49 protein-coding genes (1 of these 49 running past the window's edge) are annotated in these 57,671 nt (G+C 64.5%); 11 read left to right on the top strand and 38 right to left on the bottom strand.

The features are described 5' to 3' along the window. Positions 1–659, bottom strand: the 5' portion of a protein-coding gene (locus BLS13_RS16830; protein WP_093453859.1) for a pyridoxal-dependent decarboxylase, exosortase A system-associated. Its footprint begins 583 nt before the window's first position; the window shows 659 of its 1,242 coding nt (coding positions 1–659); the start codon lies at positions 657–659; its stop codon lies beyond the left edge, outside the window. Continuing rightward, positions 656–2,176, bottom strand: a complete 1,521-nt coding sequence (locus tag BLS13_RS16825; RefSeq protein ID WP_093453922.1) for an acyl-CoA ligase (AMP-forming), exosortase A system-associated — start codon at positions 2,174–2,176, stop codon at positions 656–658. Before BLS13_RS16825 ends, BLS13_RS16830 begins: the two co-directional genes overlap by 4 nt. 108 nt (positions 2,177–2,284) lie before the next feature. On the opposite strand from BLS13_RS16825, the gene BLS13_RS16820 reads away from it, so the two are divergent. Further along, positions 2,285–2,557: an acyl carrier protein gene (locus BLS13_RS16820; protein ID WP_093453858.1), complete on the top strand. Its 273-nt coding sequence runs from the start codon at positions 2,285–2,287 to the stop codon at positions 2,555–2,557. A 151-nt stretch (positions 2,558–2,708) separates the two neighbouring features. Here the strand turns inward: BLS13_RS16820 and trxB are convergent, their stop codons facing one another. After that, positions 2,709–3,671, bottom strand: coding sequence for a thioredoxin-disulfide reductase (trxB, locus tag BLS13_RS16815; RefSeq protein WP_093453856.1), 963 nt, complete (start codon positions 3,669–3,671; stop codon positions 2,709–2,711). 143 nt (positions 3,672–3,814) lie between these two features. Then, on the bottom strand, positions 3,815–4,936 hold the full coding sequence (locus BLS13_RS16810; RefSeq protein WP_176943645.1) for a glycoside hydrolase family 130 protein: 1,122 nt from the start codon (positions 4,934–4,936) through the stop codon (positions 3,815–3,817). Between the two features lie 237 nt (positions 4,937–5,173). Between BLS13_RS16810 and BLS13_RS16805 the strand changes: the two genes are divergently transcribed. Both BLS13_RS16805 and BLS13_RS16800 read left to right on the top strand, forming a co-directional pair. Next, positions 5,174–6,109, top strand: coding sequence for a glutaminase (locus BLS13_RS16805; protein WP_093453855.1), 936 nt, complete (start codon positions 5,174–5,176; stop codon positions 6,107–6,109). Positions 6,110–6,207: 98 nt separating this feature from the next. Beyond that, entirely contained in the window at positions 6,208–7,509 is a 1,302-nt protein-coding gene (locus BLS13_RS16800) for an Hsp70 family protein (protein ID WP_093453853.1), read from the top strand. 96 nt (positions 7,510–7,605) lie between these two features. Here the strand turns inward: BLS13_RS16800 and BLS13_RS16795 are convergent, their stop codons facing one another. The 5 genes from BLS13_RS16795 to BLS13_RS16775 form a co-directional block, all read right to left on the bottom strand. Then, positions 7,606–8,562 (bottom strand): CorA family divalent cation transporter, encoded by a 957-nt coding sequence (locus BLS13_RS16795; RefSeq protein WP_093453852.1) that lies wholly within the window; start codon positions 8,560–8,562, stop codon positions 7,606–7,608. Between the two features lie 14 nt (positions 8,563–8,576). Next, entirely contained in the window at positions 8,577–8,795 is a 219-nt protein-coding gene (locus tag BLS13_RS16790) for a hypothetical protein (RefSeq protein WP_093453850.1), read from the bottom strand. A gap of 57 nt (positions 8,796–8,852) precedes the next feature. Next, entirely contained in the window at positions 8,853–9,098 is a 246-nt protein-coding gene (locus BLS13_RS16785; RefSeq protein ID WP_093453849.1) for a hypothetical protein, read from the bottom strand. A gap of 76 nt (positions 9,099–9,174) precedes the next feature. After that, positions 9,175–9,792, bottom strand: a complete 618-nt coding sequence (locus tag BLS13_RS16780; RefSeq protein WP_093453847.1) for a ParB-like protein — start codon at positions 9,790–9,792, stop codon at positions 9,175–9,177. Further along, positions 9,789–11,405 carry a SulP family inorganic anion transporter gene (locus tag BLS13_RS16775; protein ID WP_093453846.1) on the bottom strand — a complete coding sequence of 539 codons (1,617 nt, stop codon included), beginning with the start codon at positions 11,403–11,405 and terminating at the stop codon, positions 9,789–9,791. Before BLS13_RS16775 ends, BLS13_RS16780 begins: the two co-directional genes overlap by 4 nt. Before the next feature lie 109 nt (positions 11,406–11,514). Between BLS13_RS16775 and BLS13_RS16770 the strand changes: the two genes are divergently transcribed. Beyond that, on the top strand, positions 11,515–11,913 hold the full coding sequence (locus BLS13_RS16770) for a 2,4'-dihydroxyacetophenone dioxygenase family protein (RefSeq protein ID WP_176943644.1): 399 nt from the start codon (positions 11,515–11,517) through the stop codon (positions 11,911–11,913). Between the two features lie 3 nt (positions 11,914–11,916). On the opposite strand, the gene BLS13_RS16765 is transcribed toward BLS13_RS16770, so the two are convergent. Further along, positions 11,917–12,405 (bottom strand): GAF domain-containing protein, encoded by a 489-nt coding sequence (locus tag BLS13_RS16765; protein WP_093453844.1) that lies wholly within the window; start codon positions 12,403–12,405, stop codon positions 11,917–11,919. A gap of 74 nt (positions 12,406–12,479) precedes the next feature. Here BLS13_RS16765 and arfB point away from each other — a divergent pair, with 74 nt between their 5' ends. After that, positions 12,480–12,902 carry an alternative ribosome rescue aminoacyl-tRNA hydrolase ArfB gene (arfB, locus tag BLS13_RS16760; protein WP_093453843.1) on the top strand — a complete coding sequence of 141 codons (423 nt, stop codon included), beginning with the start codon at positions 12,480–12,482 and terminating at the stop codon, positions 12,900–12,902. Here arfB and BLS13_RS16755 read toward each other — a convergent pair. From BLS13_RS16755 to BLS13_RS16730, 6 genes are all read right to left on the bottom strand, one after another. Beyond that, positions 12,871–13,575: an RluA family pseudouridine synthase gene (locus tag BLS13_RS16755; RefSeq protein WP_093453841.1), complete on the bottom strand. Its 705-nt coding sequence runs from the start codon at positions 13,573–13,575 to the stop codon at positions 12,871–12,873. The two genes, arfB and BLS13_RS16755, sit on opposite strands and share 32 nt — an antisense overlap. 47 nt (positions 13,576–13,622) lie before the next feature. Beyond that, on the bottom strand, positions 13,623–14,612 hold the full coding sequence (locus BLS13_RS16750) for a DUF2891 domain-containing protein (RefSeq protein WP_093453840.1): 990 nt from the start codon (positions 14,610–14,612) through the stop codon (positions 13,623–13,625). Then, entirely contained in the window at positions 14,609–15,520 is a 912-nt protein-coding gene (locus tag BLS13_RS16745; RefSeq protein ID WP_093453838.1) for a DUF979 domain-containing protein, read from the bottom strand. Before BLS13_RS16745 ends, BLS13_RS16750 begins: the two co-directional genes overlap by 4 nt. After that, a complete protein-coding gene (locus BLS13_RS16740) occupies positions 15,517–16,170 on the bottom strand; it encodes a DUF969 domain-containing protein (RefSeq protein WP_093453837.1) in 654 nt (217 codons plus the stop codon). The genes BLS13_RS16745 and BLS13_RS16740 overlap by 4 nt, the downstream gene beginning before the upstream one ends. A gap of 235 nt (positions 16,171–16,405) precedes the next feature. Further along, complete coding sequence (locus BLS13_RS16735) at positions 16,406–20,059, bottom strand: hydantoinase B/oxoprolinase family protein (protein ID WP_093453835.1); 3,654 nt, start codon at positions 20,057–20,059, stop codon at positions 16,406–16,408. Between the two features lie 70 nt (positions 20,060–20,129). Then, positions 20,130–21,263 (bottom strand): purine-nucleoside phosphorylase, encoded by a 1,134-nt coding sequence (locus BLS13_RS16730; RefSeq protein WP_093453834.1) that lies wholly within the window; start codon positions 21,261–21,263, stop codon positions 20,130–20,132. 271 nt (positions 21,264–21,534) lie between these two features. On the opposite strand from BLS13_RS16730, the gene BLS13_RS16725 reads away from it, so the two are divergent. Further along, a complete protein-coding gene (locus tag BLS13_RS16725; RefSeq protein WP_218123308.1) occupies positions 21,535–22,113 on the top strand; it encodes a TetR/AcrR family transcriptional regulator in 579 nt (192 codons plus the stop codon). A 21-nt stretch (positions 22,114–22,134) separates the two neighbouring features. Here BLS13_RS16725 and BLS13_RS16720 read toward each other — a convergent pair whose 3' ends face one another. The 16 genes from BLS13_RS16720 to BLS13_RS16645 form a co-directional block, all read right to left on the bottom strand. After that, positions 22,135–22,650: a phosphoribosyltransferase gene (locus BLS13_RS16720; protein WP_093453831.1), complete on the bottom strand. Its 516-nt coding sequence runs from the start codon at positions 22,648–22,650 to the stop codon at positions 22,135–22,137. A 70-nt stretch (positions 22,651–22,720) separates the two neighbouring features. Beyond that, positions 22,721–23,740, bottom strand: a complete 1,020-nt coding sequence (locus tag BLS13_RS16715) for an adenosine deaminase (protein WP_093453829.1) — start codon at positions 23,738–23,740, stop codon at positions 22,721–22,723. Beyond that, the gene (guaD, locus tag BLS13_RS16710; RefSeq protein ID WP_093453828.1) at positions 23,740–25,005 is read right to left on the bottom strand and encodes a guanine deaminase; all 1,266 of its coding nucleotides are present in this window, start codon (positions 25,003–25,005) and stop codon (positions 23,740–23,742) included. Before guaD ends, BLS13_RS16715 begins: the two co-directional genes overlap by 1 nt. Then, the gene (xdhC, locus tag BLS13_RS16705) at positions 25,002–26,039 is read right to left on the bottom strand and encodes a xanthine dehydrogenase accessory protein XdhC (RefSeq protein ID WP_256325939.1); all 1,038 of its coding nucleotides are present in this window, start codon (positions 26,037–26,039) and stop codon (positions 25,002–25,004) included. The genes guaD and xdhC overlap by 4 nt, the downstream gene beginning before the upstream one ends. Further along, entirely contained in the window at positions 26,032–28,356 is a 2,325-nt protein-coding gene (gene xdhB / locus BLS13_RS16700; protein WP_093453825.1) for a xanthine dehydrogenase molybdopterin binding subunit, read from the bottom strand. The genes xdhC and xdhB overlap by 8 nt, the downstream gene beginning before the upstream one ends. Beyond that, entirely contained in the window at positions 28,349–29,959 is a 1,611-nt protein-coding gene (xdhA, locus tag BLS13_RS16695) for a xanthine dehydrogenase small subunit (RefSeq protein ID WP_256325938.1), read from the bottom strand. The genes xdhB and xdhA overlap by 8 nt, the downstream gene beginning before the upstream one ends. A 1-nt stretch (position 29,960) precedes the next feature. Next, positions 29,961–30,299: a hydroxyisourate hydrolase gene (uraH, locus tag BLS13_RS16690; RefSeq protein WP_093453822.1), complete on the bottom strand. Its 339-nt coding sequence runs from the start codon at positions 30,297–30,299 to the stop codon at positions 29,961–29,963. Next, entirely contained in the window at positions 30,296–31,711 is a 1,416-nt protein-coding gene (locus tag BLS13_RS16685) for an FAD/NAD(P)-binding protein (protein WP_093453820.1), read from the bottom strand. The genes uraH and BLS13_RS16685 overlap by 4 nt, the downstream gene beginning before the upstream one ends. Beyond that, the gene (uraD, locus tag BLS13_RS16680) at positions 31,708–32,211 is read right to left on the bottom strand and encodes a 2-oxo-4-hydroxy-4-carboxy-5-ureidoimidazoline decarboxylase (RefSeq protein ID WP_093453818.1); all 504 of its coding nucleotides are present in this window, start codon (positions 32,209–32,211) and stop codon (positions 31,708–31,710) included. The genes BLS13_RS16685 and uraD overlap by 4 nt, the downstream gene beginning before the upstream one ends. Further along, positions 32,208–33,098, bottom strand: coding sequence for an allantoinase PuuE (gene puuE, locus BLS13_RS16675; RefSeq protein WP_093453817.1), 891 nt, complete (start codon positions 33,096–33,098; stop codon positions 32,208–32,210). The genes uraD and puuE overlap by 4 nt, the downstream gene beginning before the upstream one ends. Before the next feature lie 35 nt (positions 33,099–33,133). Continuing rightward, positions 33,134–34,312, bottom strand: a complete 1,179-nt coding sequence (locus BLS13_RS16670) for a pyridoxal-phosphate-dependent aminotransferase family protein (protein ID WP_218123309.1) — start codon at positions 34,310–34,312, stop codon at positions 33,134–33,136. 37 nt (positions 34,313–34,349) lie between these two features. Next, positions 34,350–35,699 (bottom strand): Zn-dependent hydrolase, encoded by a 1,350-nt coding sequence (locus tag BLS13_RS16665; RefSeq protein ID WP_093453917.1) that lies wholly within the window; start codon positions 35,697–35,699, stop codon positions 34,350–34,352. After that, on the bottom strand, positions 35,693–37,276 hold the full coding sequence (locus BLS13_RS16660; RefSeq protein ID WP_093453814.1) for a gamma-glutamyltransferase family protein: 1,584 nt from the start codon (positions 37,274–37,276) through the stop codon (positions 35,693–35,695). Before BLS13_RS16660 ends, BLS13_RS16665 begins: the two co-directional genes overlap by 7 nt. After that, entirely contained in the window at positions 37,276–38,613 is a 1,338-nt protein-coding gene (locus tag BLS13_RS16655) for an NCS2 family permease (protein ID WP_256325937.1), read from the bottom strand. The genes BLS13_RS16660 and BLS13_RS16655 overlap by 1 nt, the downstream gene beginning before the upstream one ends. Before the next feature lie 256 nt (positions 38,614–38,869). After that, entirely contained in the window at positions 38,870–40,240 is a 1,371-nt protein-coding gene (locus BLS13_RS16650) for an AtzE family amidohydrolase (protein ID WP_093453812.1), read from the bottom strand. Beyond that, on the bottom strand, positions 40,237–40,437 hold the full coding sequence (locus tag BLS13_RS16645) for an AtzG-like protein (protein WP_093453811.1): 201 nt from the start codon (positions 40,435–40,437) through the stop codon (positions 40,237–40,239). The genes BLS13_RS16650 and BLS13_RS16645 overlap by 4 nt, the downstream gene beginning before the upstream one ends. A gap of 122 nt (positions 40,438–40,559) precedes the next feature. Between BLS13_RS16645 and BLS13_RS16640 the strand changes: the two genes are divergently transcribed. Next, positions 40,560–42,104: an adenosine deaminase family protein gene (locus BLS13_RS16640; RefSeq protein WP_256325936.1), complete on the top strand. Its 1,545-nt coding sequence runs from the start codon at positions 40,560–40,562 to the stop codon at positions 42,102–42,104. A 106-nt stretch (positions 42,105–42,210) separates the two neighbouring features. On the opposite strand, the gene BLS13_RS16635 is transcribed toward BLS13_RS16640, so the two are convergent. From BLS13_RS16635 to BLS13_RS16615, 5 genes are all read right to left on the bottom strand, one after another. Beyond that, entirely contained in the window at positions 42,211–45,354 is a 3,144-nt protein-coding gene (locus BLS13_RS16635) for an amidohydrolase family protein (protein ID WP_093453809.1), read from the bottom strand. A gap of 90 nt (positions 45,355–45,444) precedes the next feature. Continuing rightward, a complete protein-coding gene (locus tag BLS13_RS16630) occupies positions 45,445–48,222 on the bottom strand; it encodes a TonB-dependent receptor plug domain-containing protein (RefSeq protein WP_093453808.1) in 2,778 nt (925 codons plus the stop codon). 166 nt (positions 48,223–48,388) lie between these two features. Next, the gene (locus tag BLS13_RS16625; RefSeq protein ID WP_093453806.1) at positions 48,389–48,967 is read right to left on the bottom strand and encodes a Smr/MutS family protein; all 579 of its coding nucleotides are present in this window, start codon (positions 48,965–48,967) and stop codon (positions 48,389–48,391) included. Next, the gene (locus BLS13_RS16620; protein ID WP_093453805.1) at positions 48,942–50,153 is read right to left on the bottom strand and encodes a murein transglycosylase A; all 1,212 of its coding nucleotides are present in this window, start codon (positions 50,151–50,153) and stop codon (positions 48,942–48,944) included. The genes BLS13_RS16625 and BLS13_RS16620 overlap by 26 nt, the downstream gene beginning before the upstream one ends. A gap of 26 nt (positions 50,154–50,179) precedes the next feature. Beyond that, a complete protein-coding gene (locus tag BLS13_RS16615) occupies positions 50,180–50,830 on the bottom strand; it encodes a Tim44/TimA family putative adaptor protein (protein ID WP_143011991.1) in 651 nt (216 codons plus the stop codon). A 187-nt stretch (positions 50,831–51,017) separates the two neighbouring features. On the opposite strand from BLS13_RS16615, the gene secB reads away from it, so the two are divergent. The 4 genes from secB (at position 51,018) to BLS13_RS16595 (ending at position 57,128) form a co-directional block, all read left to right on the top strand. Continuing rightward, positions 51,018–51,518, top strand: coding sequence for a protein-export chaperone SecB (secB, locus tag BLS13_RS16610; RefSeq protein ID WP_037523320.1), 501 nt, complete (start codon positions 51,018–51,020; stop codon positions 51,516–51,518). A 53-nt stretch (positions 51,519–51,571) separates the two neighbouring features. Then, complete coding sequence (gene murJ / locus BLS13_RS16605; protein ID WP_093453802.1) at positions 51,572–53,134, top strand: murein biosynthesis integral membrane protein MurJ; 1,563 nt, start codon at positions 51,572–51,574, stop codon at positions 53,132–53,134. Between the two features lie 59 nt (positions 53,135–53,193). Beyond that, positions 53,194–54,186, top strand: coding sequence for a tryptophan--tRNA ligase (trpS, locus tag BLS13_RS16600; RefSeq protein WP_093453800.1), 993 nt, complete (start codon positions 53,194–53,196; stop codon positions 54,184–54,186). Positions 54,187–54,572: 386 nt separating this feature from the next. Beyond that, positions 54,573–57,128 (top strand): TonB-dependent receptor, encoded by a 2,556-nt coding sequence (locus tag BLS13_RS16595; protein ID WP_176943642.1) that lies wholly within the window; start codon positions 54,573–54,575, stop codon positions 57,126–57,128. 301 nt (positions 57,129–57,429) lie between these two features. Here BLS13_RS16595 and BLS13_RS16590 read toward each other — a convergent pair. Next, the coding region (locus BLS13_RS16590; protein WP_176943641.1) for a transposase at positions 57,430–57,671 on the bottom strand (242 nt) is incomplete at its 5' end.

Here is a 57,671-nt window from a genome sequence, read left to right as displayed (position 1 = left end):
GTCGATCGTTGCGCCTCGACGATCGCATCGGCGCTAAGCGCCTGCGAGCCGGCGAAAATATGCAGGCCGCGATAATCCGCTCCAGCCGTCACGATTTCGCGGATCAGCGATGCCGCACGATCGCTGTCGATCCCGAACGGCTTCGCACCGCCGCCCATCTTCATCCCCGATCCCTTGAGGTCAAAGTCGGGATTGACCCGCACCGCCAGCTTCGGACGCACACCGAGATCGCGCGCTATCGCCAGCGCGCGGGCGCCCTCGGTCGCGGATTCGAGGTTGATCGTCACGCCGGCCGCGATCGCCATCCGCAATTCACGGTCGCGCTTGCCCGGCCCCGCAAAGGAGATGTGCGACGGGGCCATGCCCGCCTCGATCGCAATCGCCGCCTCGCCTTCGGATGCGACGTCGATGCCTTCGACCAGCGGCACCATCGCCTTGACCAACGCCGGGTGCGGATTGGCCTTGATCGCATAATGGAGCGCCACCTCGGGAAAGGCGGCCCTGAAACGCGCGATCCGCGTGCGGACGATATCGAGGTCATAGACGAACAACGGCGTGTCGCCGGCAATTTCCGCCCAGCCTTCCGCGGTGCGGCCGCCGATCATCAATACGCCGTCCCGGGCGCGATAATCGGCCGGGATCGATCCCATCGGCTTCATGCGACGACGTCCTTCTTCAGCGCTGCGCGATCGAGCTTGCCATTGGCGTTGCGCGGCAGCTCATCGCGCCAGACCAGCCGGGCCGGCTGCATGAAATTGGGCAGGTTGCGGCGAAAATAGTCGCGCAGCCGCGTTTCGGCATCCTCACCGACCGGCCGCGCGTAGAGCAGGATCGCCTGGCCGAGCCGATCGTCATCGACGCCGATCGCCACCGCCTCGGCAGCCGCCCCGCTTGCGATCGCCGCCTCCTCGATCTCGGTGGGGCTGATCCGGTTGCCCGAAGACTTGATCATCTCGTCATCGCGGCCGACGAAACGGATCAGGCCTGCCGCATCGCGCTGCACGGTATCGCCCGACCAGACCGCCACGCCGCCATAGACCGAAGCCGACGGCGCTTCGCGAAAACGCTCGGCGGTTCGCGCCGGATCATGCCAATAGCCTTGGGCCACCAGCGGCCCCGCATGGACGAGTTCGCCGGGCTCTTCGTCCGCCGTGATCGTGCCGTCCGGCCGCACCACCATCACTTCGGCGAACGGAATCGCCGATCCGATCGAATCCGGGTGGCGATCGATCAGTTCCGGCAAAAGATAGGTCGATCGGAAAGCTTCGGTCAGACCGTACATCGAATAGAGATCGGCCGTAGGGAAAAGGTTGCGCAAACGGCTGACCAGCGGACGGCTGAGGCGACCGCCGGTATTGGTGAGCCGACGCAGCGGCGCGACCGCGTCTGCCGGCCAGTCGATCTCGGCGAGCTGGATCCACAAAGGCGGCACCCCCGCCAGCGTCGTGATCCCGTGCTTCGCCACCGCGCGCACCACGTCGCGCGGCGTGAGATAATCGAGCGGATAGACGCACGCCCCGGCCCCCCAGCTCGAAAGCAGCTGGTTCTGCCCATAATCGAAACTCAGCGGCAGCACGCACAGGGTGCGATCGTCCGCCGCGAGCTTCAGATAATGCGCCACGCTGATCGCGCCTAGCCACAGATTGGCGTGGCTGAGCATCACCCCCTTGGGGCGTCCGGTCGATCCGGAGGTGTAGAGGATCGCGACCAACGCATCCGGATCCGCGCCGGACGGGCCGAGACCGGCCGTGTCCGCTAACAGCGCGGCGCCGTCTTCCTCCTCGATCAGCAACCCGCATGATGCCGGCCGCTCGCCTTCCTCGAGGCTCGCGGCGCGGCCGGCGCCCGCGATCAGCAACCGCGCGCCGCTGTCCGCCAGGATATGCGCAACCTGCGGATGCTTGAGCACCGGGTTGATCGGCACATGAACGAGCCCCGCGCGCGCCGCCGCCAGCGGCATCAGGCAGGCCAGCCGCGTCTTGGCGCACCAGCTCGCCACCCGATCGCCCGGCTGCAATCCCTGGCGCAGCAGCCCTGCCGCCAGTTGGCCCACCAGCCTGTCGAGCCCGCCATGATCGACAATACCCGCGCGATCGACGAGCGCCGGCGCATCGCGCGCGCCCAGCAACGCCAGATGGTCGAGTGGCCGTGGCAACGGGTCAGGCAGGATCGGCATCATCACCCTTATATCACGGCGTAAATCGCGCCGTTTACGCAAATTCTTGTCCCATCGATCCGATGCGTCTAGGCGAGGCGCGATTCGAGAGAAAGCAGGGAATCATCCGTGAGCGCGAACGATCCGAATGCCACCGAGACGACAGTGCGAGCCGTGCTGATCGATATTTTGGGGCTCGATGCGGCCCGCGTCGGGGGATTCACAGCGGATACCCAGCTTTTCGGATCGCTGCCCGAACTCGATTCGATGGCGGTGGCCGGCCTGCTTACCGAACTTGAGGATCGGCTGCACATCGTGATCGATGACGACGAGGTGGACGGCGAAATGCTCGAAAGCTTCGGCGCGTTGACGGCGTTCGTGCAGAACAAGCTGGCAGCGTAGCGCCTTTCGACGATCGGGTCAGCAATAGCCCCTCACCCAACCCTCTCCCGCAAGCGGGAGAGGGTAAAAGAGCGAAGTCAGCGCCTATGCGCTCTGGCCGGCGTGACCCCGCTCTTCCGGGCGCCACCGGCCCCCGATGGCGAGCCCGGGGTCAGGCCGCGACCGCCTCGAAATCCGCTTCGGCGAGGAAACGCTCGACATCGAGCGCGGCCATGCAGCCGGTGCCCGCCGCCGTTACCGCCTGCCGGTAGATCTTGTCGGCCACATCGCCGCAGGCGAACACGCCGGGCATGCTGGTGCGGGTGCCGCCTTTTTCGACGACCAGATAGCCATCCTCATCAAGCTCGAGATGCCCCTTGAACAATTCGGTCGCCGGATGGTGGCCGATCGCGACGAAGCCGCCATCGACCGCGATCGACGACGGCTCGCCGGTTACCGTATCCTTCAGGTCGATCGCGACCAGACCCGCAGCACCTTCCCCCGCGACGAAACCCTCGACGGCCTTGTTCCACAGCACCTTGACGTTCGGATGCGCGAACAGCCGATCCTGCAGGATCTTTTCGGCGCGCAGCGAATCGCGACGATGGATCAGCGTCACGTCATGACTGTGATTGGTCAGATACAGCGCCTCCTCGACCGCGGTATTGCCGCCGCCGATCACCGCCACCTTCTTGCCGCGATAAAAGAATCCGTCGCAGGTGGCGCAGGCCGAGACACCCTTGCCGCCCAGTTCCTGCTCGCCGGGCGCGCCAAGCCACTTCGCCTGCGCGCCGGTCGCGATCACCAGCGCGTCCGCAAAATAGAGCGTGCCGCCATCGCCGGTCAGCCTGAACGGCCGCTGCGACAGATCGACATCGACGATCGTATCCCACATCATCGTGGCGCCGACATGCTCGGCCTGCGCCTGCATCTGCTCCATCAGCCACGGCCCCTGGATGACGTCCTTGAAGCCGGGATAATTCTCCACATCGGTGGTGATGGTAAGCTGCCCGCCGGGCTGCAGGCCCTGCACGACGATCGGGGCCAGCCCGGCACGCGCCCCGTATATCGCGGCGGACAGGCCCGCGGGCCCCGAGCCGAGGATCAGCATGCGCGTCGAATGGGTGGCAGTCATGAGAGGCTATGCTCCGGATATGGGATTCGATTCTCTGTCGCCGAAATAGGGATGTGGCCCCACGCTTGGCAACGGGGGGCTGTACGGAGAATATCTTGATGCGCTGAAATCGCGCTCGGGTTCCGGGCGCGGTCAGGCCACGATCACGCGAAACGCGTCTTCGGAATGTGGGTGATACGGCAGGCAAGATCGGCTTCGCCCGAGGCGACGATATAATGATCGCCGCCATCGACGATGCCCGTCGTAAACACGACTTCGGTGGGCAGATAGAGCATATCCTCGATCGGTCCGGTCAGGACCGGATTCGCCTCGAGCAGCGGCCGATCCTCTTCGAGCCGCAGGATCGTCGCGGGATCGTCCCGGTCGAGCAACGCCCAGAAGGTGCGGTAAATCCCCACCTGCGCGCGCATCTCGACGCCGTGATAGAGCATCAGCCAGCCCCGATCGGTGAGGATCGGCGGACTGCCACCACCAAGCTTCATCGAGGCGATCGATGCCTTGCGCGGCCGGATGAACGGCTGATCGAACGGCTTCCAGTGGAGCGCGTCCGGCGAACCGGCGAGATTGATCGAAGGTCCGCCGGCAAAGGCGCTGTCCGGCGGATAGGCCAGATAGAGTTCGCCCAACGGCCGGGTCAACGCCACGAAATGATCGCGGATCTTTCCTTCGAACAGGATCATGTCCTTGTTCTGATGATCGAGCACCACGCCCTTGAGCTCATAGTTCAGCCCGTCATGCGACGCATAGAGGGTCGAGCAATGGCGCTCGGCCGACGCCGAGCAGGTCGTCATATACCACATGTCGCCGATCCGGCTGATCCGCGGATCCTCGACGCCATATTCCTGATAGGAGGCGGCCGGGGCGATGATCCTGTCATAATGGATCGCCTCGATGATGCGGCCGTCGGGCGAGAGTTCGACCGGTAACAGCCAGGACAGCGAGGTCAGGCCGAGCATCCGGTAGCTGCCATGCGACACGTCGAACTGGCGCGGATCGCTCATGCCGACACCGGTGAGCGGATAGGCATCGAGCACATAGCCTTCCGGCGTTCCGCGGATCGCATGGACATGGCCGTCCCAGATGGGTTCGCGCAGCGCCTCGGCAACCCTGACCATCATCAACAGATTGCCGCCGGGCAGCCGTGTCAGCCCCGGATTGAAGGCGCCGAGGACATAGGTCGGCGCATCGAGCGAGCGCCGGAGCGGGGAATGCGCCAGATCGACATAGTCCGGGCGGAAGATCAGATAGTCGGCGTCGGTCAGCATCGGCACACTTTCTGTTGACAGGCCAACGCCGCCGCGAAGCGTTCCGTTCCCGCGTGCAGCCCGCAATCTTGTGGCCGCGATCCGGAGCATGCCCCCCGGATCGGGAATATGCCAGATGGTTGCGCAGATCGCCGCAATCCACGAAAGTGACGGCCTGGGGGAGGATATCATGCAAAACGCGCGGGACCATTTTCACCGTCGATCATCGATCCCCCTGATCGCGGCGGAGGATCGCAAATGACCGACATCGATCATATCGTCCGCAAGATCGCCGCCGATATGGCGCAGGAGCAGGATCGCGGCCGGGTGGCCGATTATATTCCCGGCCTGGCCTGCGTCGATCCGAACCAGTTCGGCATCGCGGTGATCACCGCGGACGGGACCATCCATGTCGCGGGCGACGGCGATACATTGTTTTCGATCCAGAGCATTTCGAAGGTGTTCGCGCTGACGATTGCGCTCGGCAAGGTCGGCGATGCGCTCTGGCACAGGGTCGGTCGTGAGCCTTCGGGCAGTGCGTTCAATTCGATCGTCCAGCTTGAACAGGAGCATGGCATTCCCCGCAATCCGTTCATCAATGCCGGCGCGATCGTCGTCAGCGATGTCGTACTGTCGGGGCACAGGCCGCGCGAGGCGATCGGCGAAATATTGCGCTTCCTGCGCCAGCTCGCGCATGACGACACAATTTTCATCGACGACGATGTGGCCAGGGGCGAGCAGGATACCGGCTTTCGCAACGCGGCGCTCGTCAATTACATGCGGGCGTTCGGCAACATCCACAATCCGGTGGAGGAGGTGCTCGGCGTCTATTTCCATCAATGCGCGATCGCCATGAACTGCCGCCAATTGGCGGCGGCGGGACGCTTTCTGATGATGCATGGACGCGATCCGGTCACCGGCCATTCGATCGTGCCGCCGACGCGGGCCAAGCGCATCAACGCGCTGATGATGATGTGCGGCCATTATGACGGATCGGGTGAATTCGCGTTTCGTGTCGGCATGCCCGGCAAATCGGGGGTGGGCGGCGGTATCCTGACGGTCGTGCCCGGCGTCGCATCGATCGCGGTCTGGTCGCCGGGGCTCAACGAGCGCGGCAATTCCAAGATCGGCTCGCTGGCGCTCGAACGGCTGGCGGCTGCGACCGGCTGGTCGGTATTCAATTCGCGCGGCTGAGCGGCCGTCGCGCGTCCGCAAACGCGCCGATTGCCTCCGCCCGCCCGGCACGGCATAGGCGTGGCCCTTGCGCGGGCAGCTAATGGCGGATTTTCATCATGAACACAGCAGGTGCCGATCGGGCGCTCGGGCTCGATTTCGGCACGACCAACAGTGTCGTCGCCACCGCCGGCGCCGGGCAACCCGCCGACCTGATCGCCTTTGCCGGCGAACAGGCGACCGGCGCCATCTTCCGATCGGCCCTGTGCTTCTGGCATGATGAGGATGTCCGTGGCGGATTGGCGGTCGAGGCCGGCCCCTGGGCGATCGCCGAATATCTCGAATATCCGCAGGAAAGCCGCTTCATCCAGTCGTTCAAGTCGGTCGCCGCCAGCGCCAGCTTCGAACATGCATCAGTGTTCGAGAAGCGCTACCGGTTCGAAGATCTTGGCCGGATGTTCCTCGACAAATTGACCGGTCATGCCGGCGGCCGGCTCGATACGCGGCCCGATCGCATCGTTGTCGGCCGTCCGGTCGAATATGCCGGAGCCCGCCCCGATCCGCAGATCGCGCGGACCCGCTACGATCTGATGTTCGCGAAGCTGGGTCCGAAGATCCATTATGTCTATGAACCTTTGGGCGCGGCATTCAGCTTCGCTTCGCGGCTGACGAAGCCGGCGACGATACTGGTGGCAGATTTCGGCGGCGGCACCAGCGATTTTTCGATCGTGCGGATCGCCGCCCCGGGCGCGGCGCGGCGCTGCACGCCGCTGGGATCGGCCGGCATCGGCATCGCCGGCGATCGTTTCGATTATCGGATCATCGATCAGCTGATCCTGCCGATGCTCGGCAAGGGTGGGGATTATCGATCGTTCGACAAGATCCTCGAAATCCCGCGCAGCTATTTCGCCGACTTCGCCGATTGGTCGCGGCTCGCTCTGATGCGCAACCGGCGCACGATGGACGAACTCGGTCGGCTCCAGCGCAGCGCGCTCGATCCTGTGGCGATCGGCCGGATGATCGCGGTGATCGAGAATGAACTGGGCTATCCGCTCTACGACGCGGTCGGATCGCTCAAGCGAGCGCTATCGGCGGCGGAACAGGCCGACTTCCTGTTCTCCGGGGCGGGGCTCGAGATCGCCACCCCGGTCACCCGCGCGCAGTTCGAAAGCTGGATCGCCGAGGACCTCACGCGGATCGAGGCGACCGTCGACAAGGCGCTGGCCGGTGCCGGAGTCGGGATCGCCGACATCGATCGCGTGTTCCTGACGGGGGGCTCATCGCTGATCCCTGCGGTTCGCGCGATATTCACCCGCCGCTTCGGCGAAGACCGTCTTGCCGCCGGCGACGAACTGACCTCGATCGCCACGGGGCTGGCGTTGATCGGGCTGGAGGATGATGTCGAGGCATGGAGCGACTGAAAGCCCCTCCCCGAGATTGCTCGGGGAGGATCTTGGAACGGCGAACCAGGCCGAATATGTGAATGCCCTTCCTGAAGGGGAGAGGCTTCATCGCCATCAGATCCAGTCGCGCCAGCGGAACCACAGCAGCGGCACCACCGCCGACAGCACGCACAGGACGAGCGCGAGCGGGTAGCCATAATGCCATTGCAGTTCGGGCATGAACCTGAAATTCATGCCATAAATCCCCACCACCAGCACCGGAGGCACGCCGACGACGGAAACGACGGTGAGCACCTTCACAACTTCGTTCTGCTCGATGCTGATGAAGCCCGCCGCAGAATCCTGCAACAGCTGGATCCGGCCCGACAGGCTCGCCTCGAACTCGTCGAGCGAGGCGATGTCGTGACGCACGGCCTCCAGCCGGGCGCGGATCGGCTCGTCGAGCTTGGGGTCGCAGCGATCGATCACGAAGCTCGCCATCCGGCCGATGTTGAGAAACATGTAGCGCACCCGTGACGCCCGGTCGCTCGCGCGGCCGATGCTGCGCATCGTATCGCGGAGCAAGGCCGTATTGCGGCTGAGGCTCCGTCGTTTGGGGGGATCGACGAAGATCGCGTGCGACGCGTCCGACACCGCTTCCGCCGCGCGTTCGAGATGATCGGCGGCGCGATCGACCACCTCCTCGAGCAGGCGCACCAGCACCTCGGCCGAGACAAGATCGGATTTTGCCGCCAGTTCGTCCGCGACCTGATCGAAAGCGGGCAACGCAACAAAGCGGATCGTGATGCAAATGTCCGGCGTCAGGATGAAGCCGGTCGGCGCTACCTGCCAGCGATCGGTGGTGACGCCTTCGATGAAGGGCGCGCTCATGTAGAGCGTATCGCCATCGGCGCGCAGCCGGCTGGTGGCCTCGATCTCCTGCAGCGCGGCTTCGGTCGGTACGACGATGCCGTAGCGCTCGTGGACGAGCGCGCTCTCCTCCGGGCTCGGCGCGACCAGATCGATCCAGCGAGTGGTGTCGGTCGGCTCGGCCTCCACGGCACCATCAGCCCGCGGAAAGACCCGCAGCATCCGTCAGCTCCGCGTCACGGTGCCGCGACGTCGCGGTCACCCGAAATTGCGCGCACGGCCCGTCGCACGAGGAACTGGACGCCCCAGCCGATCGCGAAGGTGACGGCCAGCGGCGCGACTACCCGCAAGCTGCTCTGCGCGATCGATCCGACGATCGCGCCTTTGATGCCCGAATCGCCATCCTCGCGGTCGATCCCGGCACCGATCAGCATTCCCAACATATTATCGACCATGACGTCCTCCGCTCTGCGAAGGCCAAACCGACCGCCAGCGGCTTCGTTCCGCCGCCGCTAGCGATCGCAGGCCCGATAATCGCCCTCGCGACAGGCCGCGACCTGCCGTCGCCAGTCATCCATCTCGCGTTCGTAGCGCGCGCGGGCGGCGCGATAGCCATCGGTCGGGTGCCCGAGATTGCGATCGCGGCGATCGCTCGCGGCCTTGGCACGTTCGTTGAGCTGGATCGTCCGCAACCGGTCGGCGCGATGCTCGGCATCTTCCGCATGAGCGGCGGAAGCCGTGATCAGGAGCAGGGACAAGGCCAGACAACGCATCGCGGGAAATTGGGCGCCCGAAGATTGCTGCGAACTGAACGGACAAAAAATCGCCGGGCGATCATTCGACAGCGCCGCACCAACCCGGCAAATAGCGCGCATCAGGATGATGCGCATAGTCGAGCGCTTCTGCCACCGCCGCTTCGAAATCCTTGACCACGATGTGGAGATCCACCCTCCTCCGCAGGAAGTCCGCCCAGAGAAACTCGGAATAGGGCATGTCGGCCTTCGCAAAGCCTCCGGCCCGACGAAGCTCGCCGGCCAGCGAACGGTAGGGATCATCCTCGAGCTTGCCGATCGCCTTCGGTATTCGCCCATGCGCCTGGCGCTTTCCATCGACGTCGAACGGATGCAGCCAGTTGCGATTGTCCATGAACGTCCAGAAGGCCGATCGCTTGAGCACCCCCAGATCGGCGATGACGCTGACCAGAACGTGCGTCACCCCCTCATCATGCAAGGCGCGGACAAGGTGATGGTGATCGACGAGAAAATAGGTCCCCCTGGGGCCGATGACCGCCGGTATCATATGTCGCCCGAGGAAATCCGGCCCGTCCCGTTCCGCATGCTTTCGCCATTCGGTTCGCTTGCGATCCACTTCGCGCAGGCCGACCGTCATCTGCGTCGGCCGCAGCGCCGAGATTTCGATCGGATGCAGCAACGGCTCGAAATCATGTCTCACGAAATCTTCTCCGCATGTGAGGGCCGTTGGCGCAACGCCGTAACGGCGTCATCGACGCTATAGCTGCTGCGTGACGGAAGATCGGTCTCCTTCACCGCCAGCAAAAGGTCGCGAACCTTGTCATGCACGCGCGCAAGCTGCACGGATATATGATTGGCCCGCATCAGGCCATCGAACTCGATCAATGCGTCAAGCGCGGTACTGTCCAGATCGAAGCTTTCCTCGAGACTGATGATGAGGCGGCGCGAGGCCGGGTCGCCGATCGCATTCTTTGCGACAAAGGCCAGCATGCGTTCGGCGTTGGCGAAGAAGAGCGGCTCCGTCGGGCGCCAGATCGCGAGATCGGACGGCGCGACCGCATCGACATGCCGCGCGACATCGACATAGTCGTGGCTGTCTCCGAGCCGCCCGAGCCGCACCACGCGCGGCGTCGCCAGCCGATGGATCAGCGCGGCCAGCGACAGCGCGATGGCCACGAGCATGCCGTTCAGTACGCCCAGCACCAAGACGCCGATCGTGGCGGCCAGCGCGATATAATGATCGCGCCCCAACCGCCAAAGCCGCACGAGCGGTGCCGGATCGAGCGCATGGGCGAGCGCCGCGATTACCACCGCGGCCAGCACAGGCTGTGGCAACCACGCGATCAGCGGCGTCCCGAAGGCGATCAGCATCGCCAGTCCCACAGCCGCCATCACCCCGGTCGCGCGGGTTGCGGCGCCGGCCGCCTCGCTCGCCGCGCCGGCCGAAAAGCCCGCACCGACCGGCATGCCCTGCACGAGCGCGCTGGCGAGATTGGCGATGCCCAAAGCGCCCAGCTCACGCGTCGCATCGACACGGTCGCCATGCCGCAGCGCCAGCGCCCGGATCGTTCCCCAGGACTCGGCGAACAAGATCATGCCAAGCGGCAGGGTGAATTGCAGCAGCAGCGTAAATTGCGCGCGATCCAGGAGTGGCCATCGCGGCCAGGGCAAGGCGGTATCGATTGCCCCGACGGTCGCCACGCCCTGTTGAGGCAAATCGAAGAACCACGAGGCCATGACACCGGCAGCCAGGACCAGGAAGGCCCCCGGCACGACGGGATAACGCCTGATGAGCAGGAGGATGGCGAGCGCAAGGCAGCCGATGCCGACGCTCGCAGGCCTCCAGTGCGGAGCTGAAGCGACAAGGGCCGCGCCGAGCCGGAAGATATTCGGTTCATGCACGGGCGTCCCCACCAGGATCGGAAGCTGGCGGATGATGATGGTGATCGCCAGGCCGAAGGCGAAGCCGCGCAGAACCGGCCGGGAAATGAAGCCTGTAAACGCCCCGAGCCGCAGTACGGCCGCGAGCAGAAACAGCATGCCGATCATACCGACCAGAGCCGTGGCAAAGACCGCCCGGGTTGCGATCGTACCGGGCATCGATGCCAGCGTAGCCGCCAGGATCGTCGCCGATGACGATGTCGGCGACAGGATCGCAAAGCGGCTGTGCCCGACAAGGGCATAACCCAGGCATCCGGCTATGCCCGCAAAGATCGCGCTCTGCGGCGGAAGGCCGGCGATCTGCGCATAAGCGACCGCCTCGGGAAGCATCAGCCCGGCGACGGATAGCCCGGCAATGAGATCACTGCGCATCCGCGCACTTAGGGCCGCAGCGGCACGGCTTGGCAAGTGGCGGTTTGCAATTGCACGGCTTGCCGTCCCCTCGTCCCACTGGCACTTTCCTAGCCGGGAGAGCAAAGCCATGAGCCTGACAGACGAACGCCTCACGCCGCCCGGCGAACTGCCCTGGACGCCCCTTGCCGCCGGCATCGATTTCCGCCTGCTCTTTTCCAGCCGCGAAACCGGACGCTGGACGGTTCTGCTGCGCTGCCAGCCCGGCAGTTTCCTCGCCAGCCATCGCCATTATGCCGCAGGCGAATATTTTGTCGTGAAGGGCCAGATGGACTATCGGATGGGCAGCGCGATCGAGGGCACCTATGGCTATGAGCCGCTGGGCGCTGTCCATGAGCGAACCTGCTTTCCGGTCTATACCGAATTGTTCTTCACCAATTACGGCCCCGTCGCCTTCATCGACGATGCTGGTGCCGTGGTATCGATCGTCGATGCGCTGCTGCTGGAGAGCCTTGCCGGAAAAGCCTGATTGTCAGCCCGCGACCCTCGGCCCGAGCACCGCCATCAGCTCGGCGCAGCCCTCGACATCCTGCGCATCGAAACGGGCGAGGGTCGGGCTGTCGAGATCAAGCACGCCGATCAGCCGCCCTTCATGCTCGATCGGCACGACCAGTTCGGACATCGACCGCGCATCGCAGGCGATATGGCCGGGAAAGGCGTGGACATCGTCGATGCACTGGATCTCGCGCGTCGCCATCGCCGTACCGCAGACGCCCTGCCCGCGCGCGATCCGGATGCAGGCGGCCTTGCCCTGAAACGGCCCGAGCACCAGTTCGCCATCGATCACGCGGTAAAATCCCGCCCAGTTGAGATCGGGCAGGAAATCCCAGATCAGGGCCGCGGCATTGGCCATGTTGGCGATCGGATCGGGCTCCTCTGCCGTGATCGCGCCGAGGGCGGAGAGCAGATCGGTGTAAAGCGCCGCCTTGTCGTTCGGATCAGTCTTCGCAAAATCGTACATCATCGCTCCGTATCGGTCGCCCGGCTTCTCAAACCCATCTACCCGATCATGCGCCGGGGTTGTAGGCATGCTTCATGGTATTGATCCCCGTTACCCGATCCATCTCGATCGATTCCGACGAGATTGAGGAAAGCTTCACGCGCGCCAGCGGCCCCGGCGGGCAACATGTCAACACCACCGATTCGGCCGTGTTGCTGCGGTTCAACGTGTGGGCCTCGCCCAACCTGCCCGACATGGTCAAGCATCGGCTCAGCGATCTGGCGGGATCGCGGCTCACCAACGACGGCGTGCTGGTATTGCGGTCGGAGGGCGCACGATCGCAATTGATGAACCGGACGGAGGTTCGCGAGCGGCTGATCGCGATGATCAAGGAAGCGACGATCGTTCCGAAGAAGCGGAAACCGACCCGGCCATCCAAAACCGCCAAGGCGAAGCGGATGGATGGCAAGGCGAAAAGATCGACCGTCAAGAACCTGCGGGGGAAGGTCCGGGATTGATCGCAGCGACCGGCAACGGCACGGTCGGATCGGCAAAACCCAATGCCGCGAACGTCGGCGGCAATGGCGCGCGCGCCTCGATCGGCGGCTTGTTGTCGCGCGGCACCGTCAGCGAGGCCGCGTGGAGCAGCATCGGCCGGTCGCCCTTGCCATAGACCGGATCACCAATGATCGGCACCCCGATGCCGCTCGCGGCATGGACGCGGATCTGGTGCGTGCGGCCGGTTTCGGGCCGGAACTCTACCAGCGCGCGGCCGTCGACCGTCTGCAGCACCCGCCAGGCGCTGCGCGCCGCCTTGCCCTTCGGATCGGCGACCATGCGCCAGCCGGTCTCGCGGGTCGACGTCTTGGACAAAGCCATGTCGACCAGCCCGCTTTCCGCATCGGGCACGCCATCGAGCACCGCGAGATAGATCTTGCCGACCGATCCCGCCTCGAACGCCTGGGTGAAGCGGCCATGCGCCTTCGGATGGCGCGCGAGCAGCAGGCAGCCCGATGTGTCGCGATCGAGCCGGTGGACCGGATGCGGCCAGCGCTTGAACCCGAAGGCGAGCGACTGGAGCTGGTTGGCGACGCTCATCGATCCGTCGCGCGGAGGATCGACGGGAAGGCCGGCAGGCTTGTCGACGACGATCGCTTCGCCATCGATGAACAGGATATTGTCATTGAGCATGTGCCGCCTATGCCCTGCCCGGCACGAAACGGCAACGACGGTGCGACTTATGCCTCCAGCGCGAGCAAGGCGAAGGTCCCCAGCCAATGCTCGCCCATATAGGTTTCGGCCAGATACGGCAGGCTCGCGGCGAGATGATCCTCGGCTGCAGCCGCCATGATCGATACCAGCGGGTGCGGGCCCAGCGCCCGCGCGATCGATCGCCAGCACCATGCCCGGCTGAGGTTCAGCCCGTCGAGATGGGCAATCTTGCCGTCGTTGCGATCGGAAACGATCGCCGGCGCGAACAACGTCGCCGGCCGTCGATCGGCAAGATGCGGAAAGAAGCCGGCGAACCAGTCGGCGAATTCCCCCGCGGGCAGCACGCGGCTCATCAGAAGCGCTTCGGTGAGCGCAGACGACAGGAACTCATCGCCGCCGGGTTCCCATGCCGGACAGTCGCGATCCGCCGCGAACCATGCGTGTGCTCGCGCGCGCATCATCGCCGCCAGCCCAGGATCGTGATCCCCGGCCCATTCGAGCCCCAACACCAGCGCGAAGGCGATGTTGAAATGCGTGCCGACCCGCAGCGGGTAAGTGAGCTTCGGCAGAAAAGCCGTGAAACGCGCGGCAAAGGCCTCCGCCAGCGGCTGCAAAGCCTTGGCCCATGGTGCGCCATGGTGCTCCAGCTCGGCATGGAGCGCGAGCAGCCACGCCCAGCCATAAGGCCGCTCGAAGCCCGCCGACGCTGGCCGCTGGAGATAGGCCAGTTCGCCGGCTACCTTCTCCGGCACCAGCATCGTATCGGCGAGCGCCCGAATCTCATCCGCCTCGGTCATGTCAGGATAAAGCCGCAGCAGCCGCATCACCTGCCACCAGCCATGGACGCAACTGTGCCAGTCGAAGCTGCCGTAGAAGATCGGGTGGAGCTCGGACGGGGCGGCAATATCGTGCGCGCCCTCGATCACATGATCGAGCTTGTTCGGATATTCGCGGGTCAGATGGCCGAGCGTAAGCCGGGCGAAGCGCGAAGCGGTGGGCTGATCGAGATGGGTCATCGGAAGGCCAGGAAATAGAGGAGCGCGATGTTGACCACAAGCAACGGGATCGCGGTGCCGACCTGCGCGCGGATCACGCCATAGCGATCCTTGAGGTCCAGCAGCGCCGCTGGCACGATGTTGAAGTTGGCGGCCATCGGCGTCAGCAGGGTTCCGCAAAAGCCGGCGAGCATGCCGATCGCCGCGACGATCGCCGGATCCCCATGGTGCGCGCGGACCAGCAACGGCACGCCGATCGCCGCCGCCATCACTGGGAAGGCCGCAAACGCATTGCCCATCACGATCGTGAACAAAGCCATACCGATCGCATAAGCCAGCACCGCCGCGATCAGGCTGCCATCGGGGATCGCATGCCCCATCAGCCCGCCGACGACATTGCCGACCCCGGCCAGCGCGAACACCGCGCCGAGGCTGGCCAGCATCTGCGGCAGTACGGTCGCCCAGCCGACCCCGTCCATCAGCCGCAGCCCTTCTCGAAACGGCTCGGCCGGGGCGGGACGCAGCCAGATGAAGCAGGCCGCGAGCGCGATCAGCACCGCCAGCGTCAGCGCCACGAGAGTGACCTGCCGGGGATCGACGAACTCGGGGAATTGCTTGAACAGCCATGTCCCCAATACGGTGATGGCCGGCACGATCAGCGCGGCGAGGAACAGGCCGTTGCCGCGCGCCCGGCCAGTGCCGACGCTTTCCGCCACGCCCTTGCGAACGCCTTTGAGACCGGCGATGGCGACCAATGCGATGACGAGCAGCCCATTGCCGAAATCGCCGATCCGGTCTCCGGCGAAGAAGCTGAGCGCGACCAGCCCCCAGAACGCCGCATTGCCGAAGCGCCTGCGGGCGGCACTCAGCCCGGCATAAGCGGCGAAGATCAGCCCCATTACGACATAGACGAACGGCAGGCCGATCATCGCCGGCGCTCCCGCTTCAGCCGGCGATCGAGCAGCAGCAGCCGGGCGCTGTGGATCAGGAATGCCGCGATCGCCGTCGGGATCGCCCAGACGGAGAGCGAGAAGGGCTGCAGATCGATGCCATACCCCTCCAATATGCCCTTCATCAGCAAGATCGATCCGATCGCGACGAAGATATCCTCCCCGAAAAAAACCCCGACATTGTCGGTCGCGGCCGCCATCGCCTTGACCCGTTCGTCCTCGGGATCGTCGATATTCGCCGCCGCCTCGGCCATCGGCGCGACGAGCGGGCGCACCGTTTGCGGGTGGCCAGCGATCGAGTTGAGGCCCAAAGCCGCCGTAATCTGCCGGAATAGCAGATAGACGATCAGCAGCCGCCCCGCGGTCGCGCCCCTGATGCCGGCCACCAACGCGCGAGCGCGGGCCTGCAACCCATGATGTTCGAGCAGCCCGATCAGCGGCACGACGATATAGACGACCGTGACATAGCGATTATCGTTAAACGCCTTGCCGAACGCGGCGACGATCGCGTGGAGATCGAGCCCCGCCGCGAGGCCGGTGACCAGCGCCGAGGCAAGCACCACGACCAGCGGGTTGAAGCGGAGCAGGAACCCCAAAGCGATGATCGCGATGCCGGAGAGGACGAGCATCAGGCGCCTCGCCGATTGCAGTCATTGATAGGCGCTAGCGTCAGGCGATCGCCACCCATTCCTCCCCGAGCTTGCTCGGCGAGGGGGACCGCCGAAGGCGGTGGTGGGGTAGTCCCACCTCGCATCCTCGTCATCGTAGCCTTTTGAAGCCTCGCGCAGCCCCCTCCACCACCCTGCGGGTGGTCCCCCTCCCCGAGCAAGCTCGGGGAGGAATTAGGGAGCGCGTCACCCTCGTTCATGACTCCCCCTCCGCGCCATATCCCCCACCACCCGGCGTCTCGATCACGAACACGTCCCCCGGCGCCATCTCCACCGCCGCCGTCGCCGGCAACACTTCGACCCGGCCATCAGCACGCTCGATCCGGTTCACGCCCAACGCGCCATCGCTGCCACCCGCCAGCCCGAACGGCGGCACGCGGCGGCGGTTGGCGAGGATGCCGGCGTGCATCGCTTCGCGGAAGCGGATCCGACGAACCGCGCCGTCGCCGCCGCGATGTCGCCCCGCCCCGCCCGATCCGCGCCGGATCGCGAATTCCTCAACCAAAACCGGAAAGCGCGCCTCCAGCACTTCGGGATCGGTGAGCCGGCTGTTGGTCATATGGGTCTGGACCACGGCGGTGCCGTCGAAATCCGGCCCCGCGCCCGATCCGCCGGCGATCGTCTCATAATATTGGTGCGCGTTGTTGCCGAAAGTGAAGTTGTTCATCGTACCCTGCGCCCCCGCCATCGCCCCGAGCGCGCCGAACAAGGCATCGGTGATCACCTGGCTGGTCTCGACATTGCCGGCGACCACGGCCGCGGGAAAGCGCGGGTTGAGCATCGATCCTTCGGGCACGGAGATCTCGATCGGGCGCAGGCAACCGTCGTTGAGCGGCACCGGCTCGTCGATCAGCGTCCGGATCACATACAGAACGGCCGCGCGGACCACCGAAAGCGGCGCGTTGAAATTGCCCGGATGCTGCGGGCTGGTGCCGGTGAAATCGACCCGCGCGGTGCGCGCCGCCCGATCTATCGACACCGCGACCCGGATCACCGCGCCGTCATCCATCTCATAAGCGAAGGCACCGTCGGACAGACTATCGATCAGCCGCCGCACCGCGGCCTCGGCATTGGCCTGCACATGGCCCATATAGGCCTGCACCACCCCCGCCCCATATTCGGCCGATATCCGGCGCAGTTCGGCAGCCCCGCGCGCGCAGGCGGCGATCTGCGCGGTGAGATCCGCGATGTTCTGATCCGGGTTGCGCGACGGCCAGCGACCGCCCCCCAACAGCGCGCGCAATTCCGCTTCGCAGAAGCGCCCGCGATCGACGAGCAGCAGATTATCGAGGATCACCCCCTCCTCCTCGACGCTCCGGCTGTCGGGCGGCATCGATCCGGGGCTGATCCCGCCAATATCGGCATGATGGCCGCGCGCGGCGACGAAGAAAGCCGGCGCCGGATCCTTCTCTCCGGCGAAAACCGGCATGATCACGGTGATATCGGGCAAATGCGTGCCACCATCATAAGGCGCGTTGAGCGCATAGACATCGCCCGGCAGCATCCCGCGCCCATCCGCACCGCGCCGCACGATCACGGTGCGGATGCTCTCCCCCATCGAACCGAGATGAACCGGAATGTGCGGCGCGTTGGCGACCAGATTGCCCGCCGCATCGAACAGGGCGCAGGAGAAATCGAGCCGCTCGCGGATATTGACCGAGGAGGCGCTGTTCTGAAGCGCGGCCCCCATTTCCTCGGCGATCGCCATGAAAAGGCCCGCGAAGATTTCGAGGCGGATCGGATCGACGGTGGCGGCGTCGACGGTCTTCCGGGCGCGCGGGGCCGCTCGGGTGAGGATGATATTGGAATGGGCGTCGATGGTCAGGCGCCAGCCCGGTTCGACGACGGTTGTCGAGACCGGATCGGTGACGAGCGCGGGACCGTCGAGGGTAAAGCCGATGGGGAGATCCGAGCGATCGAAAATGGGGGTCACGTGGGAGGCGCCGGCCATGAAGCTGTCCACCTTGTTGAGCGGCGCCACCCCTCCACCATGCTGCGCATGGTCCCCCTCCCCGTTTCGGGGAGGAATTGAGCGACAAAATTCCTCCCCGGAACGGGGAGGGGGACCAGCCAAAGGCTGGTGGAGGGGCCCCCCACCCTCCGCGATCGCCTCGACCCGTATCATCTCGACGACCACCGCTGCATCGCTCAAAAATCCGAAGCGCTGGCGATACCCGACCTCGAACGCCCTCAGCATCGGCTCCAGTTCCCCGGCAGCCACCTCGATCATACTATCGGTGCCACCATAGCGCAGCAGGGCCTGAACCTCGGCGCGTACCGGCACATCGCCGATATCCTGCGCCACCAGCACCGCCCGCGCCTCCCCCTCGAGCGTCGCGATCGCGTCGCGCAACAGCCCCATGTTCGAAGCAACCAGTTCGATCGTCAGCGTCCGTTCGCGCACCAAGCTGCGGTCCGCCAGTCCCATACCATAGGCCGACAGCACCCCGGCGAGCGGATGGATCATCACCCGGTCCATCCCCAGCGCATCCGCCACCAGGCACGCATGCTGCCCACCGGCCCCGCCAAAACAGGCCAAAGTGAATTGACTCACATCATGGCCCTTGGCGACCGAGATCGCCTTGATCGCATTGGCCATGTTGGCGACCGCAACGGCGACGAACCCTTCCGCAATCTGCTGCGGCGGCAACGCCACCTGCGCCGAGACTTCGGCAAAGCGATCGATCACCGCCTGCCCGTCTATCGGCAGATTGCCACCCGGTCCGAACAGGTGAGGAAAGACATCGGGCTGGACCTTGCCGAGCATCACGTTGCAATCGGTCACCGTCAGCGGCCCGCCGCGCCGATAGCAAGCGGGACCCGGCGCCGCTCCCGCCGATTCCGGCCCGACCAGGAAGCGCGTGCCATCGAAGCGGCAGATCGATCCGCCGCCAGCGGCCACCGTATGTATCCGCATCATCGGCGCACGGATGCGGGCGCCGGCAATTCGCGTCTCATTGTCGCGCTCATATCGGCCGGCGAACAGCGATACGTCGGTCGAGGTGCCGCCCATATCGAAGCCGATCACCCGATCGAACCCCGCCTCGGCCGCCGTCCGCGCCATGCCGACAATGCCGCCAGCGGGCCCCGACAGGATCGCATCCTTGCCCCGCAGCAGACGCCCGTCGATCAGGCCACCATTCGATTGCATGAACAAGGCCCGCTTGCTCCCGCCCAACGCCCGGCCGAAACCCTCGACATAGGTGCGCAGCACCGGCGACAGATAGGCGTCGACAACGCTCGTATCGCCGCGCCCGACGAGCTTGATCAGCGCGCTGACGTCGTGGCTCGCCGATATCTGGGTGAAGCCGATTTCCTGCGCCAACGCGGCCAGGGCCTGCTCGTGCGCGGGATAGCGATAGCCATGCATCAGCACGATCGCGACGGCGCGCAGGCCCGCATCGAAAGCGGCCTGCAGCGTCGTCCGGGCGGCGTCGGGATCGAGCGGTCGCAGCACGGCGCCATCCGCGCTAACGCGCTCGTCCACCTCCACCACCGTCGCATAGACCGGCGGTGGCATGACGACGTGCCGCGCAAAGATATCGGGCCGCTCCTGATAACCGATCCGCAACGCATCGCCGAAGCCGCGCGTGATCGCGAGGCAGGTCGGCTCGCCCTTGCGTTCGAGCAGAGCATTGGTTGCGATCGTCGTGCCAATGCGGATGTCGGCCGGCGGCAACGGCCCTTCCGCCACGCCGGTCAGTTCGCGGATCGCCGCCACGGCGGCATCGGGATAGCGCCCGGGATCTTCTGACAGCAGTTTCGCGGTACGCCGCTCGCCATCCGGCGTGATCGCCACCACATCGGTGAACGTCCCACCACGATCTATCCAGAACTGCCATGCCGTCATGCACCGAAGCTATCGCCGCCCCCGTCCGCCCGGTCAAACGCGAACCGATCGCCTCGACGGATCGCCCGCGTCACGGCTTCGCGGCGGACAGAGTTTCCTTGGCTGTTCCGGGGATTGCAGCGGCATAACGATCCCAATGCCCGGTAATTTCCTCCACGACCTTGCCGCCGATCAGATGCGCCGCATCGAGCGACGGCTGCAGCGCCGAAAGGCCCTTGGCTTCCGAACCCAAGCTTTCGGCAGCACCGATCCCCGATCCCGGTGCCGGCATCGAATAATTGCTTCCCGTCCGCAGCACGAGCACGCGCTGCGGATCGGCCTTGCCAGCCCGCCCGAGCATGCGAACCGCCCCGATCACGCCGCTATCCTCCATCGCGGTCATGACAAAACGGCCATCGTCGCCGACCCAGTAGCGCGTCCATTTTTCGAAATGCGCATTGAGCAGCGCACCGTGCCAGAAGGTCTGGCCGGTGATCTCATCGCCCGTCATCACCGCGGGCGGCGTCTGCGCCTTGGGGAAGTCGGTATAAGCGACACGGATCTGTTGAAGCACCGATGTATCGGGGATCTTGACGTTCGCGGTCAGCTTATAGGCCCAATCGCGCAGGGCCAGGTTGAGCGGGAACAGATTATATTCGGTGTCGGCGCGCGGCATCTGATAGGGTTCGGAACGATCGCGCGGGAACATGCCCGTGGTCCAGCCCTTCGGCGCCTCGCGCGGATCGACCGCATAGCCGTAATCGCTGTCGACGACGTGGCCGATCCAGGCCGCCGATCCCACCGACGCCTCATCGGGGTTCACGCCCGCGATCGCCGCCACCATCCAATAGGCTTTGCGTAGATCGAAACGCGGATCCATGCCCAGCGCCATCGTCGATGCGGCCGCGCGATTGGTGCCGATGCCAGTGTGCAGCAGCAGCAATTGCCGCTTCGCATCGTAACGCAGCGCGCGAAAGCCGGCGGGAAATGGCAGCTTGACCGGCATCTCGCTGGCCCAGGCCTGAAACTCGCCGGCACGATCACCCGTGTCCTCGCCGATTTCGAAAGCCGTCACGATCACCATCCGGATCGGTAAGGCCCGAACTTCCGTCGTTGTTTGCGCCTGAACGGCGACCGACATTCCAAATGACGTGAGCAGCCCACAGGCCAAAAAGCCAGTCGCTATCGACCGGCGGCATCGCCTGCTTCGCTGTCTATCCTGCATAGAGCCCCCTTTGTGTTCGGAACGCTCTCCATCACTTCCCCGTTCGCGCGAGGTTCAAGCGTGATCGTATCACAAGATTGCCGCACCGCAATATAAGTAATAGGATTTTTACTTATATGACCCGGATCCGCTTTTCGGACGGCGGGAAGCAGGCTAACGATGGCTTCTGCATTGCTGGAGATCGACCATCACAACGGCCATCGCCCCCGCTGCTCCAACGCCTAAGGCCATTCCACGCAAGCGCGACGCCGATCGCACCCGCGCGGCGATATTGAAAGCGGCGACCCGCGAATTCAGTGCCCACGGATTTTCCGGCGCGCGGACCGAGCGGATTGCCGCACAGGCAAAATGCAATATCCGGCTGCTCTATCACCATTTCGGCAACAAGCAGGCGCTATATCTCGCTGTGCTGGAGGCCGCCTATGACGATCTGCGTGCCCGCGAGGCCGCGCTGAGCTTCGACCTGAGCGATCCGATCGGCTGCGTCGAAAAGCTGCTGCGCTTCACCTTCACCTATTTCGAGGGCAACCCGCATTTCGAAGGCCTGCTGCGCGCCGAAAACATGATGCAGGGTCGCTTCGTCAGCCAGTCGCGCCGGGTTCCCGAGGCGGCGGAACGGCTGAAGGACGTCCTTGCCACCATCATCGCCGTCGGCGAGGCGAAAGGCCTGTTCCGCCCCGGTATCAATCCGGTCCAGCTCTACACCACCATCACCGCGCTCAGCCGGTTTCACCTGGCAAACAGCTATTCGCTATCCGCGCTGCTCGGCGTCGATATGAAGAGTGCTGCGTGGCGGGCGGAGCGGCTCGATCACAGCGTGGAATTGCTGCTTGCATGGGTGCGGAGATAATTCCTCACAGGAGGAATTACGTCAGGCCAACCGCTCCGGCACCACTGCGGAATCCTCGATCACAGTCTCGACCGGCGCCACGGCTTCCCATGGAAAAACAAACCAGTCCTTATTTTTGGAACGGTCGATCGTGCGAAAGCGATAATCCACGCGCTGGGCCGAGACGATATTGTCGATCAGCACCGCAAAACGAATATTCCCCGCATCGGCGCCGGCATCGGCGAGTGCGATACGCAGATGCGCGATTGTGGTGCCCGAATCGTTGATGTCATCGACGAACAGCAGCCGTTCGCCCGCCGCGCTGCGCTGCGCCAGCTTGACCAGTAGTTCGGCTGCGAAATCGGGCACGTTCGACGAATAATCGACCGAGAGCATCGGCAGGCCAGTCGCATGCGACAGGAACACCGCAGGAGCCAGCCCGCCCCGGCCGATGCCGATGATGAAAGTCGGTGTCCACTCATCCTCACGCACACGGCGGGCAAGATATTGAACAGCGGTCAGGAACTCGGCCTGCTCGATGGGGGTCAGCGTGGGCATCGCGGTTTGGCCTCCGGCAGGTCAGATTCGCCCGGCTTATGCGCAGGGAAAAGCGTTCGATCAAGCGGCGTCAGGCCATAAAGTCCCGTACATAGGTATCAAGCGTGGCGAGGTGCGCCGTTACCGCGTCGTCGGGCAGAAACGACCCCAGAAAGCTGTTGCGCGCCAGCATAGCGAAGTCGCGTACATCGAGCCCGTCCATGCCGATCAAAGCCCGATAATTATCATTCACATAGCCGCCGAAATAGGCCGGATCATCCGAATTGACCGTGGCGCGCAGTCCGGCCCGGAGCATCCGCTCGATCGGATGCGCGGCGATGCCGTCGACGACGCACAATTTGAGGTTGGACAGCGGGCAGACCGTCAGGGTCATCGCTTCGCGCGCCAGCCGCGCGGTCAGGACGGTATCCTCGAGCGATCGGTTGCCATGGTCGAGCCGATCGATGTGCAGCCGATCGAGCGCCTCATACACATATTCGGGCGGGCCTTCCTCGCCGGCATGCGCGACGCGAAGCAGCCCCATATCCCCCGCGGCGGTGAACACTTTCTCGAACTTCGACGGCGGGTGGCCGAGTTCGGACGAATCGAGCCCGACACCGGCAATGCGATCGAGCCATGGTTCGGCAACTTTAAGCGTTGCAAAGGCATCGTCCTCGTCGAGGTGGCGCAGGAAACAGAGGATCAGCTTGGACGTCAGCCCATGCTTCGTCTGCGCCGAGGACATGCCGGCAAGCAGGCCATCGGCGACCACCTGAAACGGAATGCCGCGTGCCGTATGCGTTTGCGGATCGAAGAAGATTTCGGCGTGGACGACATTGTCAGCCGCCGCGCGATCGAAATAAGCGAGCGCCAGATCGTGAAAATCCGCCTCGGTGCACAGCACGTTCGCGCCCTGATAATAGATATCGAGGAAGTCCTGCAGCTTCGAAAATTCATAAGCCCCGCGCAGATCCTCGACGCTGGCGAAGGGAATCTCGACCTTGTTGCGCCGGGCGAACGCAAACATCTGTTCGGGCTCTAGGCTGCCCTCGATATGCAGGTGGAGTTCGGCCTTGGGCAGGCCGGTTACGAAGGCATTGAGGTCGGTCATTATCTGTCCCGTTCGTGCGCAAGGTTACCCGCGACATAGGTGAAGGCGATCGCCCGGTCATCGCCCAATATCTGCAAGGCGAACAGTTTATCGTGGAGCGACAGGCCGGCCGTGCGCCGCGCGAGCAACGGCGTCGCCGCCGGATCGAGCACGACGAAGTCGGCCTCCTGCCCCAGCTGCAGCGATCCGACCCGATCGGCGATGCCGAGCGCGCGGGCGCCACCGACGGTCGCCAGATGGAGCGCGTGGAACGGATCGAGGCTGTCTCCGCGCATCTGGCAGACCTTATAGGCCTCGCCCAGGGTATGGAGGATCGAGAAACTGGTGCCCGCGCCGATATCGGTGCCGATCGCCACCCCCACGCCGTGCGCGGTCGCGCGGGCGAGATCGAACAGGCCGGAGCCGAGGAACAGGTTCGAGGTCGGGCAGAACGCCGCATGCGCGCCCTTCGCCGCCATCCGATCGAACATGTCGTCACTGCAATGGATGCAATGCGCGAACACCGATCGCGGGCCGACCAGCCCGAACCGGTCATACGCATCGAGATAGTCACGCGAGTCGGGAAAGCGCGCCGCAACCGCCGCCACCTCACCGAGATTTTCAGCCATATGGGTGTGCATCAGCACGTCCGGGTGCGCCGCGACCATTTCGCCTGCGCTCACAAGTTGATCGAAAGTCGACGTCAAGGCGAAGCGCGGAGTCACCGCATAGCCGAGCCGCCCCTTGCCTCGCCAGCGCGCGATCAGCGCCTCGCTGTCGGCGCGCCCGCTCGCCACCGTATCGCGCAGGCCATCGGGCGCATCGCGATCCATCAGCACCTTACCCGAAACGATCCGCATGTTGCGCGTGAGCGCGGCTTCGAACAGCGCGTCGACCGAAGCCGTATGCACCGTCGCATAGATCAACGCGCTGGTGGTACCGTTGCGGAGAAGTTCGTCGAGGAAGAAGGCGGCGATCCTGTCCGAATGACCGCGATCCGCAAAGGCAATTTCGGCCGGAAAAATATGCTTGTCGAGCCATTCGAGGAGCTGGCTGCCATGGGCGGCGATGCGTTCGGTCTGCGGGTAATGGACATGGGCGTCGACGAAGCCGGGGACGATCGTCTTGCCCGGGAAATGGGTGACGGGGATGTCGTGCGGTGGCGGCACATAGGGGCCGCAGGAGACGATGATCCCGTCCTCGATGATCAGCAGGCCGTCGAGGTGGTGGACGATGTTGCCGGGTTCGGGAACCGCGAGGATTTCGGCGCGGAAAGCGGAGATCATGCGCGCACTCCCTCGCCCCCTTTAGGGGGAGAGGGTCGGGGAGAGGGGGCAGTGCTGGAGGCCCCGTCGCGAACGTCTTCCCGTCGCCCCCCTCTCCCAACCCTCTCCCCCGCAAGCGGGGGCGAGGGCTTTTGAGCCTGCAGCTGCAGCAATTGCGCTGCCACGGACACGGCAATCACGGCAGGCTCCTTCCCCATAATCCCCGCCAAACCGACAGGACAGGTAAGCCGCGCCGCATCTACCCCATCGCGTGCCAGTCGCGAGAGGAACCGCCCGCGCTTGGTCTCCGAACCGATCAACCCGACGAACCCCGCCGACGATGTCAACGCAGCGACAGTCAGCCGATAATCGAGCCCATGGTCATGCGTCATGATCAAAATCGCACTGTCCACCGGCGCCTCGGCAACGCAATCAGCGATCCTCGCGTCGTCAACCATAGTGACACCCGGCACATCCGCGGTTTCGGCGCGCGTATCGAACCAGCCGAGCTGGATCGGCAATCCTTCAACCGCGCGCGCCACCGCGCGGCCGACATGGCCCGCGCCGAACAGCAGCACCGGTAGCCGTTCGATCCCGAGCCGTTCGACCAGCACATCGCCTGGCTCGGGCTTCGGGCCCCGCGCCGTTACCGCATCGACCGGTATCTTCACGTCAATCAATAGCCGTTCCAGCCGCTCCACACCGAACCGCGTTTCGAGCAGCCCGTCCTGCCCGATCCAGTCCGCGCCAACCGGATCGACATGCTCGAGCAGCAGCCGTACCCGACCGCCGCAACATTGGCCGAGCAACGGCCCGAGCGGATAATCCTGGACGCGCCAGCTTCCCGCCGGATGCTCGAGCAAAGCGCGCGCCTGGCCGATCGCCTGATGCTCGAGCGCACCGCCGCCGATCGTGCCCGCGATACGGGTCGCGCAGACGAGCATCCGCGTTCCCGCGCCGCGCGGCGCCGAGCCTTCAGTTGCGAGGATTGTCACCAGCGCGGCCGCTTCACCGGCGGCTATTGCCGTGCGTGCGGTTGTCGCCCAGTCATCCACGTGGAGGCCGCGCCTTGAGGCCTTCGATCGCGGCCAGGATGCGCTCCGGCGTCGCCGGCGCGTCGAGATCGGCGAGCCCCCGGCCGGGCACCGCCGCCGATACGGCATTGGTCAGCGCCGAAAAGACCGAAATGGCGAGCATGAAGGGCGGCTCGCCAACCGCCTTGGAGCGGTGGATCGTCGGCTCGGTGTTGCGGCCCGGCGCCCACAGCCGGATGTCCATCCGCGCCGGCCGGTCGCTCGCAGTGGGGATCTTGTAGGTCGAGGGTGCGTGGGTGAGCAGCCGGCCGGCATCGTCGAACACCAGTTCCTCGGTGGTGAGCCAGCCCATGCCCTGCACGAAGCCGCCCTCGATCTGGCCGAGGTCGATCGCCGGATTCAGCGAGCGTCCGACATCGTGGAGGATATCGACCGCGAGCACCTTATGCTCGCCGGTCAGCACGTCGATCGCGACTTCGGACACCGCCGCGCCATAAGCGAAATAATAGAATGGCCGGCCGCTATGTGTCGCGCGGTCATAGGCGATCTTCGGCGTCGCATAGAAACCGGTCGACGACAGCGATATCCGGCCGAGATGCGCAAGCCGGCACAGGGTCGCGAATGCGATTATCTCGCCGCCCACCTGCACGCCATCGGCGGTGAAACGGACAGCCTCCGGATCGCCGCCGAATTTTTCCGCAACAAAGGCCACCAGCCGTTCGCGGATTGTCGAGGCGGCATTGAACGCCGCCATGCCGTTGAGATCGGCACCCGACGAGGCCGCGGTGGCCGAGGTGTTGGGTACCTTGTCGGTGGCGGTGGCGACGATTCGGACTGCGCCTACTGGGACCGCAAACACATCGGCGACGACCTGCGCCACCTTGATCATCAGCCCCTGCCCCATTTCGGTGCCGCCATGGTTGAGCTGGATCGAACCATCGGCATAGACATGGACGAGCGCACCCGCCTGGTTGAGATGGGTGGTGGTGAAGCTGATCCCGAATTTAACGGGAGTGAGCGCGATCCCCTTCTTGAGGACGCGATGGCGGGCGTTCCAGGCATCGACCGCCGCCGCCCGCGCGCGATAATCGGACGAGGCCGCCAGTTCCGTCATGATCGCGGGCGCGACATTGTCCTCGACCGTCATATGATAGGGCGTCACGTCGCGACCCGGCTCACCATAGAGATTGGCCTGCCGCACCAAGAGCGAATCAAAACCGAGGTCGGCCGCGATCGCGTCCATCACCCGCTCGATCGCAATCATCCCCTGCGGTCCGCCGAAGCCGCGAAAAGCGGTGTTGGAGACGGTGTAGGTCTTCATCCGGTGCGAGACGATCGACACCGCCGGCAGATAATAGCAATTGTCGGCGTGGAACATCGCCCGGTCGTTGATCGCCGACGACAGATCCCATGTCGCCCCGCAACGCGACGCCAGATCGAACGTGATCCCCTCGATCCGCCCCTGATCGTCGAAACCGACATCGTAACCGACCACGAAATCGTGGCGCTTGCCGGTCATCTCCATATCGTCGTCGCGATCGACGCGGAACTTGGCTGGCCGGCCGGTCTTGCTCGCCACCAAAGCGGCGGCGGCGGCGAAGAGCGCCGCCTGCGTCTCCTTGCCGCCGAACGCGCCGCCCATCCGGCGCACCTCGACGGTAACATCGGCGCTCGGCAGATGGAGCAAGTGCGCGACGAGATGCTGGACTTCGCTCGGATGCTGGGTCGAGCACAGGATGTGGATCTGGCCGTCCTCGCGCGGGGTGGCGAGCGAGACCTGGCCTTCGAGATAGAAATGCTCCTGCCCGCCCATCTCGAGCCGGCCCTGCAACCGGCGCGGTGCGGCGGCGAGCGCAGCCGCAGCATCGCCGCGCGCCATATGCTGGGTCGCCTCGATCAGTGACCCCGCCGCGCGCGCCTGTTCGATCGTGATGAGCGCGGGGCGCGGATCGTAGCTTACCTTCGCCAGCGCGGCGGCCCGACGTGCGGCCGTTACGCTGGTCGCGGCGACCACGAACAACGCCTGCCCCACGCAAATTACCTCACCGTCGGCGAACAGCCGGTCGTCACCGGCCACCGGCGCGACATTGTTGGCGCCGGGGATATCGGCGGCGGCGAACACCGCGACCACGCCGGGGGCGGCGCGCACCCCAGACAGATCCATGTCGATGATCGCGGCATGCGCATGGCTGCTCTTGCCGAAGGCGAGATGGAGCGTGCCCGGCAGTTCGGGCATGTCATCGACATAGCGTGCACTGCCCGCGACATGCCCGGCCGCGCTATCGTGCGGCAGGCTGGCGCGGACCGCACGGGTCGACCGGGGATCGCGATCAGCCATCGGCCATGTCCAGCACGCTCGTCGGCTCCGCGAGCTGGGTTTCGATCCAGACCTTGCGAAGGAGGTTGGCGGCGGCGGAAAGCCGATAGGCCGAAGATCCGCGGACGTCGGTGAGCGGCGAATAATCCTGTGCCAATGCGGCAGCGGCGGCCTCGATCGACGCCTCGCACCAAGGCTTGCCCGTCAGCGCGGCCTCGGTGGCGCTCGCCCGTTGGGGCGTACCGGCCATACCGCCGAACGCGATCCGCGCAGATGTGACCACCCCATCGTCGATCCGGAGCGCGAACGCGCCGCACACCGCCGAAATGTCGCTGTCGAAGCGCTTGGAGAGCTTGAAGATGCGGATCAGATTAAAGCCCTCTCCCCCTAAAGGGGGCGAGGGAGTGAGCGGCCGCGGCACCCATATGCTCTCAACGAATTCACCCGGCTTCCGGTCCTGCACGCCATAGCGCACGAAAAAATCCTCCAGCGGCAATGTCCGGCGTTCCTCGCCCCGCCGCAACGTGACGGTAGCCTCAAGCGCGATCAACGCCGGCGGCATATCGCCGATCGGCGAACCGTTGGCGATATTCCCGCCGATCGTCCCGGCGCTCCGCACCTGCAACGCCCCGATCCGACGCACAAGCTCGCCCAGATCGGGATGCAGCCGCGCCAGCGCCGCATGGGCATCGACATAGCGAACCCCGGCGTCGATCGTGAGACCCGCGTCATCCTCTGCAAGCGTGCGCAGATCGGCCACCTCGCCCAGCCAGATCACCGTATCGAGCACGCGCTGCTGCTTGGTCACCCACAGCCCGACGTCGGTTGCGCCCGCGACCATGCGCGCGTCGGGATGCTCGATCAGCAGCGCCGCGAGTTCGTCGGCCGTCCGCGGGGAGAACCAGCGGCGAACGATACCCGCCAGCGGATCCTCATAAGCGAGCGCAAGGCCTTCGCCGCGCCGCAGTTCCTTCAACGCGGCGATCGTTATGCGATCGTCGACCGGGGCGAATGGTACAGCCTCCCCGGCGTCGAGGATCGGCCCATAGCCGGTGCAACGGCACAAATTGCCCGCGATGACATCCTTGACCGGCGTACCCGCCGTCCCCGCCGCACCAATGCTGCGGCCATAAAGCGACATCACGAAACCCGGCGTGCAGAAGCCGCATTGCGACCCATGCCGCGCGACCATCTCCCTCTGCACCGGATGCCCGCCGCCAAGGCTCTCGACGGTGCGCAGCGCGCGGCCGTCGAGCATCGGCATGAACATGATGCAGGCGTTGAGGGCACGCCAGGTGATACGCGTTCCCTCGATCGCCAGCTTATCGTTTGGCGGACTGCCCCACCCCAACCCCTCCCCTGAAGGGGAGGGGCTTTCGGCTCCGCTCGCCCCATGCAAGCCCCTCCCCTTCAGGGGAGGGGTTGGGGTGGGGCCTCCCGTCTGGACGCCATCTCCGCCTAGTTCCCCCACCAGCACCGTGCACGCCCCGCAATCGCCCTCGGCGCACCCCTCCTTCGTTCCCGTACGGCATGCCCGATAGCGCAGCCACTCGAGCACGGTCAGCGTCGGATCGACGTCCGCCAGATCATGGACCACCTCATCGAGAAGGAAGCGGATGCCCAAATCAGCTTCCCCTGTACGTCGAATAGCCGAACGGGGAGACGAGCAACGGCACATGGTGATGCGCCAACGGATCGGAGACCGCGAAATCTATGATGATCCGATCGAAGAAGGGTGGATCGGGTAGTTCGGCGCCCGCCCGGCGGAAATAGTCAGCGACTTCAAACGTGAATCGGTAGCTGCCCACTGTTAGCGCCTCTTCGCCCAGCATGCCCGGACAACGCCCGTCGGCATTGGTAACCCCGCGGAATAATGTCGTCCCGTCGCGCGTCAGCTTGACGAGCACGCCGGCCGCCGGGCGGCCGTGCGTCGTATCGAGCACATGGGTGGACAGGCCACTCATGCCGCCTGCTCCTCGGCCGGCCAGACGCTGACGAATTCGGGTTCGTCATAGGCAAGATAATCGCGCAAAGCCGCCTCCTGATCATCGGCGAACAATTGGTTCGCCACGCCATCCACCAGCTTGGGGATCGCATATTTGAGGCCCGACAGCGCCGAGGCCGACAGGCCGAGGCTGATCAGACCCGAATAATTGAAGGCGAACAGGCCATGCAGCTTCTGCGCAGCCTCGGGCACCTTCGGCAGCAGTTGGAAGCCCGCGCCGAGATAAGGATGATCGCCGATCAACGGGTTGGCGACGGCGGCCGGCGCCGCATAGCGATCCCGCCACCGCGCGATATCGCTGGCGACCAGCCGCAATTCGGGGCGCAAGCCGGGATCGGTGACGAGTCCGGTCGACAGCACGAGCGCGTCGAACAGGAAAGTGCCGTGCGGAGTCACTACCTCGGCGCCGTCCGCTGTCTCGCGCACTGACAGCCAGGGCGAGCCGAGATGGAGGCGAAAACCGGGCCAGGCGGCGGCGCGCTGGAAGGTATCGTTGGTGGGCGGCTGGTTGCGTTCGAAAAACGACGCCATCACGCAATATTTGGCGTCATCGTCGAGCGCGGTGAAGCGGCCGATCAGGCCCGATTGTTCCATGAAGCGGATCGGGTTGATCGTCGGCAGCATTGTGCGCCGGACGAACACATGCGCCTCGGCGACACCCAGCGACAGCGCATATTGGGCGTTGTCGAACGACGATGCCCCGGCGCCGAGGATGCCGATTTTTTTCCCGGCCAGCGCCGCATAATCGATCATGGCCGACGTGTGAAAATAGCGGCCCTTCGGCAGCGCTTCTTTTATGAATGCCGGCACATGCCATTCGCCGCCGCCCTGAATGCCGGTGGCGAGCACTACCTTGCGCGCGGCGATCGTCCGCGATCCCTCCGGGCCCTCGACATGGAGCAGCCAGGTGCCGTCCGGCGCCGGATCGATCAACGTCAGCCGCGTCTCATTCTCGACCGGGATCTGCAGCACCGCGCGATACCAGCGCAGATAGGCCATCCAGTCCTGCCGCGGAATCTTGTCGATCTGCTCCCAGCCAGCCGGCCCATGCTGCGCCTCCCACCATGCGCGGAAGGTGAGCGAAGGGATGCCGAGATCGATCGAGGTGATATGTTTCGGCGTGCGCAGGGTAATCATCCGCGCATAGGTATCCCACGGCCCTTCATAGCCGGCCGGGTTCTCGTCGATGACGAGGACGTTCGACACGCGCTCGCGCATCAACCCGAACGCCGCGCCGAGCCCGCTCTGCCCTCCGCCGACGATCACGACATCGTACAAATCTTCGCGCGGGCGCACCCAAGTCTGAGCGCCAAAGGCGAGTTTCGCCAAATCGGCGCGAACCTGCTCGTTCAAAGCATCGAGGCCGGTCATGCCAGTGCGTCTCCCAGCCGGAGGTGGACGATCTTCGCGATCTCGCCGCGCGCCGCCGCGATTTCGGCCGGCCGGTCATTGCCAAGCCGGGCGCGCATCGCGGCCAATATACCCGCCTTGTCGGTCAGGCGCACGCAGATGATGAACGGAAAGGCGAACTTCGCGCGATAGGCGTCGTTGCGTTCGTGGAAGGTCGCATATTCTTGCGGCGTCAGCCGATCGAGCCCGGCCGAGGCCTGTTCGGCGGCCGACGCATCAGTGAGCGTCTTGTCCATCGCCGCCTTGCCGGCCAGTTCGGGATGCGCACGCAGCAACGCGATCTGGGCATCCTCGCCGGCTTGCTCGATGACCGCGTTCATCGCGCTTTCCATCGCGTCGAGATCGGCGAAGGGGCGGCTTTTGGCCGCGGTTTCGACAATCCACGGGCTATGTTCGAAGAGGAAACCGAAACGCTCGTTAAAGGCCGCTTCGGGGAGGGCATTGATCTCATCGATGGTCATGCCGGGTGCACCTCCAGCCAATGCCGCGCGATATCGATCCGCCGGGCAATCCAGACATCCTGACGCGCCAGCACATGGTCGACGAACCGCGCCACCGCCGCCGCACGACCCGGCTTGCCCGCGATCCGCGCATGCAGGCCGATCGACATCATCCGCCCGCCTTCGGCATTGAGCGCATCGAACGTGTCGCGCATGTGCCGGAAGAATTGCTCGCCCTCTGTGAAGCCGTTGAGCGCGACGATCTTCATATCATTGACGTCGAGCGTGTAGGGCACGATCAACTGCGCGCGCCCGTAGCGCCGGTCATAATAGGGCACATCGTCGGCATAGCTGTCGGCATCGTAGAGGAAGCCGCCCTCTTCGGCGACGATCCGCGCGGTATTCGGGCTGGTGCGCCCCTGATACCAGCCGAGCGGGCGCGATCCCGTTACCTTCTCGTGCAGCGCGATCGCCTCCGCGACATGCGCGCGTTCGATGGCCTCGGGCACTTTTTGATAATCGATCCATTTGAGGCCGTGGCTGGCGATCTCCCAATCGGCCGCCTGCATTGCCGCAACCGCCTCCGGATTGGTTTCCAGCGCTTTGGCCACACCGAAAACAGTGACGGGAACATCGCGTGACGTGAAAAGCCGGTGCAGCCGCCAGAAGCCCGCGCGGCTGCCATATTCGTAGAGGCTCTCCATCGCCATCGATCGCTCGCCAACATGGCTCCCGGCCCCGACCATTTCGGACAGGAAGGCCTCCGATCCGGCATCCCCGTTGAGGATATTGTTCTCGGCGCCTTCTTCATAGTTGATGACGAACTGCACCGCGATGCGGGCGTCGTTCGGCCAGCACGCATCGGGTGGGGTCGCACCATAGCCGACGAGATCGCGGGCGACCGTCATGAGCGACGTTCCTTGTGGAGAGGCTGGACACACGCTCACGAATAACTCGCCAACGCGGCATCCACACCAGCACCCGATTTCACCGCGAATCCCTCCGCCCGCAGCACCGCCTCAAGCGCGCCCAGCGTGATCAGCACCTTATGCTTCATGGCATTGTAGCCCATCGCACCGATCCGCCAGATCTTCCCCTGCAGCGGTCCGAACGCGGAACCGATCTCGATCTCGAAATCCTCACGCATCCGCGTGCGCACCCGCTCGCCGTCGACGCCGTCGGGTATATAGACGCCGGTCACATTCGCCATGCGGTGATCGTCCGCACCATAGACCGTCAGCCCCATGCCGCGCAGCCCGGCTACGACGGCGCGACCGGCGGCGGCGTGACGGGCGAACCGTGCCTCCAGCCCTTCGGCCAAAGCAATCCGCGCGCATTCGCGGGCACCGTACAGCATCGTCGTCGCCTCGGTATGGTGGTTGAGGCGCTTTTCCGACCAATAATCCATGATCATCGCGAGATCGAAATAGTTGGAAGCGATGCGCGGCCGACCACCGTCCGCCGCATCGGCGGCGCGGATGCCCTTCTCTGTGTGGCGGCGCGCGAAGATGAACTCGGCCGCGCGATCGGAGACTGTGATCGGCGACGATCCCGACGGCCCACCAAGGCATTTCTGCAACCCGCCGGTGACGATATCGGCGCCCCAGCGATCGACCTCGACCGCCATCCCGCCCAAGGTCGCGGTCGCGTCGACATAGGACAAAGCCCCGTGCGCGCGACAGATCTCGCCAAGCCCATCGAGCGGCTGCGCCATCGTGGTCGAGGTATCGCCATGGACGCAGGCGACCACCGCCGGCTTGTGCCGCGCGACCGCTTCGGCGATCGCCGCCATCGGCACAACCTTGCCCCACTCGGCATCGACAGTGACAATATTCCCGCCAGCGCGCTCGACGATCTCGGACAGCAGCAGACCGAAGCGGCCCGAGCGCACGATCAGCACGGTCGCTTTGGGCTCGACCAGCGAGATCAGCGCCGCCTCGATCCCCGCGCGCGCGGTGCCGTCGATCAGGAAGGTCCAGCGGTTGTCGGTCTGGAAGACGCCGCGATAGAGCGCCATCACCTGGTTCATATAGGTCGTGAACTCGGGATCGAACTGGCCGAGCAGATCGGCCGACATCGCCCTGAGCACGCGCGGATGCGCGTTGACCGGCCCCGGCCCCATCAGCATCCGCTGCGGCGGATCGATCTCGCCAAAAAGCTCAGTCACCGTACGACTCTCCCAGTTTATCGATGAATGACCGCATCGCCTTGAGCGCCGCATCGGCATCCTCGCCAGTGACGCTTTCGGCGGGATTGTGGCTGATCCCGTCCTTGCAGCGGATGAACAGCATCGCGGTCGGGCACAAAGCCGACATCACCATAGCATCATGGCCGGCGCCACTGACAAGCCGGCGGACGGGATGGCCGGTTTCGGCGATGGCCTCGCCGAGCAGGTCCATCAGCTTTGGATCGCAGGGCGAGGCCGGCAGATCCTGCACGCGTTCGATATTGAAATCCAAGCCGCGCCGATCGGATAAGTCTGCAATTTCGTCGAGAATTTTCTCCGCAGCCTCATTGCGCGCGGCTTCGTCACCCGATCGCACGTCGATCGAGAAATCGACCCGGCCGGGCACGACATTGACCGCGCCCGGGCCGACGGCCATGCGCCCGACCGTTGCAACCAGATCGCCTCCGCCTTCACGCGCGATCCGCTCGACCGCGAGGACCGCTTCAGCGGCGCCCGCTAGCGCATCGCGGCGAAGGTGCATGGCGTTGGTACCGGCGTGGCCGGCGCGGCCCTCGATCATGACCTGAAAGCGGAGCTGCGCGGCAATTCCTGTGACAAGGCCGAGCGCGAGCCCTTCGGCTTCGAGCAGCGGGCCTTGTTCGATATGCGCTTCGAGGAAAGCGATCGCGGAACCTGCCCGCTTGGCTGCGGCCAAAAAGCCCTCGCCCCCTTTAGGGGGAGAGGGTTGGGAGAGGGGGAACCCGCCCGAGATGGAGCGCGTGCTTGTCTCCAGCACAGCCCCCTCTCCCCGACCCTCTCCCCCTAAAGGGGGCGAGGGGGCGAAAGTCGCACGCGCTTCATCCAACAAAATGCCATCCCGATCGGCGACATCGAGCGCCCCCGCATCCAGCGTCCCCGCAATCGCCCGGCTGCAAAACATCGACGCCGGAAAGCGCGAACCTTCCTCATCGCCGAACGCGATCACCTCGATCGCGAACGGCAGCCTGCGACCGGCTGCATGCAAACTCGCGACGCATTCGATACCCAGCGTGATGCCGAGCGGCCCGTCATAACGCCCGGCATCGCGCACGCTGTCGATATGCGAACCGATCAACAAGGCCCGCGCGTCCGCTTCCAGTCCTTCATAGCGCCCGATCAGATTGGCGGCACCATCGAGTTCCACGTGCATCCCCGCCTCGCCCATCCACTGCGCGATCCGCTCGAGCGAGGCTGCGTGCGCCGGCGTCAGAAAGGCGCGGAACAGCATGTCCGGCGCATCGCTATAGGGCGCGACGCCCAGTTCGTCGCACCGGGCAACCGCGCGGGCGCCCCCGTTCACCATGCAGCCACCGCGCCGTCGCTGCGCGGATCGGTGGCGCCCTCGATCACGCCGTCAGGATGGAGCACGAGCGCTCCGGCATGGCCCATGGTCGCCGTGAACGGATCGAGCAGTTCTACGTCGTGACCGGCATCGCGTAACGCCGCGATCACGCCAGGATCGAAACGGTCCTCGAGCTTCAGCGTCACGCTCTCTTCGCCCCAGGTCTTGCCGAGCAGCCAGCGCGGCGCCGTGATCGCGGTCTGCAACGGCACGCCGAAACGGGCGTAGCGCGAGAACAGCGCCGACTGGGTCTGCGGCTGCCCCTCGCCGCCCATCGTGCCATAAGCCATCACGCGGCCATCATCGAAACGCGCGAGCGCGGGATTGAGCGTGTGGAACGGCTTGCGGCCGGGCTTAAGCGCATTCCAGCCGTCGGTCGCCAGCACGAAACTCGCACCGCGATTCTGCCAGGTGATGCCGGTCTGCGGCAGCACGACACCCGATCCGAATTCGAAATAGGTCGACTGGATGACGCTGGCGACCCGGCCCTCGCCATCGATCGCGCCGAACCAGCAGGTGTCGCCGGCCTGCGACGGCCACGGCCAGGGCAAAGCCCGGGCCGGATCGATCCGCGCGGCCATCGCATCGAGGGCAGCTTTGTCATCGAGCAGAGCCTGCGGATCGACCATCATGTATGCGCTATCGCCGACATGCTCGTCGCGAAACAGGAAGGCCTGCTTGGTCGATTCGACAAGACCGTGGACATGATCGAAGCCATCGGCCTCGCCCGCTGCCAGCCGATCGAACAGGGCGAGGATCAAAAGCGACGCGACGCCCTGCGTCGGCGGCGCGGTGTTGTACAAACGGGCGCCGTCGATCCGAACGGTCAGCGGCGGCGGCGTGGTCGCAGCGTGCGCGGCGAGATCGGCGGCGGACACCGGGCTGCCGGCCGCCGCGAGATCGGCCGCGATATCGCGGGCAATCGCGCCATCATAATAATCCTGCAGGCCATTGGCCGCGAGCCGGCGCAACGTCTCTGCCAATGCCGGCTGCTTCAACACCGAACCTTCGGTCAGGATCGCGCCGCCGGGCCGGAACTGCGCCGCGTAGCCGGGCACATCGCGCAACTCGGCATCCTTGGCCCTGGCGATATGGGCCCCGCCGGCGGTCACGACCACGCCCGCATCGGCATAAGCGATCGCATCGCGCAGCAGGCGCTCTAGCGGCAGCACGCCCGGATCGGTCGCCAGCGCCGCCTGCCAACCCGAAATCGTCCCAGCCACCGTGTTCGCAGCCAGCGGCCCGCGCCATGGCACGGCCGCCAGCCCGGCACGCGCGTAAAGATCGAGGTCCGCCTTCTGCGCCGCGCCGCCGCACGCGTCGACCGCATGCACATCGCCATCGGGTTCGGCAATCAGCCAGAAGCCGTCACCGCCGATCCCGGTCATATGCGGATAGACCGCCGCGAGGCAGGCCGCGATCGCGACGCCCGCCTCGACCGCAGTGCCACCATCCTGCAGCACCGACAGCCCCGCCTGGCTCGCGAGGTGGTGCGGCGAGGTGACCATGCCGCGCAGCGATTTTGGTGTGTTGAGCATCAGCCAGCCGCCAGATAGACGAAGCGCACGACGAACAACGCCGCGAGCACGAACAGCAGCCAATCGCCGCGCACCGCCTTGCCACGGACGATCTTGAGGATCGCATGCGCTGTGATGCCGAAGGCAAGGCCGTTGGCGATCGAGAAGGTGAGCGGGATAAGTGCCAGCGTAAGAAAGGCCGGGATCGCCATTTCGGGCTCGTCCCACGGCACCTCGATCAGCGGCGCCATCATCAGCCCGCCAACCATGATCAAAGCCGGCGCGGTCGCGGCGAGCGGGATGAGCTGCGCATATGGCGCCACGAACATCGTCGCCAGGAAAAGGATGCCGGTTACGATCGCGGTCAAGCCGGTGCGGCCACCCGCCTGCACACCAGCCGCACTTTCGACATAGGATGTAACGGTGCTGGTGCCCGCCAACGATCCGACGATCGTCGCGGTGGCATCGGCGAACAGGATGCGGTTGAGCTTGGTAATCTTGCCATCCGGGCCGATCAGCCCGGCGCGCTTGGTAACCGCCACCAATGTTCCGATATTGTCGAACAGATCGACGAACAGGAACACGAACAATATCTCGAACAGGCCAAGGCCGTGGCCGGTCATGCCGAACACCCCCGGCAGATCGAGCTTGAACGCCGTCTGGCTCAAGGTGGCGAGGCTATAGGGATCGGGCTTGAAGCTCACCATGCCGAACAGCCAGCCGACGATGGTGGTCACGACAATGCCGATAAGCATCGCGCCGCGAACGCCCCAGATGCTCAACCCCGCAATGATCAGCAGCCCGAGCAAAGCCAGCCCCGGCCCGGCGGCGTGAAGATTGCCGAGTGCGACCGAAGTTGCCGGGTTCGACACGACGATCCCGGCATTGCGCAGCCCGATAAAGCCGATGAACAAACCGATGCCGCCCGCCACCGCCGCGAACAGATGCTGCGGGATCGCCGCCACGATCATCTGACGGATACCACCCAAAGTCAGCAGCAGGAAGGCGACACCCGAGATGAACACGCAGCCCAAAGCGATCGGCCAGGGCACATGCATCTGCTGGACGACGGTGAAGCTGAAATAGGCGTTGAGCCCCATGCCGGGTGCAAGCGCCAGCGGCACGTTGGCGACGAAGCCCATCAATATGCAGGCAAAAGCGGCGGCGAAGCAGGTGGCAGCAGCGACGGCGGCGACAGGCATGCCGGCCTGCCCCAGGATCGCCGGATTAACGAGCACGATATAGGCCATCGTCAGGAAGGTCGTGACCCCCGCAACGATCTCGGTGCGCGCGGTAGTGCCGCGTTCGGAAAGCTGGAACAGCCGTTCGAGCCGGCTGTCGGTAACGGTCACGGCCACGCGAATCCCCCTTTTCGTTCGCCTGCCCCTCCCATGAGCGCTCCCCCTGTTCCCCCGGGGAATACAGCCATCCTAACAGCCGGCAGGCCGCTGGCAATGCCACCCCGAAATTCCTCCCCGAGCTTGCTCGGGGAGAGGAACCGCCCGCGTAGCGGGTGGTGGAGCGGTATGCGGTGCCGTTCCGCATGCCCCTCCGTCAGCGCTTCGCGCTGCCACCTCCCCGAGTTTGCTCGGGGAGGAATTTTAGAAAGCCCCTTCACGCGTCCTGCTCCGCATAGCTCGGATCAGGCTCTTTCCAGCAAGGCGCGACCGGCGCGGTGAAGCCAGCAACCCCGGCCGCCTCGAGCCGGCTCGCCAATGCCAGCAGCATCGCCTCACTGCCCGGCGCGCCGACCAGCTGCACGCCAAGCGGCAACAGCCCCGGACGCAACAGCGGCACCGTCACCACGGCCAACCCGACGAAGCTCAAAGGCTGCGTATAGATGCCCAGATGCGCGCGCGCCGGTACCATCTTGCCGTCGATCGCGATCGTGGGCGCATCGATCGGCGGTGCGAAGCCCGGAACGGCAGGCGCGATCAGCACGTCATGGTGCACGAACAGCGCCTTCACCCGCGCCGCAAACCAATTTTGAAACTGCTGCGCGCGCAGATAGACCGATGCCGGCAGGGTCGCGCCGGCAATCAGCCGATCGCGGGTCGCGGGGTCGAAGGCCAGCGGACGGCGGCGCAGTTCGGGCAGGTGCAGCGCGCCGCCTTCGGCCGCCGTCATCAGGAACGCCGCCGATCGCGCGCGCGCAACCTCGGGCAGATCGATGATCGCGCCACCGCCCAGCGCGTCGGCGACCCGATCGACGCCATCGAGCATCTCGGGAATCGCATTATCGCGGAACCAGCCGCCAAGCCGTGCAACCCGCACCGACCCGGCATCCGCGTCACCAGCACCGCCGGCCAACACCGACCATGCCGCGCGAAGATCGTCGGCGTTAGTCGCGAATGGCCCGATATCGTCGAAACTTTCAGCAAACGGAAAGACGCCGGCCATCGGCAGCCTACCATGACTCGGCTTCAACCCGTAGATGCCGGTGAGCGACGCCGGCACCCGGATCGATCCGTTGGTATCCGATCCCAAGGTGATCGGCAGCAGCCCTGCCGCCACCGCCGCCGCCGATCCGCCCGACGATCCGCCGGCAAGGCGGGTCACATCATGCGGGTTGCGAGTCGTGCCATGGGCCGCATTGATCGTCGCGAAACCATAAGCATATTCGTCCATGTTGAGCGTGGCGACGAGCACGGCGCCCGCCTTGCGCATCCGTTCGACCGCCTCGGCGTCCGCCAGCGCGGGCGACGCATCGGCGCGCATACCCGCGCCCGCTGTGGTCGGCAGGCCCGCGACATCGAACAAATCCTTGACGCCATAAGGCACACCGGCGAGCGGCCCCGGATCGCAGCCATCGGCAATCTGCGCGTCGACCGCATCCGCCTCGGCATGGGCGCGGGCGATCAGCAGGCGGGTGACACTGTTATAGGCGCCGTCACGCGCCTCGATATCGGCGATAGCGGCCTCCGCCAACGAACGCGCCGTCCGCCGGCCGGCCCGAACATCGGCAGCGATCGCGCGCGCACTCATCCCGCTATCCCGATATCGCCGGGCAACGCGAAATCGTCGATCCGCGCCGCATGCCCACGCAGCAGCGCAAGATTGGCGACAACACCCTCGACGCATGCTTCCGGCAGGTCGATTCCGATCGACGCGGCGACCCCGACAGCGAACGCCGCGTCGGCCAAATCGGCCTCGTCTCGTCCACCATGCTGCACCGCTTCCATCACAGCCCGCCTTGAAGTAAGTGATTACTGAATTAGTGCGCCAGCCGTGGCGGCTTTTCAAGCAAATTTGGGTTTGCGATCGTCATGCTGCGGCCGCAAACAGTTTATGGGGATTCGAGAAGATGAAGGGGGACTTTCCGATGCGCGTTGCCGCCGCCTTGCTGACACTTGCCGTGCTGGCGCCCGCCCATGCGATCGCCAAGGCCCCGCCGAGCGCCGAGGCACGAACGGCCGCTGCGCTCGACCGCATCGCCAGCGACAGCGCACAGCTGCGGATATTTCTGCAAGCGATGCCCAAGGGCGGCGATCTCCACAATCATCTCGGCGGATCGGTCTATGCCGAGGATTTCCTGGCCTGGGCCGACGAAGCGGGGCTGTGCATAGCGACCGATACCGACACGATCGTACCGCCGCCCTGCGATGCGCCCAACCGGGTGCCCGCGCACGGACTTACCGCCGACGCAGCCCGTTATGAGCGCGTAATCGATGCGATTTCGACGCGCGGCTTCGAAAATGGTGTCGGCGACCCTCGTATTCCCGGCCACGACCGCTTCTTCTCGACCTTCGCCGCATTCGGCGCTGCGTCGCGCGGCAATAGTGGCAGGATGATCGCGGCGGCGCGCGAGCAGGCCGCTTATGATCGTGTCAGCTATCTCGAACTGATGACCCTGCCCCGCGCGATGCTTGACCTCATGCCCGCCGTCATGGCGGTGAGCGATCCGACCGATTTTGAAGCGCTGGCCAAGTCGATCGCGCCGGGCATGCCGGCGGCGATCACCAAGGCACGCGCCGACATGGACCATGACGAGGCAAATGCAGCAGCAATCGAAGGCTGCGGTGGTGCATCGCCGACGCCGGCCTGCACTGTCGAGACGCGCTATCTGGTCTCGGCGCTGCGCAATCTGGCGCCTGCGCAGGTGTTCGCGCAACTGGCGCTGGGCTTTGCGCTGGCCGAAGCCGATCCGCGCTTCGTGGGCATAAACATCGTTGCCCCCGAACATGAGCCGGTGCCGCGGCGCGACTATTCACTGCATATGCGGATGATCGCCTTCCTGCACGCCCGCCATCCCAATGTCGCGATGTCGCTCCATGCGGGCGAACTCACTTTGGGGCTGGTGCCGCCACGCGACCTGCGCTTCCACATTCATGATGCGGTGACGGTGGCTGGGGCGCGACGCATCGGCCATGGCGTCGATATCGCGTATGAGGCGGATGCCCCCGCTTTGCTCCGACGCATGGCCAGCGATCATGTCGCGGTGGAGATCAACCTCACCAGCAATGCGGTGATCCTGGGCGTGAAGGGCAAGGAGCATCCGCTGAAGCTCTACCGCGCCGCCGGAGTTCCCGTCGTTCTGTCGACCGATGACGAGGGCGTCTCACGCAGCGACATGACCAACGAATATCTGCGCGCCGTCACCGAGCAGGGGCTGCGGTATCCAGACCTCAAGCAAATCGCGCGCGACGGGCTGCAATATGCGTTCGTGCAGGGACCGAGTCTGTGGGCTGCTCGAGCGGGCGGGGCCAGGGTTCCGGCCTGCGCCAACGGAGCCTCTCCCGCATGCACCACCTTCCTCGCCACGAGCCCCCGCGCCACGCTGCAATGGAAGTTGGAGCGCGATTTTGCATCGTTCGAGGCGGCAAGCAGCAAGAACTCCCCTCCCTTCTAGGGAGGGGATCAAGGGGTGGGTAGCGACGAAGGTGGCTCGATGCCGCCGACGGCGCTTCGGTTCCGGCGGAGACGCTCGCTTCCCCTCCCTTGCAGGGAGGGGAGATTCACGCCTTCGCCGAATGCCCCGCGCAGCAGGCGGCCCGGCTGCTCTCGACATATTCCGCCGTCTGCCACCAATAATGCTGATGAGCGGCGGCGATCGGCGCCAACTCCTCGTTGCGCACCGCCGATGCCACGCGGGCCGCGAACGGGGCCATCAGCGCCTCGGGCGTGTGCATCACGCCGTTGACCATCACCTGGCGGACGGCGGCGGCGTCCTCGATCTTCGTCAGCGGATCGCCGTCGACCAGGATCAGATCGGCGAGCATGCCGGGCGCGACCGCCCCGATCGGTTCGCCCAGAAATTCGCCCGAATGGCGCGTCGCGCTGAGCAGGGCATCGTGGCAGGACACGCCATATTTCACCATCCCGCGCAAATTGAGATGCAGGCTGACCGCGACGAAATCGATCGGCGCGTCGGTGCCCGAAATGACATGCCAGCCTTGCGCGATCGTCGCCTTGATCTGGTCGACATTGCGGCGAAGCGACGCCAGCAACGGCACCCGATCGGCATCGCGCATCGCCTTCATCCGTGCGAGCAGCTTGGCATAATCCCATGGCGGGAAGAGCGTGCGGATGCGCGTGTCGCGCACCAGCGAATCGTCCTCGCCGAGCAGCACCGATGCGCTGAACAGGGTCGGGGTACGCCCGGCCTTCGCCGCCGCGAACAGCCCGGTCACATCCTGATAGCCGGCGCCCAGCGACGTGATCGTGCGCGAATAGCCGTAGCGATTGGTGGCGCCGAGATGCTCCATGCAATCGACCCCGCTGTGCAAAGCCGGATAATGGTAATGCGAGCTGACATGCATGCCCATCTTGTGCGCCTGCGCCGTCACCGCCGCCTGATCGGCGTGGCGCAGCCGCACATAGGTCTTGATCATGTCGTAGGAGAGCGCCTCGGCGCGTGCGAGTTCGAGCGCCATCTGCCCCGGCTCGGTGACGGGGCGCATGAAATTGTAGAAGATGCGCGAACCATCGATCGCCTCGCCGGTCGCGAAGTGGCGCGCGCCGATACGGGCGCCGGAATCGATCGATTCGCGATCCTCGACCATATGATAAGCCGGGCAGCCCGGCGAGCGCGTCGCCGTGACGCCCATCGCCAGCCACAGCCGCCCCATGCGATCGCCATAGCCATAGCCCTGCATCTGGCGATGGGTATGCATGTCGATCAGGCCCGGCAGCATCGTCAGGCCCGAACCGTCGATGAATTTCGCATTGGCGTCCGTCGGCGGCGTGCCGCCATGCGCGGCCACTCCAACGATGCGGTTGCCATCGATGATCACGTCGACATCGGGTTTGTAAACCGGCGCGCTGCTATCCCACAGCCGGCTCGTCCGCACGATCGTTCGCGCCGTCGGCCGGTTATTGGCCCATGTGATTGCGCAGGGCACCGTTTTTGACGCACCGCCGCTTGCCGAAACGAGGCGCAATTTGCCGTTCGACAGATAGAGCAAGGTCCGCGAATCCCCGCTCCAGCTGACCGCGTCGCTGGTCTCACTGGTGATCTTGCGCGGTGAGCCGGTAAAAGCGCCGGTCTCGTCGACCGGCGCGACCCACAAAGTGCTCGCGAAGACGAACGCCATGCTCTTGCCGTCGGGCGACCAGACCGGCCCGTCGTCGCCGCGCGTGCCCAGCGACTTGCCGGGCGCGACCGGCGCGTAGATCCCCTTGCCGGTGCCGCGATCGATCGTCAGGATTTCGCTCAAGCCTTCGCGGTAGCGCGCCGCCGTCGGCTTGAACGCCGCCATCGCGATGCAGCGGCCGCCGGGACCAAAGCTCGGCTTGCCCGGCTCCCACAGCGGATCATAGATTTTCTGGACCGCACCGGTGGCGACCTCCACGGTGTGCAGCGCACCTTCCTGATTGAGGAAGGCGATCAGCTTGCCGTCCTGCGACCAGGCGCCCGAGACAGCCGCCGCATCCTTCAAATTGGTGAGCTGGCGGTCCTTGCCCGTCGCCATGTCGCGCAGCCATAGATCGAGCGTACCGCCGCGATCGCACGAATAAGCGAGCGTCGCACCGTCCGGCGACCAAGCCGGATCACATTTATAGGCCGGCCCGGCGATCAGCCGCGACGGCGCACCGCCGATGGGCAGCAGCCAGATATCGTTGAGCGCGCGAAAGGCGATATTTTTGCCGTCGGGCGACAGCACTGGCGCGCCGATACCAACCACAGGTTTCGCTACGCTGGAATCGAAATCGCGCCGCTTCTTGACGTAATTGGGACGCGATACCGGCACCTTCATGCTGAACGGCACGGGGGTGGCCGTCCCATCGGCCGCACGCCGCCAGATCTTGCCGGTCGCACCGTAGAAGAAACCGCCATCGGCCAGCCAGGCGGGCCGGAACGGATAGAAATCCTCCCCCGCCACGATATCCTTGCCCGAACGCACCAAAGTGACTCCGCCGGCATCGACCCGGACATAAGCGATCGACCCATCGGGCGCGAAACTCGGCGCCTTCAGTTCGGACGGCCGGAACCGATCGCCCGAGGGTGGAACCGATGCCATTTGCGCGGCCATGTTCGTGGCCAGATCGATCACCATCAACCGGGTGCCGTCCGCGACATAAGCCAGTTTCTTGCCATCGGGCGACCAGGTCGGCTCCGAATCCTGCGACTTGCCGTGGGAGACCAGCCTGATCTGCCCGGTGGCGAAATCGAGCAGGTGGATCGCATAACGGCCTTCGCTGCGATCCGATGAAAAAGCCAGGGTGCGACCGTCCGGCGAGAAGCGCGGTTCGCGATGATCGTTGGTGCCCGCCGTATGCGGCTGCAGATCCGATCCGTCGGCTGCAACCGACCAGAGGTGGAAATTGCCGCTGCGATAGGATTGGAAGGCGATCCTCTTGCCATCTGGTGACCAGTCGGGCTGGCCGAGATCGTCGAAATCGCCGGTCAGCCGCTTCGGCGTGCCACCGGTAATCGGCATCGTCCACAATATGCCGAGCAGATCGAAAGCGATGGTCTGGCCATCGGGCGACACCGCGAGCGCCACATTGGTCGCTTCGATAACGTCGACCAGAATTTCCGTCGAAGGTGACGGCCGGCCGGCGCCGCTCTTGCCGAGCGAAGCACCGCCGCCCGCCGTGAGCAGACCGACACCGCCCAGAGCGAGGGCGCCGCGCCGACTGATTTCAAGATCGGCCATGAAATGCCCCGCTTTTCAAAGTGACGCCCTTTCGCTGTTCCCCTTCGTCAATCCCGCGAAAGCGGGAGTGCCGAACAAGGACGAAGCAAGTTAGAAAGTGAAGCTCAGCTTGCCGTAATAAAAGCCGCCACTCGTCCCGTAGGGCGAATATTGATTGTAGAGCGAGAAGCCATTGCCCTGCAGCGCGGTCACCAATTTGTTCGGGTAGATATTGAACAGGTTGTTCGCGCCGGCCGACACCTTGATCCCCTTGGTCAGATCTACCCCCGCCTCGACATCGAAGATCACCTTGGGATCGATCGCAGCATCGAGCGTGGGATCGGTCGGGTGGACCTGAACGACTTTGCCATAGCGTGTCGCGCGCAGGTTCAGTGAAACCGCGCCCTTCACCCAGTTGACGTTGGCAATCAGCTTGTTGCGCGGCGTGCCCTTGGTGAAATCGCCCTGCTTGCTGCGCCCGATGAGCACCAGTCCGGCGAGTGCCGCCGGCGGCGAATCGACGTGCGTGAAGACCGTCTTGTTGAAGTTGGCCGACAGGGTGAAATTGGCCATGCCCAAATCGCCAAGCTCCGCCTTGTAGGTGCCCACGATATCCAGGCCGCGCGTCCGCGTATCGGCAGCGTTGGAGAAATAGAAGCCGCCAGCCGACGCCGTGATTCCTGCCGCGCGCAGCACGCTGATCACCAGCGGGCCCTGCAATGTCTCGCTCAGCAGGATGCGGTTGGTGATCTTCACCTGATAGGCATCGATCGTGATGTTGAGGCGACGGACCGGCGTGAGCACCAGGCCCGCCGAATAGTTGACCGACTTTTCGGCCTTGAGCGGGGTCGCCCCCAGCGCGACCGCCGCAGGACTGTCGACCGGCAGTGCCTGCACGGGCAACAGCACACCACCGACGTTGATCGTGCTCGCCGATGCATAATGCTGCTGCTGGAGCGTCGGCGCGCGGAAACCTGTGCTGGCGGTACCGCGCAGCGCCACGCCGGTGATGGGCTCGATGCGGATCGAGGCCTTGCCGGTATTGGTGGTGCCGAAGTCCGAATAATCCTCGTGCCGCCCGGCCAGCGCGACTTCGACGCCGTCGATCAGCTTCTGTTCGAGATTCAGATAGGCGCTCCAGCTATGCCGCGAGAAGGTGCCCGCGGCCGACGGCGGAAAGCCGGTCACACCCTGCGATCCCGACGTTCGCAGCACGCCGGCCAGCGGCCCGGTCAGCGATCGATAGCCCCCATCGATGTAGGACGCAGGCTCGCCCGCACCGATCGTGTAGCTATTCCGGCGATATTCGGCCCCAAGCGCAAATGACAATGGCTCGACAAGGCCAAGTTCGACGTCCTTGTGGAGGTCAAGGTTGCTGGTCCACTCGGTCGCCCGGACCTTGCCGATGTAGAAAGTAGTCGGGCTGTTCGGGCCGAGCGATGCGTTGAGCGCGGTCGTCTCGACATATTTGGCCTGATCAGACGCATAGGTTGTGCTCAGATCCATGTGGAAGCCCATCGGGATATCCCCGCGGAGACCGGCCGCGACCTGATAATCGAGATCGTGGACATGCAGATGCGGGCTATAGCCTTCCGGATAGACCTCGATGATATTGTTGGTTGCCATCGGGACGCGATAAGTAAGCCAGGCGTCGGTGTGTCGTTTCGAAAAGGTGCCGAAGCTGTAAAGTTCGAGATTGCCGACCGGCAAAGTCGCGTCATAACCGAGATTGATACCGTAAGATTCGGGTTGCCCGCCCTTGTTGCGATTGCGATCGACGGTCAGTTCGCGCGGGTCGCGAACGCCTGGCGCGATGTTGAAATAATATTGGGCCGGGTTGGGGGCGCTGCGGAACGTGCGGCCCTGCAACGCGCCGTCCGCCGACAGGTGAATCTGGCCACCATTGCCGAAGGCGAAACCATGATCGACCTGAAAGCGCCCCTGCGTGCCGCCGCCATCCCACGTGCCGCCGCCGAGCACCGACGCGCCGCCCGAAAGATCGCTCTTCATGATGATGTTGACGACACCGGCAATCGCATCCGATCCATATTGCGCCGAGGCGCCATCGCGCAGCACCTCGATCCTGGCGATACTGTTCGATGGAATGAGATCGAGATCGGGCGGCGACTGCCCGTTCTGGGTGGTGCCGTTGATGAACAAAGTCGCGGTGTTGTGGCGGCGCTTGCCGTTGACCAGCACCAGCAACTGATCTCCACCCAGACCGCGCAGTGACAGGGTCTTGACCGCGAAACTGGCCCCTGCACCGCTGTTCGACACGTTGATTGACGGCATCAATGTGCCGAGCAGATCGCGCACCGATTGCTTACCGCTGGTCTGGAGGTCCTTGGCCGAAAAGACATCGATCGGCGCCAGGCTTTCCGCCACCGTACGTGTCACCTGACGCGTTCCGGTCACAATGATTTCAGACGGTAATTCAGCCGGCGCCTGCGCCTTTGCGGGCGTCTGCGCCATCGCCATCAGCGTCGCGTCGCTTTCCGGCGTCGACATCGATGCCTGCGCAATCTGGACGATTCCCGGGCGGCGTTGCTCGGCCCTCCGCGGCAGGGTCGACGACAAGGCAACCATGCCATCACGGGACATTGCCAGCCGCAGCGGCGTTCCCTCGATCAATTTCGCCAGCACCCGTTCCGGCGCCATATGGCCGCGCACGGCACGCGATCGCATCCCGGCAATATCGTCATAGGGAAACAGAATGCGCAGCCCCGATTGGACCGACAGCGCGTACAGGGCATCCTTGAGCGGCTGTGCCGGAATGTCGAATGCCATTTTTTGCGACGCAACAGGTGCCGGCGGGGCCGCGACCGCTCCGGCCGCACTCAAGCCAATCGTCAACGCGGTCAGACAGACCTTCAATCGCATCGTTCGCATGGTGATCCCCTATTCTCGCCACGAACTCTGGCTTCCTAGGGATAAAAACGGACAGGAACGCGCAACCCGCTATAGGTTACGAAAATATTGCACCACAGCGATGATTGTACGCTCATGCATGCAATGTTTCCCAACGCATGCTGCATCGCAATATTTGAGACGACAGTCAGCCCTCGCGGGTTCGTCTCAATATTATGTAGAGCGCGCCCTCCCCGCCGTGCCGAGGATGTGCATTGCGGACAGCGGCGATACGGCCGGAATGTCGCGACGAACCCAACCAGTCGCCGATCGTCGCGCGGATCAGCCCGCGCTTGGGCCGGCCATCCGCACCGCGATCGTCTGCGCGCGGAGGGCGTCCGGTGATCACCAACAATATTCGAACGCCATCGAGGATCGCGTCATCGAGTTCGCGATCGAGCATGCGATGCGCGCTGGCAAGCGTATGCCCGTGGAGGTCTATCGTCCGATCGGGTGCCGCAACGCCCCTGCGCAGGCGCCGATCCCAACCTCCGTCGAGGGTATCGGCCTTGGCGGGCGCATTCGCCCTCACGGCGACAGGCTGAGGGGGCGTGGGCTTAGACTTGGCCTTCCTGATCGGATCAGGGGGCATGGCGGGTGCGACGATGGCCGGCGACGGTCGCGGCGCGCCCCTGACTTTGCGGATCGGTCGAACGGTTTCCGTCACCCGGCGCCACAGCAGGGCGCCCTCGGCGTCAAGATCAGGACCGGATCGACGACCCGCCATCGGCAGTCCCCAGCCGTGCCGCCGCGGACTTTGGCAACAGCAGCCATGCCTGCCCGCGCCCGCTCATCCCGCCGGCGATCCGCCTTGCGTCGTCACCCGCACCCCAAAAGGTGTCGAAACGGTTCGGCCCCTTGATGGCACCGCCCGTATCCTGCGCGATCCACAGGCCAGATGCCTCGGCTCGGTCGAGCGACAGCACCACGGGCGCTCCCAGCGGCACAAATGCCGGATCGGCCGCCACGGTCACACGCCCAGCCACCGCCACGCCCAGCGCCCCAATCGGTCCCGCGCCCTTCAGTTCGCGGAAGAAGACGAAGCTCTTATTCTCGCGCATGATCGCGTCGCCCTCGGCAGGGTGGGCGCGCAGCCAGGCCATTACGCCCTGCATCGAAAGCTCGCCGGGGCCAAGCAGCCCGCGATCGCGCATCAAGGCGCCGATCCCGACATATTGGCCGCCATTCTGCCCATCATAGCCGATCCGCATCACCGAACCATCGGGCAGTTTCAGGCGGCCGGAGCCCTGCACCTGCAGGAAGAAGAATTCGATCGGATCGGCCGCCCAGGCTATTTCGAGATTCTTGCTCTTCAAGGCGCCGTCCTCAATCGCACCCCGATCGGGATAGGGCAGCAATTTTCCGTCCTGGACGCGGCCGCGAATCTTGCGGCCCTTCAGATCGGTATAGAAATCGCCGAGATCGCCTTCGACGAGATCGGGGGGGCGGCGATAGACCGGCGTGTCATAGCCCGGCTGCTGCGCGCGCGAGCCCGAAATCTCGGGCTCGTAATAGCCGGTTGCAAAGGCCTGGCCCGTGCCGATCTTTACAGCGACCAGCTGGGTCGCGAAGAACCGCGTCGCGTCGCCATCCGGCCAGTTCGCGGCTGATGCGCAAACGGTGGTCCAGTCGCCCGACTGGGTAAGGCCGCTGGCATCGCTGCGCTTCTGGAGCGCGGGGCAAGACAGGCGGAATGCCGTCAAAGCCGCACCTGCCGATCCTGCGGGTATTGCTAGCGTTTCGATCGGAGGGCCGGCCTGAACGCCGCTGGCTAAAGCATTGACAGGCTTACCGGTTGTCGCGGGCGGGGCTTGCGCAACCGGCGGTGGCACGGGCCGATCGCGAACGGACGGCGGCGCATGCTCCGCTCCTGGTGTCGGCACGATCGATGCGCAGGCGGACAGCATCGCCATAGCCGCGATGCCCGATAGGGCCCGGATCACGCGGCCTCGTCGGTTTCGATCAGCAGCCAGTTGGGATCGGCCGATCGCACTTCGCGGCCGAAGGTCCATACGTCATGGGTGGGCACGGCATCGCTCAGCGACCCGGCGAGCACATCACCCGCGACATTGCGGGTCACCGCGGCGATATCGGCATCGAACCGCACCGTCACGCTCGCCATGCGGCCATTGAGTTGGGCCTGTTCGATCACGGCATGTTCGATCGTCACCAGCCGGTTGTCCAGAACCTCGCCTGCGGCCTTGCGCGCCTCGATCGCGCCGGCGAAGGCGGCATAGACGGACTCATCGGTCAAACGCTTGAGCGCGACTTCATCGCCCCGCCAGAAGGCTTCGAGAATCATCCGATAGGCCGAGCGGGCACCATCGATGAACTGGGCCGCGTCGAACGACGAATCGGCGGCGATGATCGCACGGATGCCAGTTTCGGCGCGTGGCTCGACGACGGCAGGCCGCACGGGATTGGGAACCGGTGAGGCATCAGGGATAGAACGGCCTGGCGAAAGTGGCGCAGATGCGGCTTCGGCGGGTCGCGCTATGGTCTGCTCGTGGCCGGTGCGACGGCCGAGCACGCTCCACAGGCGGAACGCCACGAACAGAAACACCATCGCGAGGATTACAACTGTGGTCACCAGACCTCCCATACGCCAATATTATCGTAACATAGGAGCTTGTCGCCCAACTTTCAAATGGCGCGCGCGATGAGCCCGAATTCGCCCCATATCGGCCCCATTGCCCTGCCCTGCCCTGCCTGCTAGGCGCGGGCGCTGATATCGGGGGCTGGCCCCCGCCATGCAAAGATAACAGGATTCACGCATAATGACCGAAGATCAGGGCGCACCCGCAACCATGTCGAATGGGGAAGACAATATGCCCCAGGTCGCGATGATTGCCCAATATGTCAAAGACCTATCATTCGAAAATCCCAACGCTCCGATGATCTATCAGGCGCCGGAGCAGCCGAAGATCGACGTTCAGTTCAATATCGGGACCAATCCGATTGGCGATGACGTGCACGAAGTCGCGCTGAAGATCGAAGTCACTGCGACGATGGGCGACGTGACGGGCTACGCCGTCGAATTGCTCTATGCCGGCCTGTTCGGAATCCGCAATGTGCCGGACGAGCATCTCGCGCCATTTCTGCTGGCAGAAGCACCGCGGCTGCTGTTCCCGTTCGCCCGCCGCGTCGTCTCCGACGCGATCCGCGACGGCAATTTTGCGCCGCTGCTGCTCGAACCGATCGATTTCGGCGCGCTTTACATGGCGCAGGTCGAACAGCAGAGCGAACTCGCCAATGCCCAGCCAGCCGGCGAAGCCTGATAACAGGGTGATGAACCGCCCTGGGCTCCTCCCGGGGCGGCAATGATCTCGCGATGAGCCTCTTTCGCGCCAGCGCCACAATCGGCGGCCTGACCCTCGTCAGCCGCGTGCTCGGCTTCGTGCGCGACATGCTGATGGCGCGCTTTGTCGGCGCGGGATTCGCATCTGATGCCTTCCTGATCGCGTGGCGGCTGCCCAACCTGTTTCGCGCCTTGTTTGCAGAGGGCGCCTTCTCAGCGGCCTTCGTGCCGATGTTCAACCGCACGGTGGCGCAGGATGAGGGTGGGCTGGCCGCTGGATTGCGCTTTGCCGAGCAGGTGTTGGCGGTGCTGCTCCCGCTGCTGATCGTCTTCACCATCGTCATGATTGCCGCGGCCGGGCCGATCGTCTGGGCGATGACCGGTGGCTTTCCAGATGGCGGGCCCGAAAAGCTGGCCCTGGCCACCACCTATACGCGCATCACCTTCCCGTATCTGATGCTGATCTCGCTAGTGTCGCTGCTCGGCGGAATCCTCAATTCGCTCAACCGCTTCTGGGTGAATGCCGCGGCGCCGGTTTTGCTCAACATCTGCCTGATCGTCGGATTGCTCTTCTTTCGCGGCCATAGCGATGTCGAAACCGCGCGAACCCAGGCGATCGCCGTCACCGTGTCCGGCGCGATGCAGCTGCTATGGCTGGTCTGGGCTTGTCGACGAGCCGGCGTCGTCCTTCGGATCCGCCTGCCGCGGCTCAATCCGCAAGTGAAGGAATTGCTCAAACTGATCGGGCCCGCCGCGCTCGGCGCGGGCGCCGTCCAGTTCAACCTGCTGATCTCCACGACCCTGGCCGCACGCTTCCTGCCGCAGGGATCGGTATCCTATCTTTATTATGCAGATCGGCTGAACCAGCTACCGCTCGGCCTGATCGGCATCGGCGTAGGCACCGCGATGCTCCCCAGCCTGTCGCGACAGATTGGCAGCGGCAATCATCAGGCCGCGCTCGATACGCAGAACCGCGCGATCGAGCTCGTGCTGTTGTTGACTTTGCCCGCCACGGCCGCGCTGATGGTGTCGGCGACGCCGCTGATCCGCGCATTGCTCCAGCACGGCGTGTTCGATCATCACGATACGATTGCCAGCGCACAGGCACTGGCGGCCTTCTCGCTGGGCCTGCCGGCCTATGTGCTGATCAAGGTGCTGACCCCCGGCTTCTATGCCCGCGCCGATACGCGCACGCCGGTCCGCATCGCCGTGCTCGCGATGGTGGTGAACCTCGTGCTCAACCTGATCCTGATCTGGCCGATGGCCCATGTCGGGCTCGCGCTGTCGACGGCCATCTCGGCCTGGGTCAACGCGATCCTGTTATACTGGACGCTCCGCCGCCGCGACCATTTCTCGGTCGATGATCGTCTGCGGCGGACGAGCGTGCGGTTGATGGCGGCGACGGTGGCGATGGCGGCGCTGCTACTGGCGATCAACCCGCTGGTCGCCCCCTGGACCGGCAGGAGCCTGATTGCACGCATAATAGCGCTCTCGGTGATGATCGGCGCTGGAGCGACAGTCTATTTCGGGGCAGTTTTCGGGCTGGGCGCCTATCGGCTGAGCGACCTGAAAGCCCAACTCCGCAGGAAGCGCTGATCGGGGCCTCCACCCGATCGCTTGACCTTCCCCGCGGCGCGCCGCAAAAGCCCGCCACCATGACAAAGCGCACAGTTTCGGGCATCCAGCCCACCGGCAACCTTCACCTGGGCAATTATCTCGGGGCTATCCGCCGCTGGGTAAAAATGCAGGACGAGGGCGAGTGCCTGTTCTTCCTGGCCGATCTGCACGCGATTACCGTGCACAATGATCCGGCGCTGCTGACCGCAAACATCCGCGAAATGGCGGCGGCTTTGATCGCGTGCGGAATCGATCCCGACAAGGCAACATTGTTCCGCCAGCGCCAAGTGCCCGCACATGTCGAATTGTGCTGGCTGCTGAACGGCACCGCGCGGATCGGCTGGCTGAACCGGATGACCCAGTTCAAGGAAAAATCAGGGAAGAATCGCGAGGGTGCCTCGATCGGTCTCTATGCCTATCCAGTGCTGCAGGCGGCCGATGTGCTGCTATACAACGCCACCCATGTGCCGGTGGGCGAAGATCAGAAGCAGCATCTCGAACTGGCACGCGACATCGCCACCAAGTTCAACGCCGATTTCGGTGTCAATTTGTTCACCTTGCCCGAACCGATCATCGGCGGCCCGGCCGCGCGCGTGATGTCGCTGCGCGAGGGTACTGCGAAAATGTCCAAGTCCGATCCATCCGACATGAGCCGCATCAACCTGACCGACGATGCCGACACGATCATGAGCAAGATCCGCAAGGCCAAGACTGATCCGGATCCGCTGCCCGAGACGATGGAGGGCCTGGAAGGTCGGCCGGAGGCTCGCAACCTGATCGGCATCTATGCGGGCATGACCGACGAGACGCCGGCCGGGGTGCTGGCGCGGTTCGCGGGGCAAGGCTTCGGCCAGTTCAAACCGGCACTCGGCGAATTGCTGGTGGAGAAACTGCGGCCCATCTCGAAGCGGCTGGTTGCACTTAAGCAGGACCCGCTTGAGCTGGATGCGATCCTGCTGAAGGGCGCCGAAAAGGCCCGCGCGCTGGCAGCGCCGACGCTGGCGGGGGCGTATCAGGCGATGGGGCTGTAACGGCGCTCATGATTGGTTTGGGCGGGCGATTGGATTTTCACGCTGTGGACGAGACTATTTCAGCCGGTGGAGCGGGCGAATCGGACGCCCATTTAGCCCATTGAAATACGCAAAAATTGCGGGAAACCGGCAATAATTCGGTAGCGTGATCGAATTGGCTAATTGCCCGACGTCGCGGCGCACAGCTCATTTCTACCCCAATCAAAAGCAATGCGACCGGTTTATCTACCTATCACATTGAACTTAAAATACATTTTCTCGATTTGATCCCTTTTTCATTTTTGAAGAAATAGCTTGTGCCAGCCCCATATAGCTGGAACTATAAGCGTTGACGGATGCCGAAAGAGCATCCGCGAAAACATGGTTTGGGAAGAGGATACAGCCTTATGATTCGGGTACCTTTGCGCGCGATGCTTTTCGCGTCGGTAGCATTGCCATTTCTCGCAAGCGGCCAGGCGCAGGCGGCGGACGCACCGGCCGCTTCAGCTTCGGATGTAGAGATCATCGTCACCGCGAGACGCATCGAGGAACGGCTTCAGGACGTGCCGATCTCGGTCGCAGTCGTCAATCAGGACCAGTTGAACAGAGCGAACATCGTTGGTGCTGACGATCTGGCAAAGATCATTCCCGGCCTGAACGTCGAATCGCGTTACTCGTCCGAAACCAATGCTTTCTCGATCCGCGGATTTTCGCAGGCATTGCGGACGACGTCCACGGTGGGCACGTTCTTCGCTGAAGTCGTGGCGCCGCGCGGCGGCGCCGGATCGTTTCCTGGCGGTGATGGCGCCGGACCGGGCAGCCTTTTCGATCTGCAGAACGTGCAGGTTTTGAAGGGGCCGCAGGGTACGCTGTTCGGACGCAACACCACCGGCGGCGACGTGCTGCTGACGCCAAGGAAGCCGACTAACCGTTTCGAAGGCTATGTCGAGGGCTCTGCCGGCAATTTCGGCATGCGCCGCATTCAGGCCGTGGTAAATGCACCGCTGACATCCTGGGCGCGGGTGAGGCTTGGCGTCGATCATCAGGTGCGTGACGGCTATCTTCATAACATTTCGGGAATCGGACCGAGAAGGTTCAGTGATACCGACTATACCGCACTGCGCGGTAGCCTCGTTCTCGACGTCACGCCCGATATTGAGAGCTACACGATCATATCCTACCTCAATTCGGATCACATCGGTTCCCAGCCTCAGCTTTACCGGGCCAATCCCAACACATCGTTCGGCGCGCTGGCACAACCACAGATCAACCGGCTCGTTGCGAACGGCGATCCGTATCAGGTTGAGCAGACGTTGAGTAATCCGCAGTCGCTGACCAAGCAGTTGCAGCTGATCAACATCACCAAATGGGCCGTCGCTGACAATCTGACGATCAAGAACATCCTGTCCTACGCCACGTTCAAACAAGGCTTGCGGCAGAGTGTCTTCGGGACCAACTTTCAGCTGACGGCTGCTGGCGTGCCTTCCTATCTGTCGACAGCACAGGCATTTAACGGGGATGGAACCTACGGGAACAACCAGCGCACCTTTGTCGAAGAGTTTCAGGGTCAGGGCTTTGCCTTTGACGGTAAACTTCAGTATCAGGGCGGCCTTTACTTCGAACATAGCACGCCGGGCGCTCGGACAATTTCAGAGTCGATCGGTGTCGGCGCAGTCTGTCAGGTGGGGCCCTACGAAGGGCTGTCATCAATGCGGTGCCTGAGACTGAGCCCGGTCAATACCGTCAATCCCAGCAGCTATACGATCGAATACATCAATATGGCGGCCTATACGCAGGCTACCTATGCAGTCACCGATAAGCTGAAGCTGACCGGCGGTATTCGTATCAACTATGATCGGACGCGGGGCACTGCATACGGTCCGCTGGCAAAGTTCGTCCAGGATCCCGCCAACCCCGCAGCCCTTTTCGTCGGGGCGACGATCGTAGGCTGCCAGGTCCCCTATGCGACTTATGCCAACTGCACGGTCGGCAGCGATGTGCTTCGCACATCCAGCAAGCGCCCGACCTGGACAATGAACGCGTCGTACAAGCCTATTGAAGATGCGATGATTTACGCCACTTATTCGCGCGGCTATCGCCAGGGCTCAGCCGCTCCAGCCGCGGTTGGCGCCAAGTCGACATACGACCCGGAAACCGTGGACAGCTTCGAAGGCGGTGCGAAGACCAGCTTCCATGGCATGGTGCCTGGCAATTTCAACATCGCCGGTTTCTATTCGAAGCTGAAGGACACACAGCTCCTCGTCGGGCTGAACTGCACCAACCCTGTCTGCCCGGCCGGCGGCTCCGCCACGTCCGTCTTCAACGCGGGTAAAGCGCATAGCTACGGCTTCGATTTCGATGGATCGCTACGGCCGTCCAATTGGTTCCGCCTCGATTTCTCGGGAACGTACGTTAAGTCGAGAGTCGATAAGATCAACATCGACATCACGCCCTATATTGCCAATTTTAACAACCGACTGAACCCGGCCGCGCTGGGCGACCCGTTGCCGCTTACTCCAAAATTCGGCGGAAACGTCTCGGGAACCGTCACTTTGCCGATCCCCGAAAAAGCTGGAAAGTTGCAGTTCACAGCTTCCTATCGGTACAGTTCGAGCTTCTCTACGGCAGCATCAGACACCAACGCTACCGCCGCCGCGGCTCTCCGCCTGACGCCTCCGTCGGCCTCATGCAATGCCGCGTGCGTAACCGCCAAGGCTGATCTTGTTGCAAACACGCCTGTCGACAATGCCTCGATGGTCAGCCAGCTCGATCTCAACCTCGATTGGCATGACGTTGGCGGCAATCCGCTGGACATCTCGCTGTTCGTTTCCAACGCGACGAACCAGGTTACCTACACGTTGATCCAGCCGCTGTTTGCGAGCTTCGGCTTCGATCTTCGCTACCTTGGCACGCCCCGTACATACGGTCTGCGCGCAAGGGTTCGCTTCGGCGGACAGAAGTAAGAAAGCGATATCACCCGTGGCACTTCCATGTGCCACGGGTTACCCCGATCGGGGCCAACGGTGGCGGACTATCCCGCCGCCGTTTTTTTCGCGCTCCGAATGCGGAGTCAGCGCCAATTTCTTCCGACTGCTGAGAAAGCCTGCGCGTCGATGGCACCGACGTGGGCGGGTACGGATCAAGCAATCGGGCCAGCCTCATCTCACCCCCGTGCTATCGCGTGAACAAGGTTGAACTCCCTTGCGGGACGCTCCGCGCAAAAAGGTCCATCATCCCGATGAAAGCCCTTAGAGTCTTTCTGATTCATATTGACGCATAGCCCGCACCGCGGATGTAGTTTGCACACTCAGCGGAAGGGAAGTGATCGAGCAGTTTGCCGATACGTTTCCATGTAGCCTCGACGGTTCGCTCGTTGGCCTTGCGCAGCAGCCGTTTGAGTTTGGAGAACACCTCTTCGATGGGGTTCAGATCTGGCGAGTAGGGCGGCAGGAAGAACAGCCTGATGCCTGAGGCCTTGAGCAGCTTGCGCACGCGGCTGCCCTTGT

This window comes from Sphingomonas sp. YR710, from assembly GCF_900101455.1.
Lineage (GTDB): Bacteria > Pseudomonadota > Alphaproteobacteria > Sphingomonadales > Sphingomonadaceae > Rhizorhabdus.
The sequence above is the reverse complement of the archived record's forward strand: the minus strand, read 5'-3'. Positions and strand labels throughout refer to the sequence as shown.

Excerpts from the sequence above, each read along its gene's own strand:
- BLS13_RS16715 (WP_093453829.1), bottom strand. The coding sequence starts at position 23,740 with ATGACCGACCTCAATGCCTTCGTAACCGGCCTGCCCAAGGCCGAACTC.
- BLS13_RS16770 (WP_176943644.1), top strand. The coding sequence starts at position 11,515 with ATGAGCCTGACAGACGAACGCCTCACGCCGCCCGGCGAACTGCCCTGG.
- BLS13_RS16775 (WP_093453846.1), bottom strand. The coding sequence starts at position 11,405 with ATGCGCAGTGATCTCATTGCCGGGCTATCCGTCGCCGGGCTGATGCTT.
- BLS13_RS16650 (WP_093453812.1), bottom strand. The coding sequence starts at position 40,240 with ATGAGTGCGCGCGCGATCGCTGCCGATGTTCGGGCCGGCCGGCGGACG.
- puuE (WP_093453817.1), bottom strand. The coding sequence starts at position 33,098 with ATGACGGTCGCCCGCGATCTCGTCGGCTATGGTGCGACCCCACCCGAT.
- BLS13_RS16765 (WP_093453844.1), bottom strand. The coding sequence starts at position 12,405 with ATGTACGATTTTGCGAAGACTGATCCGAACGACAAGGCGGCGCTTTAC.
- BLS13_RS16795 (WP_093453852.1), bottom strand. The coding sequence starts at position 8,562 with ATGCTGCGGGTCTTTCCGCGGGCTGATGGTGCCGTGGAGGCCGAGCCG.
- trpS (WP_093453800.1), top strand. The coding sequence starts at position 53,194 with ATGACAAAGCGCACAGTTTCGGGCATCCAGCCCACCGGCAACCTTCAC.
- BLS13_RS16670 (WP_218123309.1), bottom strand. The coding sequence starts at position 34,312 with ATGGGGCCGGGGCCGGTCAACGCGCATCCGCGCGTGCTCAGGGCGATG.
- BLS13_RS16635 (WP_093453809.1), bottom strand. The coding sequence starts at position 45,354 with ATGGCCGATCTTGAAATCAGTCGGCGCGGCGCCCTCGCTCTGGGCGGT.
- BLS13_RS16730 (WP_093453834.1), bottom strand. The coding sequence starts at position 21,263 with ATGCAGGATAGACAGCGAAGCAGGCGATGCCGCCGGTCGATAGCGACT.
- BLS13_RS16745 (WP_093453838.1), bottom strand. The coding sequence starts at position 15,520 with ATGATCGGCCTGCCGTTCGTCTATGTCGTAATGGGGCTGATCTTCGCC.
- trxB (WP_093453856.1), bottom strand. The coding sequence starts at position 3,671 with ATGACTGCCACCCATTCGACGCGCATGCTGATCCTCGGCTCGGGGCCC.
- arfB (WP_093453843.1), top strand. The coding sequence starts at position 12,480 with ATGGTATTGATCCCCGTTACCCGATCCATCTCGATCGATTCCGACGAG.
- secB (WP_037523320.1), top strand. The coding sequence starts at position 51,018 with ATGACCGAAGATCAGGGCGCACCCGCAACCATGTCGAATGGGGAAGAC.
- BLS13_RS16805 (WP_093453855.1), top strand. The coding sequence starts at position 5,174 with ATGACCGACATCGATCATATCGTCCGCAAGATCGCCGCCGATATGGCG.
- BLS13_RS16755 (WP_093453841.1), bottom strand. The coding sequence starts at position 13,575 with ATGCTCAATGACAATATCCTGTTCATCGATGGCGAAGCGATCGTCGTC.
- BLS13_RS16740 (WP_093453837.1), bottom strand. The coding sequence starts at position 16,170 with ATGCTCGTCCTCTCCGGCATCGCGATCATCGCTTTGGGGTTCCTGCTC.
- BLS13_RS16665 (WP_093453917.1), bottom strand. The coding sequence starts at position 35,699 with ATGGTGAACGGGGGCGCCCGCGCGGTTGCCCGGTGCGACGAACTGGGC.
- BLS13_RS16825 (WP_093453922.1), bottom strand. The coding sequence starts at position 2,176 with ATGCCGATCCTGCCTGACCCGTTGCCACGGCCACTCGACCATCTGGCG.
- BLS13_RS16685 (WP_093453820.1), bottom strand. The coding sequence starts at position 31,711 with ATGACCGGCCTCGATGCTTTGAACGAGCAGGTTCGCGCCGATTTGGCG.
- BLS13_RS16720 (WP_093453831.1), bottom strand. The coding sequence starts at position 22,650 with ATGCCCACGCTGACCCCCATCGAGCAGGCCGAGTTCCTGACCGCTGTT.
- BLS13_RS16640 (WP_256325936.1), top strand. The coding sequence starts at position 40,560 with ATGAAGGGGGACTTTCCGATGCGCGTTGCCGCCGCCTTGCTGACACTT.
- guaD (WP_093453828.1), bottom strand. The coding sequence starts at position 25,005 with ATGATCTCCGCTTTCCGCGCCGAAATCCTCGCGGTTCCCGAACCCGGC.
- BLS13_RS16630 (WP_093453808.1), bottom strand. The coding sequence starts at position 48,222 with ATGCGAACGATGCGATTGAAGGTCTGTCTGACCGCGTTGACGATTGGC.
- BLS13_RS16790 (WP_093453850.1), bottom strand. The coding sequence starts at position 8,795 with ATGGTCGATAATATGTTGGGAATGCTGATCGGTGCCGGGATCGACCGC.
- BLS13_RS16595 (WP_176943642.1), top strand. The coding sequence starts at position 54,573 with ATGATTCGGGTACCTTTGCGCGCGATGCTTTTCGCGTCGGTAGCATTG.
- BLS13_RS16800 (WP_093453853.1), top strand. The coding sequence starts at position 6,208 with ATGAACACAGCAGGTGCCGATCGGGCGCTCGGGCTCGATTTCGGCACG.
- uraD (WP_093453818.1), bottom strand. The coding sequence starts at position 32,211 with ATGACCATCGATGAGATCAATGCCCTCCCCGAAGCGGCCTTTAACGAG.
- BLS13_RS16625 (WP_093453806.1), bottom strand. The coding sequence starts at position 48,967 with ATGGCGGGTCGTCGATCCGGTCCTGATCTTGACGCCGAGGGCGCCCTG.
- murJ (WP_093453802.1), top strand. The coding sequence starts at position 51,572 with ATGAGCCTCTTTCGCGCCAGCGCCACAATCGGCGGCCTGACCCTCGTC.
- BLS13_RS16620 (WP_093453805.1), bottom strand. The coding sequence starts at position 50,153 with ATGGCGATGCTGTCCGCCTGCGCATCGATCGTGCCGACACCAGGAGCG.
- xdhB (WP_093453825.1), bottom strand. The coding sequence starts at position 28,356 with ATGGCTGATCGCGATCCCCGGTCGACCCGTGCGGTCCGCGCCAGCCTG.
- BLS13_RS16645 (WP_093453811.1), bottom strand. The coding sequence starts at position 40,437 with ATGGAAGCGGTGCAGCATGGTGGACGAGACGAGGCCGATTTGGCCGAC.
- BLS13_RS16750 (WP_093453840.1), bottom strand. The coding sequence starts at position 14,612 with ATGACCCATCTCGATCAGCCCACCGCTTCGCGCTTCGCCCGGCTTACG.
- BLS13_RS16660 (WP_093453814.1), bottom strand. The coding sequence starts at position 37,276 with ATGCTCAACACACCAAAATCGCTGCGCGGCATGGTCACCTCGCCGCAC.
- BLS13_RS16810 (WP_176943645.1), bottom strand. The coding sequence starts at position 4,936 with ATGCTGACCGACGCCGACTATCTGATCTTCCGCCCGGACTATGTCGAT.
- BLS13_RS16735 (WP_093453835.1), bottom strand. The coding sequence starts at position 20,059 with ATGACGGCATGGCAGTTCTGGATAGATCGTGGTGGGACGTTCACCGAT.
- uraH (WP_093453822.1), bottom strand. The coding sequence starts at position 30,299 with ATGAGTGGCCTGTCCACCCATGTGCTCGATACGACGCACGGCCGCCCG.